This window comes from Intestinimonas sp. RTP31139st1_F5_RTP31139_211217, from assembly GCF_040226735.1.
GTDB lineage: Bacteria > Bacillota > Clostridia > Oscillospirales > Oscillospiraceae > Intestinimonas > Intestinimonas butyriciproducens.
The window spans coordinates 1-57,118 of record NZ_JBCOAQ010000019.1 but is presented as its reverse complement, the minus strand read 5'-3'; the positions used below and the strand labels follow the sequence as shown (position 1 = coordinate 57,118).

The 57,118-nt window shown below is 59.1% G+C and carries 52 protein-coding genes, 1 tRNA gene and 1 riboswitch (1 of these 54 cut by a window edge); of the genes, 33 read left to right on the top strand and 20 right to left on the bottom strand.

The window, feature by feature from the left end:
* A protein-coding gene (locus ABUA09_RS11960) for an ECF transporter S component (RefSeq protein WP_242976547.1) crosses the window boundary here: on the bottom strand, positions 1-290 show its 5' end (the start). Its footprint begins 400 nt before the window's first position; 290 of the gene's 690 nt are visible here — the first part of the coding sequence; it begins with the start codon at positions 288-290; the stop codon falls past the left edge of the window.
* Positions 291-416: 126 nt separating this feature from the next.
* A riboswitch (FMN riboswitch) is annotated at positions 417-561 on the bottom strand.
* 167 nt (positions 562-728) lie between these two features.
* Here ABUA09_RS11960 and ABUA09_RS11955 point away from each other — a divergent pair.
* Entirely contained in the window at positions 729-1,238 is a 510-nt protein-coding gene (locus tag ABUA09_RS11955; RefSeq protein ID WP_075704135.1) for an SLOG family protein, read from the top strand.
* Between the two features lie 86 nt (positions 1,239-1,324).
* Here the strand turns inward: ABUA09_RS11955 and ABUA09_RS11950 are convergent, their stop codons facing one another.
* The 9 genes from ABUA09_RS11950 to ABUA09_RS11910 form a co-directional block, all read right to left on the bottom strand.
* Positions 1,325-3,829 carry an ATP-dependent Clp protease ATP-binding subunit gene (locus tag ABUA09_RS11950; protein ID WP_195416662.1) on the bottom strand — a complete coding sequence of 835 codons (2,505 nt, stop codon included), beginning with the start codon at positions 3,827-3,829 and terminating at the stop codon, positions 1,325-1,327.
* 220 nt (positions 3,830-4,049) lie between these two features.
* Complete coding sequence (locus ABUA09_RS11945; RefSeq protein WP_033116796.1) at positions 4,050-4,769, bottom strand: CvpA family protein; 720 nt, start codon at positions 4,767-4,769, stop codon at positions 4,050-4,052.
* Between the two features lie 45 nt (positions 4,770-4,814).
* Positions 4,815-5,990, bottom strand: a complete 1,176-nt coding sequence (locus ABUA09_RS11940) for a DUF5711 family protein (protein ID WP_279203748.1) — start codon at positions 5,988-5,990, stop codon at positions 4,815-4,817.
* Positions 5,991-6,014: 24 nt separating this feature from the next.
* Positions 6,015-6,770 carry a tRNA pseudouridine(38-40) synthase TruA gene (gene truA / locus ABUA09_RS11935; protein ID WP_033116798.1) on the bottom strand — a complete coding sequence of 252 codons (756 nt, stop codon included), beginning with the start codon at positions 6,768-6,770 and terminating at the stop codon, positions 6,015-6,017.
* Positions 6,771-6,781: 11 nt separating this feature from the next.
* On the bottom strand, positions 6,782-7,591 hold the full coding sequence (locus tag ABUA09_RS11930) for an energy-coupling factor transporter transmembrane component T family protein (protein WP_279203750.1): 810 nt from the start codon (positions 7,589-7,591) through the stop codon (positions 6,782-6,784).
* Complete coding sequence (locus tag ABUA09_RS11925) at positions 7,591-8,457, bottom strand: energy-coupling factor transporter ATPase (protein ID WP_033116800.1); 867 nt, start codon at positions 8,455-8,457, stop codon at positions 7,591-7,593. The genes ABUA09_RS11930 and ABUA09_RS11925 overlap by 1 nt, the downstream gene beginning before the upstream one ends.
* Positions 8,458-8,533: 76 nt before the next feature.
* The gene (locus ABUA09_RS11920; RefSeq protein ID WP_058117956.1) at positions 8,534-8,782 is read right to left on the bottom strand and encodes a hypothetical protein; all 249 of its coding nucleotides are present in this window, start codon (positions 8,780-8,782) and stop codon (positions 8,534-8,536) included.
* Positions 8,776-9,642 carry an energy-coupling factor transporter ATPase gene (locus tag ABUA09_RS11915; protein WP_116721976.1) on the bottom strand — a complete coding sequence of 289 codons (867 nt, stop codon included), beginning with the start codon at positions 9,640-9,642 and terminating at the stop codon, positions 8,776-8,778. Before ABUA09_RS11915 ends, ABUA09_RS11920 begins: the two co-directional genes overlap by 7 nt.
* Positions 9,643-9,686: 44 nt before the next feature.
* Positions 9,687-10,553 (bottom strand): class I SAM-dependent methyltransferase, encoded by an 867-nt coding sequence (locus ABUA09_RS11910; RefSeq protein ID WP_279203754.1) that lies wholly within the window; start codon positions 10,551-10,553, stop codon positions 9,687-9,689.
* A 161-nt stretch (positions 10,554-10,714) separates the two neighbouring features.
* On the opposite strand from ABUA09_RS11910, the gene ABUA09_RS11905 reads away from it, so the two are divergent.
* From ABUA09_RS11905 to ABUA09_RS11885, 5 genes are all read left to right on the top strand, one after another.
* Positions 10,715-11,416, top strand: coding sequence for a hypothetical protein (locus ABUA09_RS11905; RefSeq protein ID WP_195615477.1), 702 nt, complete (start codon positions 10,715-10,717; stop codon positions 11,414-11,416).
* A 109-nt stretch (positions 11,417-11,525) separates the two neighbouring features.
* Complete coding sequence (locus ABUA09_RS11900) at positions 11,526-12,272, top strand: ClpP family protease (RefSeq protein ID WP_195608684.1); 747 nt, start codon at positions 11,526-11,528, stop codon at positions 12,270-12,272.
* A 184-nt stretch (positions 12,273-12,456) separates the two neighbouring features.
* Positions 12,457-13,302, top strand: coding sequence for an undecaprenyl-diphosphate phosphatase (locus ABUA09_RS11895; RefSeq protein ID WP_033116806.1), 846 nt, complete (start codon positions 12,457-12,459; stop codon positions 13,300-13,302).
* 62 nt (positions 13,303-13,364) lie between these two features.
* Positions 13,365-16,061, top strand: coding sequence for an FtsK/SpoIIIE family DNA translocase (locus tag ABUA09_RS11890; protein ID WP_279203759.1), 2,697 nt, complete (start codon positions 13,365-13,367; stop codon positions 16,059-16,061).
* Between the two features lie 3 nt (positions 16,062-16,064).
* Positions 16,065-16,514, top strand: a complete 450-nt coding sequence (locus ABUA09_RS11885; RefSeq protein WP_208319172.1) for a GNAT family N-acetyltransferase — start codon at positions 16,065-16,067, stop codon at positions 16,512-16,514.
* A gap of 8 nt (positions 16,515-16,522) precedes the next feature.
* Here the strand turns inward: ABUA09_RS11885 and ABUA09_RS11880 are convergent, their stop codons facing one another.
* The gene (locus ABUA09_RS11880) at positions 16,523-18,013 is read right to left on the bottom strand and encodes a helix-turn-helix domain-containing protein (RefSeq protein WP_208319171.1); all 1,491 of its coding nucleotides are present in this window, start codon (positions 18,011-18,013) and stop codon (positions 16,523-16,525) included.
* A gap of 529 nt (positions 18,014-18,542) precedes the next feature.
* On the opposite strand from ABUA09_RS11880, the gene ABUA09_RS11875 reads away from it, so the two are divergent.
* The 3 genes from ABUA09_RS11875 (at position 18,543) to ABUA09_RS11865 (ending at position 21,086) form a co-directional block, all read left to right on the top strand.
* Positions 18,543-19,796 (top strand): MFS transporter, encoded by a 1,254-nt coding sequence (locus ABUA09_RS11875; protein WP_208319170.1) that lies wholly within the window; start codon positions 18,543-18,545, stop codon positions 19,794-19,796.
* A 78-nt stretch (positions 19,797-19,874) separates the two neighbouring features.
* A complete protein-coding gene (locus ABUA09_RS11870) occupies positions 19,875-20,792 on the top strand; it encodes a nitrilase-related carbon-nitrogen hydrolase (RefSeq protein WP_208319169.1) in 918 nt (305 codons plus the stop codon).
* Positions 20,793-20,852: 60 nt separating this feature from the next.
* Positions 20,853-21,086, top strand: a complete 234-nt coding sequence (locus tag ABUA09_RS11865; RefSeq protein ID WP_208319168.1) for a DUF5785 family protein — start codon at positions 20,853-20,855, stop codon at positions 21,084-21,086.
* Positions 21,087-21,367: 281 nt separating this feature from the next.
* Here ABUA09_RS11865 and ABUA09_RS11860 read toward each other — a convergent pair whose 3' ends face one another.
* Complete coding sequence (locus tag ABUA09_RS11860; RefSeq protein ID WP_195608557.1) at positions 21,368-22,738, bottom strand: PepSY1/2 domain-containing protein; 1,371 nt, start codon at positions 22,736-22,738, stop codon at positions 21,368-21,370.
* A gap of 294 nt (positions 22,739-23,032) precedes the next feature.
* Here ABUA09_RS11860 and abc-f point away from each other — a divergent pair, with 294 nt between their 5' ends.
* On the top strand, positions 23,033-24,637 hold the full coding sequence (gene abc-f / locus ABUA09_RS11855) for a ribosomal protection-like ABC-F family protein (protein WP_349949379.1): 1,605 nt from the start codon (positions 23,033-23,035) through the stop codon (positions 24,635-24,637).
* 296 nt (positions 24,638-24,933) lie between these two features.
* Here the strand turns inward: abc-f and gltX are convergent, their stop codons facing one another.
* Entirely contained in the window at positions 24,934-26,400 is a 1,467-nt protein-coding gene (gene gltX, locus ABUA09_RS11850) for a glutamate--tRNA ligase (protein WP_058118764.1), read from the bottom strand.
* Positions 26,401-26,559: 159 nt separating this feature from the next.
* Here gltX and trpS point away from each other — a divergent pair, with 159 nt between their 5' ends.
* From trpS to ABUA09_RS11830, 4 genes are all read left to right on the top strand, one after another.
* Positions 26,560-27,573 carry a tryptophan--tRNA ligase gene (trpS, locus tag ABUA09_RS11845; RefSeq protein ID WP_033116810.1) on the top strand — a complete coding sequence of 338 codons (1,014 nt, stop codon included), beginning with the start codon at positions 26,560-26,562 and terminating at the stop codon, positions 27,571-27,573.
* A gap of 45 nt (positions 27,574-27,618) precedes the next feature.
* Positions 27,619-28,719 (top strand): MraY family glycosyltransferase, encoded by a 1,101-nt coding sequence (locus ABUA09_RS11840; RefSeq protein WP_349949378.1) that lies wholly within the window; start codon positions 27,619-27,621, stop codon positions 28,717-28,719.
* A complete protein-coding gene (gene wecB, locus ABUA09_RS11835) occupies positions 28,716-29,864 on the top strand; it encodes a non-hydrolyzing UDP-N-acetylglucosamine 2-epimerase (protein WP_279203766.1) in 1,149 nt (382 codons plus the stop codon). The genes ABUA09_RS11840 and wecB overlap by 4 nt, the downstream gene beginning before the upstream one ends.
* Positions 29,865-29,965: 101 nt before the next feature.
* A complete protein-coding gene (locus ABUA09_RS11830; protein ID WP_033116821.1) occupies positions 29,966-30,757 on the top strand; it encodes a hypothetical protein in 792 nt (263 codons plus the stop codon).
* Here the strand turns inward: ABUA09_RS11830 and ABUA09_RS11825 are convergent.
* The 3 genes from ABUA09_RS11825 to ABUA09_RS11815 are packed head-to-tail and all read right to left on the bottom strand — an operon-like array spanning position 30,736 to position 31,995.
* Positions 30,736-31,176: a hypothetical protein gene (locus tag ABUA09_RS11825; protein WP_052082531.1), complete on the bottom strand. Its 441-nt coding sequence runs from the start codon at positions 31,174-31,176 to the stop codon at positions 30,736-30,738. The genes ABUA09_RS11830 and ABUA09_RS11825 overlap by 22 nt on opposite strands.
* Complete coding sequence (locus ABUA09_RS11820; protein ID WP_195615399.1) at positions 31,169-31,681, bottom strand: hypothetical protein; 513 nt, start codon at positions 31,679-31,681, stop codon at positions 31,169-31,171. The genes ABUA09_RS11825 and ABUA09_RS11820 overlap by 8 nt, the downstream gene beginning before the upstream one ends.
* A gap of 44 nt (positions 31,682-31,725) precedes the next feature.
* Complete coding sequence (locus tag ABUA09_RS11815; protein ID WP_033116435.1) at positions 31,726-31,995, bottom strand: hypothetical protein; 270 nt, start codon at positions 31,993-31,995, stop codon at positions 31,726-31,728.
* A 72-nt stretch (positions 31,996-32,067) separates the two neighbouring features.
* On the opposite strand from ABUA09_RS11815, the gene ABUA09_RS11810 reads away from it, so the two are divergent.
* The 4 genes from ABUA09_RS11810 to ABUA09_RS11795 all read left to right on the top strand — a co-directional run bounded on the left by ABUA09_RS11810 (position 32,068) and on the right by ABUA09_RS11795 (position 36,976).
* Positions 32,068-32,541: a metallophosphoesterase family protein gene (locus tag ABUA09_RS11810; protein ID WP_058117944.1), complete on the top strand. Its 474-nt coding sequence runs from the start codon at positions 32,068-32,070 to the stop codon at positions 32,539-32,541.
* A 39-nt stretch (positions 32,542-32,580) separates the two neighbouring features.
* Entirely contained in the window at positions 32,581-33,366 is a 786-nt protein-coding gene (locus ABUA09_RS11805) for a type III pantothenate kinase (protein ID WP_033116437.1), read from the top strand.
* Positions 33,367-33,389: 23 nt separating this feature from the next.
* Entirely contained in the window at positions 33,390-34,763 is a 1,374-nt protein-coding gene (locus ABUA09_RS11800) for an MATE family efflux transporter (protein ID WP_227151628.1), read from the top strand.
* Positions 34,764-35,101: 338 nt separating this feature from the next.
* Positions 35,102-36,976 carry a DUF4914 family protein gene (locus ABUA09_RS11795; RefSeq protein WP_033116438.1) on the top strand — a complete coding sequence of 625 codons (1,875 nt, stop codon included), beginning with the start codon at positions 35,102-35,104 and terminating at the stop codon, positions 36,974-36,976.
* Positions 36,977-37,087: 111 nt separating this feature from the next.
* Here the strand turns inward: ABUA09_RS11795 and ABUA09_RS11790 are convergent, their stop codons facing one another.
* On the bottom strand, positions 37,088-37,714 hold the full coding sequence (locus tag ABUA09_RS11790) for a CatA-like O-acetyltransferase (protein WP_208319165.1): 627 nt from the start codon (positions 37,712-37,714) through the stop codon (positions 37,088-37,090).
* A gap of 3 nt (positions 37,715-37,717) precedes the next feature.
* Positions 37,718-38,362 (bottom strand): endonuclease III, encoded by a 645-nt coding sequence (gene nth / locus ABUA09_RS11785; protein WP_279203785.1) that lies wholly within the window; start codon positions 38,360-38,362, stop codon positions 37,718-37,720.
* A gap of 190 nt (positions 38,363-38,552) precedes the next feature.
* On the opposite strand from nth, the gene glyA reads away from it, so the two are divergent.
* Entirely contained in the window at positions 38,553-39,794 is a 1,242-nt protein-coding gene (gene glyA, locus ABUA09_RS11780) for a serine hydroxymethyltransferase (protein ID WP_279203787.1), read from the top strand.
* Between the two features lie 90 nt (positions 39,795-39,884).
* Here glyA and ABUA09_RS11775 read toward each other — a convergent pair whose 3' ends face one another.
* Complete coding sequence (locus ABUA09_RS11775; RefSeq protein WP_058117939.1) at positions 39,885-40,835, bottom strand: AEC family transporter; 951 nt, start codon at positions 40,833-40,835, stop codon at positions 39,885-39,887.
* A 182-nt stretch (positions 40,836-41,017) separates the two neighbouring features.
* On the opposite strand from ABUA09_RS11775, the gene ABUA09_RS11770 reads away from it, so the two are divergent.
* A tRNA-Pro gene (locus tag ABUA09_RS11770) sits at positions 41,018-41,094 on the top strand.
* Between the two features lie 191 nt (positions 41,095-41,285).
* Here the strand turns inward: ABUA09_RS11770 and ABUA09_RS11765 are convergent.
* Positions 41,286-42,797: a recombinase family protein gene (locus ABUA09_RS11765; RefSeq protein ID WP_242857325.1), complete on the bottom strand. Its 1,512-nt coding sequence runs from the start codon at positions 42,795-42,797 to the stop codon at positions 41,286-41,288.
* A 433-nt stretch (positions 42,798-43,230) separates the two neighbouring features.
* Between ABUA09_RS11765 and ABUA09_RS11760 the strand changes: the two genes are divergently transcribed.
* The 13 genes from ABUA09_RS11760 to ABUA09_RS11700 all read left to right on the top strand — a co-directional run.
* A complete protein-coding gene (locus ABUA09_RS11760) occupies positions 43,231-44,589 on the top strand; it encodes an IS1182 family transposase (RefSeq protein WP_349949377.1) in 1,359 nt (452 codons plus the stop codon).
* 646 nt (positions 44,590-45,235) lie between these two features.
* Complete coding sequence (locus ABUA09_RS11755; protein WP_058117937.1) at positions 45,236-46,468, top strand: phosphotransferase; 1,233 nt, start codon at positions 45,236-45,238, stop codon at positions 46,466-46,468.
* A 239-nt stretch (positions 46,469-46,707) separates the two neighbouring features.
* The gene (locus ABUA09_RS11750; RefSeq protein WP_033116447.1) at positions 46,708-47,931 is read left to right on the top strand and encodes a PocR ligand-binding domain-containing protein; all 1,224 of its coding nucleotides are present in this window, start codon (positions 46,708-46,710) and stop codon (positions 47,929-47,931) included.
* A 38-nt stretch (positions 47,932-47,969) separates the two neighbouring features.
* Positions 47,970-49,037, top strand: coding sequence for a response regulator transcription factor (locus tag ABUA09_RS11745; protein ID WP_195608565.1), 1,068 nt, complete (start codon positions 47,970-47,972; stop codon positions 49,035-49,037).
* A gap of 46 nt (positions 49,038-49,083) precedes the next feature.
* Entirely contained in the window at positions 49,084-50,226 is a 1,143-nt protein-coding gene (locus ABUA09_RS11740) for a 1-propanol dehydrogenase PduQ (protein WP_349949376.1), read from the top strand.
* Positions 50,227-50,459: 233 nt separating this feature from the next.
* The gene (gene pduA, locus ABUA09_RS11735; protein ID WP_009256646.1) at positions 50,460-50,738 is read left to right on the top strand and encodes a propanediol utilization microcompartment protein PduA; all 279 of its coding nucleotides are present in this window, start codon (positions 50,460-50,462) and stop codon (positions 50,736-50,738) included.
* Between the two features lie 43 nt (positions 50,739-50,781).
* Positions 50,782-51,591 (top strand): propanediol utilization microcompartment protein PduB, encoded by an 810-nt coding sequence (pduB, locus tag ABUA09_RS11730; RefSeq protein ID WP_033116450.1) that lies wholly within the window; start codon positions 50,782-50,784, stop codon positions 51,589-51,591.
* Between the two features lie 24 nt (positions 51,592-51,615).
* On the top strand, positions 51,616-53,277 hold the full coding sequence (locus ABUA09_RS11725) for a propanediol/glycerol family dehydratase large subunit (RefSeq protein ID WP_288293501.1): 1,662 nt from the start codon (positions 51,616-51,618) through the stop codon (positions 53,275-53,277).
* A 16-nt stretch (positions 53,278-53,293) separates the two neighbouring features.
* On the top strand, positions 53,294-53,953 hold the full coding sequence (locus tag ABUA09_RS11720; protein ID WP_033116452.1) for a propanediol/glycerol family dehydratase medium subunit: 660 nt from the start codon (positions 53,294-53,296) through the stop codon (positions 53,951-53,953).
* A gap of 17 nt (positions 53,954-53,970) precedes the next feature.
* Positions 53,971-54,486 (top strand): diol dehydratase small subunit, encoded by a 516-nt coding sequence (locus tag ABUA09_RS11715; RefSeq protein WP_007494465.1) that lies wholly within the window; start codon positions 53,971-53,973, stop codon positions 54,484-54,486.
* A gap of 28 nt (positions 54,487-54,514) precedes the next feature.
* A complete protein-coding gene (locus ABUA09_RS11710) occupies positions 54,515-56,335 on the top strand; it encodes a diol dehydratase reactivase subunit alpha (RefSeq protein WP_033116453.1) in 1,821 nt (606 codons plus the stop codon).
* 1 nt (position 56,336) lies between these two features.
* A complete protein-coding gene (locus tag ABUA09_RS11705; protein ID WP_033116454.1) occupies positions 56,337-56,696 on the top strand; it encodes a glycerol dehydratase reactivase beta/small subunit family protein in 360 nt (119 codons plus the stop codon).
* A gap of 4 nt (positions 56,697-56,700) precedes the next feature.
* Positions 56,701-57,118: BMC domain-containing protein (locus ABUA09_RS11700; protein WP_349949375.1), on the top strand; the 418-nt coding region annotated here is incomplete at its 3' end.

The window sequence follows — 57,118 nt, the reverse complement described above, 5'->3', positions numbered from 1 at the left end:
GCCAGCACGTTCATGACGAAGCCGATGGGACCGGTATGGCTGATGGTGACCATCTCCACGAAGGCCACCACAATGGACACCGCGGCGGCGGCCACAGGGCCAAAGGTAAAGCCGCCGATGCAGATGATGACATCCTTGAAATCGAAATCCAGGAAACCGTTGACACTGGGTAGCAGCTTGGAGAGCAGCATCACCACATAGGCGATGGCAGAGAGCATGGCCAGGGTGGTGACCGTCCTGGTGTTCATTGCGGGACGGGCGCTGGTTTTGGTCAGGGTGGGTTCGGACATAAAAATATGCGCTCCTTTCAGGCGCGGCCTTTTCTCCCGGCCGCGCCCCCATGTAGTAGAAAACACCTGAAAGACGGAATGTCTTCCAGGTGTTAAAAACAAACATGGGGAAAGGTGCGCGTTTTAACACATCTTCTTCCATCCAGACTTCGCGCCGCCGATTCAAAGCGCGTCACTGTCGGTCCCGGAGTTCCACCGGATCAACTGTGCAGAAACACAGGTCGCGGACTATACCGCCGATCGGGATTTTCACCCTGCCCTGAAGACATTTTCGATTCAGTTGTTTTCTCTTCCTTTATTATACATGGGTCCGGCAAAAATGCAACCCCCTTTTTTGTATTTTTGAAAAACAAATGTTCGATAAACATTGACTTGCCAGCTGGGATATACTAGAATAAAAGAAACAAAACAAGGGCGGGGCGCCCCGGGAGGTATGATGTGAAGAGAGAGCAGAGCTGCTGTTTTACCGGCCACAGGCCGGACAAACTTCCATGGGGGGAGAATGAGTCCGATCCCCGTTGTCTGGCGCTGAAAAGGCGGCTGGAGGGGGAATTGACGCAGGTATACAATCGTGGGTACCGACATTTCATCTGTGGTATGGCCCGGGGGTGTGACCTCTACTTCTGCGAGGCCGTGCTGGAGCTGCGGAGCCGCCGTCCGGGCATCACGCTGGAGGCCGCCATCCCTTGTGAGGAGCAGGCGGCCCGCTGGCGGGAGCGGGACCGGAGCCGCTATTTCAGACTGATGGAGCAGTGCGATTTTGAGACCATGGTCCAGCACCGGTACACCTCCGGCTGTATGCAGCGCCGGGACCGGTACATGGTCGACCACGCCGGACTTTTGATCGCAGCCTACGACGGCATGACGCTGGGCGGGACCATGTATACCCTGACCTATGCCATGCGGCAGGGGCTGGAGACCCTGATCCTGGATATCGAACGAAAATAGCAAGAGGGCCACGGACCTTATGATCCGGGGCCCTCTTTCACACAAGTGAAAGACCGCTGGGCCGTGCGCCACGCGGAAAGAGCTGGTTACAGCGCCAACAGTTCGATTTTACTGTCATTGGCGGAGGCCTTTAACTGGGTAATGGGGGACATATAACTCTCGATGATCTTGGTGGCGATGGGGTCCTCCAAGTCCTTTTGAACCTGCCGGCGCAGGTTTCGGGCGCCGTAAGCCACCGAGTAGGAGGTCTTGACCAAGTGCTCCAGCACGCTCTCGTCCCAGGAGAAGGAAATCCCCTTCTCCCTGAGGTTATCGGTGAGCTCGCCCAGCATGATCCGGGCGATGGACTTGAAGTTCCCCTCCGTAAGGCGGTTGAAATAGACCACTTCATCCACGCGGTTGATGAACTCAGGACGCAGGAAGCCCTCCAGAGCTTTCATGGCCTTGTCCTTGCCCTGCTCATTGGCGGTGCGGCCAAAGCCCAGGGACCCCATGCCCTTGTCGCTGCCGGCGTTGGAGGTCATGACGATGACAGTATTCTCAAAGTTCACCACACGCCCCTGGGCGTCGGTGATATGACCGTCGTCCAGGATCTGGAGCATGATGTTGAGGACATCCGGGTGCGCCTTCTCAATTTCGTCAAAGAGAATGACGCAGTAGGGCTTGCGGCGCACCTTTTCGGTCAGCTGGCCGGCCTCGTCGTAGCCTACATAGCCCGGAGGAGAGCCGATGATACGGCTGACGGCGAATTTCTCCATAAACTCCGACATATCCAAACGGATGAGAGATTCGGGGGAATTGAACATATCCTGTGCCAGGCGCTTGACCAGCTCGGTTTTTCCCACGCCGGTGGAGCCTACAAAGATGAAGGAGACAGGCTTGCGCTTGGAGGCGATGCCCACCCGGCCGCGGCGGATGGCGTTGGCCACCTCATGGACGGCTTCGTCCTGGCCGATGATATGGGTTTTGAGCCGCGCCTCTAGGTGGGCCAGGCGTTCGTATTCCTGCTCCTGGATCTGGCTGGCGGGGATCTTGGTCCACAGCTCGATGACCCGGGCCAGGTTTTCCACCGTGAGGGCGGGGGTGCACTGGTCGGCCAGACCGTCTTTCTCTGCGCTGAGCTGGAGCTCCTGGCTCTTCAGTACAGCCAGCCTTTGGTAGGCGCGCTCGCTGTTGGCCCGCTCCAGGTTGGATTTTTCCTGTGCCACCAGATTGAGCTGCTGCTGGAGCTCCGTCAGCTTGGCCTGCCGGAGCTCGGGCTCGGCGTCGTTGGGGGTGGAGTCCAGCTTTTCCTTCTGCTGGAGAAGGGTGGTCTCCCTGCGGCGGAGTTTGTCAAAGGCTTCGCCGGATTTGTCATTGGCGGCCGCCAGCATGACCTCCCGCTCTTTGGCGATGTCGGCAAGCTCCTTGTCGATCTGCATGACCCGGGTGAGGGCCTTGTTGTGGAGGTTTACGTCGGAGCTGGCCTCGTCGATGAGGTCAATGGCCTTGTCGGGGAGGAAGCGGTCCGTGATGTACCGCTCGGACATCGTAACGGCCAGACGGCACATTTCGGGGGAGATGGTCACATGGTGGTAGTTCTCATAGTAGGGGGCGATACCCTTGAGGATGGCCACGGAGTCCTCAAGGGAGGGTTCATCCACCATAACAGGCTGGAAACGCCGCTCCAGGGCGGAATCCTTCTCAATGTATTTGCGATACTCGGTAAGGGTAGTGGCGCCGATGACCTGGATCTCGCCCCGGGAGAGGGCGGGCTTGAGGATATTGGCTGCGCTCATGGAGCCCTCGGCATCGCCGGCGCCCACCAGATTGTGGACCTCGTCGATGACCAGGATGATGTTGCCCAGCTTCTTGATCTCCTCAATGAGTCCTTTCATCCGGCTCTCGAACTGCCCACGGAACTGGGTGCCCGCCACCAGAGAGGTGAGGTCCAGCAAATAGACCTCCTTGTCCAACAGCTTGTAGGGGACGTTCCGCTCCGCGATGCGCAGGGCAAGCCCCTCGGCAATAGCGGTCTTGCCCACGCCGGGCTCGCCGATGAGGCAGGGGTTGTTTTTCTGACGGCGATTCAGGATCTGGACCACCCGCTCCAGCTCGGAGTCGCGGCCGACGATACGGTCCAGCTTGCCCTCCTGGGCGCGGTTGGTGAGGGAGATACAGTAATTCTCCAAGAATTTCCGTTTGGGCGCGCGGTCCTTGCCCGGCTTTTCCTCCCGCTGCTGGCGGGTCTGTTCCCCGCCGGGAGCGGGGCCGCCGGAGTCGGCGGGCGGCTGCCCGCCGAAAAGCTTATTGAGAAAGGGGAACGTGGCGGTCCGGCCCTCGTCGTCCTCATCGGGATCGCCGTCCTCCTGGGGGAGAAGACCCTCCATACCCTCAGCGCCGCCAAAAGCCGACATCATCTCGTTGGTGAGACCTTCCAGGTCCTCGTCGTTGATGCCCATCTTCTGCATCATATCTTCCACGGGCTTGATTCCCAGTTCCTTGGCGCACTTGAGGCAGAGACCCTCGTTTTTGGTCTCTCCGCCCTCGATGCGTGTGACGAAAATCACGGCCACGTTTTTATGGCATCGGGAACAAAGTGTAGGCTGCATTTTGTTACTCCTTTTGGAGGATGGGTCGCACTGCATACACCCTCCAGTGTAGCTAAAGTAGCATGGAATTGTGAACTAGTGATGAATTTCGTGTGAAAACATTTAGGGTATGTTTGAGAACCGGGACAATGGCCGGCTGCCGGACATTTTGACCGACGGGCAGTCTGGGAGCGGGAAAGGACCCGTCGATCGGATGCGCTCACAGGTCTTGAACAAGGGATCAAGCCGCGCGGGCGCCCAAAATCAAGGCCACCGGATTGGTGGTGAGGAAGAACTTGAGAAGGGTGGTCTGCTCCACCGTCTCCTCGGGGATGATGTGTCCCAGGTAGCGTATCACCCACGCACACAGGAAGAGAATGGCGCAGCCCTTGACGAGGCCCAGGAGCGCCCCTCCGGTCTTATTGAGAAAATGGAGGCCGGGGAGGCGGGCGACCAGATCCAGGGCGTGGCTGAACACGGTCCAGGCCACCAGGACGATCACAAAGCCGGCGACAAAGAGGATCATGTAGGCCACCGTTTCGGCGATGGAAGCGGCCACGGCGGCGGCCGTGCTGGCGGCCACGTCGGTCATGCCCTGCTCCACCGCCTTGTCGATGGCGTCCACCGCGCTCTGATAGAGCCCCATATCCTTGAGGATATCCAGGATGTCTGCGAGGGGAACGTCAACAGATGCCTCGGGGAGCGCGCCGTCGGAGGAGGGAAGGGCCGCCTGCATCTGCTCCTCCAGCCGGGATTCGATGGCGGAGGCAAATTTGGGTTCCAGGTAGTCGGCCACCTTGGGGGCCAGAAGATCAGCAAGAAAGTTGCCGCCGATGAAGGCCACCAGGACGGCAACCAGGCCGCACAGGGAGAGCAGGAGACCGCGGGACGCCCCGTGGAGGGCGAAACCGGCGAGGATGAGCAGGATAACGACGTCAAAGAGGATCGCAGTGGTTGTCATGATTACACCTCGGTATCGATCGAAAGGGGAAGGAACTGGGACGGATCAGCCCGGAATATAGAGCCGGGCGGTCTCGCCGCCCACCAGAAAGGCGGTACCGTCGCTGCGGAGGACCACGCTGCGGGCGCCCATGGTATTTTCCAGCGCGTCATAGAGCTGAAGATCTTTGGTATAGAGGGTGAGCCCTGCCGCGGTGAGCACCGCCACATAGCGGCCGGAGGCGTCCAGGTCCAGCACCTGGTCCTCCAGGTCCAGAGAGGCCAGCTCCTGGCCGTCAGCGCCCACTGTGACCAGCGCGGCGCCGCTGCCGGCACGGTATTTACCCAGCAGCAGGGCGGAAAAGCCATCGCCCTCCAGGGCGTAGTCCTTGAGGTAGCGCCCGGCATAGTCGTAGTGTACGGCGGCGGAACCGTCGGCCCGGGCCACGGAGAGACTGCTCTCACCCAACGCCCAAAAGGCGGAGCCGTCGGCACGGAGGTCCAGAATGGCGTTGTTGCCCAGAGAATAGGAGGCGAAGGGGACGTCGCCATCCAGCGCATAGAGATCCAGACCGCTTTCAAATACGTCCTCATTCTGTCCCACGGTGAGTACGGCCACGGTCTTGCCGTCGTCGGAGAGGAGGCCGTCAGTCACAAACCGGGTGGAAATCCGGATGCCCACCACCGGATGTCCGCCGCTGCTGTAAACGGTGACCACGCCCTTATAGCCGGACTCCCGGGTGGTGACCGCGAAGGAGCCGCCGGGGCCCATTCGGGCGGAGAGGATCTCGTGTCCCTGCTCCGTGTTCAAGACGAAGGAAGTGGAGCGGTCCTCGTAAGTATGGAGAACATTGCCGCCCGTGTCATAGATCAGCGCGGCCGAGCCGCAGGTATCCGCCACGGGCCTGTTGAGGGTGAGGGATTCATTGAGGTATTCAACGCCGCCGGAGGAGTAGAGCCGCACCCCGGCAGTGGACCATACCAACAGATCGTCTCCCACCCGGGAATAACCGCCCTTGCCCGCGCTGTCGTACTGGAAGGACTCAGTCTGGCCCGAATCGCTCTTCTCCAGAGAGCGGTAGACGAACCACCGCCTGATGGAATCGAAGTTCAGCCTGTCACGGTAGACCACCGCCGCTACCGCGCCCAGCAGAAGGGCCAGTGTGACCAGAAAGGCCAGCAGGCGGACAAAAATGTTCGGTTTTTTTTTCGGTGCCGGAGGGACCGGCTTCAGCTCTTCCATGTTATGCGCTCCTGTGCGGCGGGATTACAGTACGTCTTCGTCGTACCACAGTTGGGTCATATAGAGTCCGCCGGGTGGGACGGTGGGGCCGGCGGCGGTCCGATTCCTGCTTTCCAGGATGGCGCTCACGTCCTCGGGGGCAAACTTGCCCTCGGCGGCGTAAACGCAGGTACCCACCATAGCCCGCACCATATTGTAGAGGAACCCGTTGGCACATACCCGGCACTCGATGAGATCGCCGGTGCGGGTGATGTTGAAGTAGTGGACGGTGCGCACCGGGGACCTGACCTCGGTGCCCACAGCGCGGACGGCGGAAAAGTCGTGGGTGCCCACAAAGCAGTCCGCAGCGCGCTGCATGATGGATTCGTCCAGATGTTTGGGATAGAACCAGGCTCGGTTGACATAAAAAGCATTTCCCAGCCTGGAGTTATAGATGCGGTAGGTGTACTCCTTCCTGAGACAGGACCCAATGGCGTTGAAATGCTCCGGTACCTCGGTGGCCTTAACCACCACGATATCGTCGGGAAGACGGGTGTTCACCGCCAGAGGGATGCGGTCCGTGGGAATGGAGGAACGGGTGTGGAAATTGGCGATATACACCTCCGCATGGACGCCGGCGTCCGTGCGCCCCGCCCCGGTACACTTGACGGGGTGGCACACCACCGTGGAGAGGGCCTTTTCCAGCGTCTCGGCCACGGAGACGGCGTTCTTCTGCACCTGCCAGCCGTGGTAGGCGGTGCCCACGTACATCAATTTCAGGGCAATATTTCTCTCCTGCATGGCGCCTCCCGTCAAAAAAGCGTCGTGCGGCGCAGCAGGATGACGACGGCCACCAGGACGGCGCTCCCCACCAGGGTGAGATAATCCCGCGCCTCGAACTTGAGTTGACGCAGGCGGGTGCGGCCCTCACCGCCGTGGTAGCAGCGGCACTCCATGGCCACGGCCAGTTCGTCGGCCCGCCGGAAGGCAGAGATAAAGAGGGGGACCAGCAGGGGGACCAGGGCTTTGGCCTTCTGGAGGAGGTTTCCGGTGTCGAAGTCGGCGCCCCGCGCCTTTTGGGCGGACATGATCTTGTCGGTCTCCTCGATCAGGGTGGGGATGAACCGGAGGGCGATGGACATCATCATACTCAGCTCATGGACGGGGACCCGAACCTTTTTGAGGGGGCCCAGCAGCTTTTCCAGGCCGTCGGTGAGCATGATGGGAGAGGTGGTATAGGTGAGCAGGAAGGTGCAGGTGATGAGAAGGGTGATGCGCAGGATCATGAAGAAAGCGGCCCACAGACCCTCCACGGTGATCTTCAGAAACTTCCACTGCCAAATGGGGGCGCCGGGAGTGTAGAAGATATTGAGGATGGCGGTGAGCACGATGATGAAAAGGATCGGCTTCATGCCACGCAGAATGGTCTTGAGGTGCACTTTGGAGACGGCGATGGCGCAGGCCAGTACCGCCAGAAGGAGCCCATAGGCCAGAAGTCCCTTGGCGGTGAAGAGGGCCACGATATAGAGCACCACGAAGAGCAGCTTGGTCCTGGGGTCCAGCTTGTGGATGACGGTGGAGCCAGGGAAGTATTGGCCCAGTGTAATGTCCTTCAGCGCCATTACCTCGCCCCCTTTCGGGCCAGGCAGTCGCGAACGGCGGCCTTGGCCTGCTCGATGGTATAGACGGAGGGATCGACGTCTACGCCCATGGCCTTGAGCCGGTGGAAGACCCGGGTCACCTGGGGAACGCCCAGACCCATCGCTTCCAGCTCATCCCCGTGAGCAAAGACCTCTCTGGGCGGGCCGGAGAAGGGGATACGCCCGCCGCTGACCACGACCAGGCGGTCCACAGTGCGGGCCACCTCCTCCATGGAGTGGGAGACCAGGATAATGGTGGCGTTTTTGGCCCTGTGATAGTCGCGGATGTTGCCCAGAATGGATTCCACGCCCACAGGGTCCAGACCGGCGGTGGGCTCGTCCAGCACCAAAACGGCGGGCTCCATGGCGATGACGCCGGCAATGGCGACCCGGCGCTTCTGGCCGCCGGAGAGCTCGAAGGGGGACTTTTCCAGCACCGGGTCGGCAAGCCCCACAAAGGCTGCGGCGTCCCGGACCCGACGGTCAATCTCCGCCTCGTCAAGCCCCATGTTGCGGGGGCCGAAGGAGATATCCTTGTAAACCGTCTCCTCAAAGAGCTGGTACTCCGGATACTGAAAGACCAAGCCTACCTGAAAGCGGGTCTGGCGGGTGCGCTCCTTGGTCTCCCAGATGTCGCGCCCTTCGAAGAGGACCCGGCCCGAGGTGGGCTTCAGCAGGGCGTTCAAATGCTGGATCAGAGTGGACTTGCCGGAACCCGTCCGGCCGATGATGCCGAGATATTCCCCGCGGTAGGCGGTGAAGTCCACATCCACCAGGGCGCCGTGCTCGAAAGGGGTGCCGGCGGAGTAGATGTGGCTGAGCTTTTCCGTCTGAATGATCGCTTCCAAAGGAAATCAGTCCTAACGTTATAGTGGTGCACGCCCGGATATGGGTCGCGCCCTAGAACGAGAAAATGCGCAGTGGTTACGGTTGTTCCAATTGATTCACGCATTCACGCAGAGAGGAGATTTGGGCTTCCAAGAGGCGGACACGCCGCCAAAGAGCGGCGATAAGCCCGCCGACAGCGGTGAGAATCAGGCTGAAGAATATCCTGGCGCCTAGGGAGAGATAGAGTTCAAAGGTGTAGCCGCAAATGGTAAATACAAATATAAATGTTAGAAAAAGGATAATACAAATTCCGGCCAGCGGGTGAAAGCTTGGGTCGCTTAGCATGGGGGATTCGCTCCTTCCTTCTCCAGAAGGCGATATAGCGCCTGGGCACACTCTTCGTCGGAGAGGGCGTCCAGGGGCAGCGCCAGCCCCTCCTGCCGGAGTTCATAGCACAGCTCCACCGTCTCGGGGACGGTGAGCCCCACGGCCTTAAGGCCCTCCACGTCGGCAAAGACCTCTTTGGGTGTGCCGTCCGCCACCACATGGCCGCCGGCCATGACCACCAGGCGGTCTGCCTGGGCGGCCTCGTCCATATGGTGGGTGATGAGGACCACCGTGACGCCGGCCCTCCGGTTGAGCTGCTTGACGGTATCCATGACCTCTTTGCGGCCCACGGGGTCCAGCATGGCGGTGGGCTCATCCAGCACGATGCAGCGGGGGCGCATGGCGATGACGCCGGCAATGGCGACCCGCTGCTTTTGGCCGCCGGAGAGCAGATGGGGGGCATGCTCCCGAAATTCATACATACCCACCGCCTTCAGCGCGTCGTCCACGCGCCGGCGGATCTCGGCGGGGGGGATGCCGAGGTTTTCGGGGGCGAAAGCCACGTCCTCCTCCACCACGTTGGCGACGATCTGGTTATCCGGGTTTTGAAAGACCATACCCACCGTGCGGCGGATATCCAGCAGCAGATTGTCGTCGGCGGTATCCATGCCGCTGACAAATACCTTGCCGCCGGACGGCAGCAAAATGGCGTTCATATGCTTGGCCAATGTGGACTTGCCGGAGCCGTTATGCCCCAGCACGGCGACAAAGGACCCCTCCTCGATCTCCAGATTCACGCCGTCCAGCACCACGGGGGAGACGCCTTCGGCAGTGGTGTAGGAGAAGTGAAGGTCCTGTGTTTGAATGATACTGCCCATAAAAAGACTCCTTTGATGGAATGGGGACCTGCCGGATATGCAGCCTAGCGGTCGGCCACCCAGCGCCCGGTGGCCCCGGCTGGAAGGACCAGGCCGCTGTCGGTAACGGGGAGCCCCAGCTCACCGCTGTCGGTATGGCCGCCGTGGCGCTTTGTGACCACCGTTTCCAAAATATAGGTGAGCACCGACGGAGCAAGCCCTGTGGTGTAGGAGTTGATCAGAAAGAAAAGGGGCTCTTTGGAGAGTACGCCCGCCACCAACTCCACAAAGGGATAGAGGTTGTCCTCCAGCTTCCAGACCTCGCCGGAAGGGCCGCGCCCATAGGAGGGGGGGTCCATGATGACGGCATCGTACCGTCGGCCCCGTCGAATCTCACGCTCTACAAACTTGCCGCAGTCGTCGATGATCCAGCGGATGGGCGCGCCCTCCAAGCCGGAGAGCTTGGCGTTCTCACGGGCCCAGCTCACCATGCCCTTGGCGGCGTCCACATGGCACACCGAGGCCCCCGCGGCCGCGCAGGCCACGGTGGCTCCGCCGGTATAGGCAAAAAGATTGAGCACGGAGATGGGGCGGTTTGCCTTGCGGATGCGCTCCATGCAGAAATCCCAGTTGGCGGCCTGCTCAGGGAAAAGGCCGGTGTGCTTGAAGTTCATGGGTTTGACCTGAAAGGTGAGGTCCCGATAAGCGATCTTCCACTGCTGGGGCACATCCTTCTTTTCCCACTGGCCGCCTCCGGTGGAGGAACGGGCATATCGGGCGTCGGGACGGCGCCACAGCGGGTCCTCTCTGGCAGTGTCCCAGATGGCCTGGGGATCGGGCCGCACCAGGATGCAGTCGCCCCATCGCTCCAGCTTTTCCCCTCTGCCGCAGTCGATGAGCTCATAGTCGCGCCATTTATCCGAGAGCCACATACCTCTGGTCCTCCCTGTTTCCATGCAAATCGCTTGATTATATCATAAAAAAAGGAGGGGGTCAATTCTTACCGCAACGAGGAAATCCCGCAGAAAACATTGAGTTGGGGCGGGAAATGTGGTAAAATAGCAAAATCAGAAGAAACGGGAGGTAACGTCCTATGAATCCAGCCGAAAACTCCTTTCGGACCGCCGTTGTGGGCGGGTTTAACCGTCAGGACGTCCTGAATTATATCGAGTCCAGCGCAAGGGAGTCCAAGGAACGGGTCGCCGCGCTGCAAAAAGAGGCGGAGGAGGCCAAACAGGCCGGAGAGGCTGCCCGCAGAGAGGCCGATGCCGCCAAGGGGCGCGAGGATGTGCTGAAGCGGGACCTGGAGCGGCTGCAGAAGGCGGAGGCAGAAAAGAGCGCCTCTCTGGAGAGCGCCCAGTCCGATCTGGAGCAGGTGCGCCGGGAGTTGGCGGAGCTGCGGGAAGCACTGGGTGCCCTTAAGGACAAGGCGGCCCGGTGGGAGAGCGGCGCGAAGGCCTATGCGGAGCTCAAGGACCGCACCGCCACCATTGAGCTGGAGGCCCACCAGAGGGCCAGGGCCATCGAGAGCCAGGCCGAGGAAAAGGCGAAAAAGGTCCGTACGGCGGCGGAACAGATCCTGTATAAAGTGCAGGCGGGCTACGGACGCCTGCGGGGAGATGTGGATGCCACCATTACCCATGCCTCCGGCGAGATGGACCGGGTGGACAGGGCGCTGGAGCAGGTGCGCGCCGAGTTTGCTGAGCACGACGCGGCACTGGAGCGTCTCCTCCAGTCCTGCCGGGAGTGTACCGGCTGTAAGGCGCCGGAGCCCCTTCCTCTGGAGGACAAGTAGCGCTGAAAGGGCGGGCCGAAAAACGGCCCGCCCTTTTCATAGACCGCCAGCGGTTATTTTTTCGCAAAACGGTACAAACTGACCCAAATGAGATTTGGGAGGTTTTTCTATGGACGAGACCAGACAGAGGCAGGAGACCGGGGGAGAGGACGCCGAGGAGCGAGACAGCCGGCAGCAGCAGATCGTGGATATGGGCTCCGCCACCATCAAAACGGAAAAGGGGACCATCCACACGCTCACCATTGTGGGACAGATCGAGGGGCACCAGATCCTGCCCCCCACCAGCAAATCCACAAAATATGAACATGTCATGCCCTTGCTGGCCTCGGTGGAGGAGAGCGACGAGGTGGACGGACTGCTTATCCTGCTCAACACGGTGGGGGGAGACATTGAGGCGGGGCTTGCCATTTCAGAACTCATCTCCAGCATGCGGAAGCCCACGGTCTCCTTGGTACTGGGCGGCGGGCATTCCATCGGGGTGCCCCTGGCGGTGTCGGCCAAGGTCTCCTTCATCGCGCCCTCCGCGGCCATGACCATCCACCCGGTCCGCCTGTCCGGGACGGTCATCGGTGTCAGCCAGACCTTTAACTATTTCGAACGGATCCAGGACAGGATCATCACGTTTGTCACCCGCAACAGCCGCGTGAAGCGGGAGGACTTTACGAAGCTGATGCTCCAGACGGGGGAACTGGCGGCCGACATAGGCAGCGTGATCTATGGAGAGCAGGCGGTGCAGTTGGGCCTCATCGACCGCATCGGCGGCCTTGCCGACGCGCTGGAATGCCTGCACGGCATGATCGAAGAGGAGCGGCGGGAAAAGCAGACGCCTCTGGGGTCCGGCGAAAGCCGCGTGTGAGCCCGGCGCGCGGCAGCACAGGCAGGACACGCGTGCTCCTTCGGATGGTCAGGCAGGCGGGGCCTCCCGGTCGTGTGGGAGCTCCGCATAAAATGCTGGAAATGTTTTGCCCCGTGTGGTAATATACTTTTGTATGCCCATCGGACATGTCCGGCGGGACTTTATTTACCTAGGGGGAACCGTTGTGAGTTACCTGTTTTCCGTTGCCATGGGCTTTCTTCAGGGCGTGGCGGAGTTCTTGCCCATTTCCAGCTCCGGCCACCTGGCTCTGTTCCAGTATTTTTTCGGCGGACAGAATCCGGAGGAGACCGACCTCCTCTTTACGGTGCTACTCCATTTTGGAACACTGGTGGCCGTATGCGTCTACTATTGGCGGGATGTTGTGGATATGATCCGGGAGTTTTTCTTGGGAATCGGATCTCTGTTTTCCAAAAAGGGCGGCAGGGCCGCGCCGCCCCCGCCGGCCCGTCGTCTGGTGCTGATGATCGTTGTGGCCACCCTGCCCTTGTTCGCGGTCCTGCCCGTGAAAAGCAAGGTGGAGGCTGCTTTTACCAACGTGATTTTCGTCTCCGTCGCCCTCATAGCCACCGGCTTTCTTCTGTTTTTTTCCGATCGGGTCGCACAGGGCCGAAAGACAGCCAGAACTGCGACTATAAAAGACGCGCTCTTGGTGGGCTGTGCGCAGGCGGTGGGAACTCTGCCGGGCATCTCTCGGGCCGGCTCCACCATCTCAGCCGGGATGCTCTGCGGCTTTGAGCGCAGCTTCGCCGTCCGCTTTTCCTTCCTGATGTCTCTGCCCGCCGTGTTCGGCGCCAATCTGCTGGAGCTCATCGACGTGGCAAAGGAGGGCGGCTTTCAGATGGAGCTGCTGCCCATGTACCTGGTGGGCATGGCGGTCGCCGGCGTGGTGGGATACTTTGCGATCCGGCTGGTAAACCTGCTGGCGGACAAAGGTAAATTCGGCAAATTCGCCTATTATTGCTGGGCGGTGGGCCTGATCTCCCTGGTTGCCAGCTTTTTTGTAAAATAAAGATGAAATCACAGCGCGGCCGCGGCAGATCCGCGGCCGCCGGCCCCTGAAAGGATGATTCCATGGCCTCTACACAAAAGAAGAACACGGGAGGGAAGCGCGCTGCCTCCTCTTCCGGAAAGCGGACAAGCGGCGCCACGGCCCGGAAGGGGAGCGGGGGCCGCCGGTCGTCGGCTGCGCCTCAGCCCAAGCCCATCCGCCGGGAGGTGGGGGCAGTGGTCTGTCTGCTGCTGGCCTTCTTTGCCGCCTTCGGTTATTTCAACATCAAGGCCCTCTTCATTGACCTCTTTTGCAGCCTGCTCAAGGGACTCTTCGGTTACGGCTTCTGGCTGGCGCCGCCCATGCTGGCGGTGGCCAGTTACATACTGGCCTTCCATCGGGGGCGGCCCGTACGGCTGCGGCTGTGGTGCGCCCTTCTGACCCCGCTGGTCATGGGCGCGATTCTGCACCTTTTCCTCTACAAGGGAGAATTCGCCATGGGTCTGGAGGGGATACAGGGACTTTGGACCCAAGGGCTGGAGGTCAAGTGCGGCGGTGTGGTGAGCGGTCTCATTGCCGAGACGCTGGTGCTGGTATTCAGCAGAGTTGGCGGCGGCGTCATTCTCATTTTGGGACAATGCCTGATGTTCCTGGGAGCCTTTCACCTGTCGGTGGTGGACATCGTGGATGCGGTCCGGAACCGCCCCCGTCCTGCGTACGAATACGAAGAGGAAGAGGAGGCGCCTGAGCCGAAGCCGGCGCGGCGAAAGCCGGTTCCGGTGGAGGAGCGGCGCCGCGCCGCCATTGATATCCCGGTGGACGACGGACCGGTCCCCCCGCCTGAGCGACCGCCTGAACGCCCCTTCACACCCAAAAAAGAGCGGTTTTTCAATCGGAAAGCCGGCGTGCTGCCGCCCGACCAAGTGCTGACCGGCGGAAAGCCTATGGGTGCGAAAGCGCCTGAGGCGGTGCCCGAGACGCCGCCCCCCGCGTCCGAGGAGGCGGGAATCGAGGTGCAGCCGATCCCTGTGCCGGAACCCGCAGCCGCTGAGCCCCCAGCGCCTGTTCAGGCCGAACCGGAGGTCCCTCTGATGCCGGAGATCGAGCGGGAACCGGCCGTGGAGAAGGTGACGCCCAAGGAGGCGCGGGCGGCGGCGGCCGAGGTGAGCCGGGACATTGAAAAAGGCATGGTGGAGGCTGTGCCTGCGGCCTACCAGTATCCGCCGGTCTCTCTGCTGACGGAGGGCGGTGGCGAGGTGGGGACCAGCGCGCAGAATGAGCTGAAAATGAACCAGGAGCGGCTGTCCGATACGATCCGCTCTTTCGGCATCGAGGCGAGGATTTCAGACGTGACCCGCGGCCCCTCGGTCACCCGGTACGAGGTGGAGCTGGATCAGGGCGTCCGGCTCAACAAGCTCACCAACCTTGCCGACGACATTGCCCTGGCGCTGGGGGCCACCGGCGTGCGCATCGCCCCCATCCCGGACAAGATCGCGACGGTGGGCATCGAGGTGCCCAACAAGTTGGTCTCTCCCGTCCATATCCATGAGGTCATCGACTCCAAGGCATTTCGGGATCACGCCTCCAAGGTGGCCTTTGCCGTGGGCAAGGACATCGGCGGAAACTGCATCGTAGGCAATATTGCAAAGCTGCCGCATCTGCTGATTGCCGGTACCACCGGCTCCGGTAAGTCGGTGTGTACCAACTCCCTGATCATTTCACTCCTCTACAAGGCTACGCCGGAGGAGGTCCGCCTGATCATGGTGGACCCCAAGATGGTGGAGCTCGGTATTTACAACGGGATTCCGCACCTGCTGATTCCAGTGGTCACCGATCCCAAGAAGGCGGCGGGCGCCCTGCAATGGGCGGTCAGCGAGATGATGAAGCGGTACCGGGCCTTTTCCGAGGTGGGTGTCCGGGATCTGGCGTCCTATAATGTCCACGCAGCCAAGACCGAGGGGATGGAAAAGATGCCCCAGGTGGTGGTGGTCATCGACGAGCTGGCCGACCTGATGCTGGTGGCCGCCAAGGAGGTGGAGGAATCCATCTGCCGGGTGGCCCAGATGGGCCGTGCCGCCGGAATGCACCTCATCATCGCCACCCAGCGGCCCTCCGCCGATGTCATCACCGGCCTGATGAAGGCGAACATTCCCAGCCGGATCGCCTTTGCCGTGGCCTCCGCGCTGGAGTCCCGCATCATTTTGGATACCACGGGGGCGGAAAAGCTGGTGGGCCGCGGCGATATGCTCTATTTCCCGCTGGGTTCCGGAAAGCCTCTCCGTGTCCAGGGCTGTCTCATCTCCGATGAGGAGGTGGCGTCCGTGGTGGAGTTCATCAAGAGGCAATCCACTGCCGAGTATGACGAAGAGGTCATTCACGAGATCGAGCAGCACGCCGCCGAAAAGGACAAGCAGGGCAAGGGGGTGGGAGGCTCGGCCCCCGAAGAGGTGGGAAACGACTACGATGAGCTCCTTCCTGCCGCCATTGAGGTGGTGGTAGAGACGGGGCAGGCATCGGTCTCCATGCTCCAGCGCCGCCTGAAGCTGGGCTACTCCCGCGCCGCCCGGCTGGTGGATCAGATGGAGGAGAAGGGGATCGTAGGCCCCTTTGAGGGCTCCAAGCCGCGGCAACTGCTCATTACCAAGGAGCAATGGCAGGAGATGCAGTTCAAGCAGGGGCTGGTGGACGCCGCTCCGGAGCCCGTACCGGATGAGCTGGAGTTCGAGGGGGATGCGGTGCCCCAGAGCCGGGAACTGCCTCCCTTTGATTTGGAGGATTGAGAAATGGAAGAGAGGATCGTGCCCGCCAGTGAAGCGGACGCAGAGGTGGTCCACACCGGCCTCAGAGCCTATAACGCGGGTTTCTGCGGCGATGTTCAGGACCTCTCCTTTGCTATTCGGGACGATAAGGGGACCTGTATCGCGGGGACCGATACGTTTCGGATCGGAGAACTGATTCTGGTGGATGTCCTCTGGGTGGCGGAGAGCCGCCGGGGTCAGGGGTTGGGGCAGCGGCTCCTCTCCCATGTGGAGGAGGAGGGCCGACGACAGGGGGCCAGGCGGGTAGAGCTCAACACCTTCGGATTCCAGGCGCCCGGGTTTTATGAAAAGTTGGGCTATCGGCTGATCGGAAAGGTAGAACCCAGCGTCCGGGCTTATGGGCATTACTACTACGAAAAAGACCTGAAAGCCCTGTTCCCGACATGGAAACAGGGCTTTGATGCACATCATTGACGCGGCGCTCACGTCGGAGCGCCGAATTGACGGATGGCCTCTTCTAGCTGCTGCCGGGTCTGGACCCGGTTCTGCTCTTTCAGATGCTCCTGGAAAAAGGTGGAGTGGATTTTATAGAGCATCCGGACGAAAGAGGGGTGTTCGGAGCGGTAGGGGACGAAGCAGTACCCGGTATAGACCAGAATCAGCCGCTGCCCGTTGGCCCAGAGGCAGATGTCCGGATCCATGGGAAGAAAGCTCAGCTCCAGGTTTTCGCAGGAGCGGTACAGTTCCAGCACATACCGCAGGATCGCCAGATACTGTTCCGGCGCGAAGGTAAATTTGTGGACCTTGTCCAGGAAAATGTGGGGCGCGCCGGAATTCTCGAAATTCTCCGGGGCGAGCAGCGGGAAGGTGGCAAAGACCTTGTGTTCCCGGAGAAAGTCCAGAAAGTCCCGCTCCGCCTTGGCGGCCCAGGCCGGCACGGGGACGAAGGCGTCCAGCTGCTGCGCGCACAGGGCCAGAAGCTCCGTCGGGAGGAAGGGAAGAAACAACTGCTCGCCCGCATAATAAAGCGCCTCGTGATCGGCGTAAAAGCGTGTCAGCTCCCGATGCATCGTTTGAAAGTTGAAGCGGCGGATGGGTTGCAAAGCGATTTGAGCGCAGTCGAAATGGGTGTCAAAATCGTTGGTCAGCTCGTGGACGAAGGACTCGTCGGCGTGGATGTAGGAGCTGGTATACCGGCTGCCGTAAAAGCCATAGGAGCAGATGGCCATCTGATTGTCGTAGATGCCCAGGGAATGCTGGAAGATGCTGACCTCCTTCTGCGGGATGAAGGCGATGCTCACCGTGGAGGTGTTCATGAACAAAAACGCGAATTGAAGCACGCGCAGCCGCTCCTGCTCGGTGGCGGTGGTGGGCTGAAGGATTTTGACGATGCGGAATTTTTCCGCGTAGGGGTATTCCTGAAACCGCTTTTCATAATAGCCGCAGTCGATGTTCAGATATTCATAGGGCTGGTCGCTATAAAAGCGCAGGGTGCCGCTGTCCTGCGTCCAGTATTCCACGAAGCTCAGCACCCAGGAAAGGGCCTGCTTGCGCCCCACCCGGCCAAAACGATGGGCTTCGGGCAGACTGTAGGGATCCAGAGGGGAGATCTGCCGCTGCTCATAGGTGGGGTAGGGGCGTTTGCTGGAGGATTTGCGCGGCTTTAAGTCTGGGCGGGAGGCGTTTTTATGAAAACATTCCAATACAGCCGATGTGATCTCTTCCGGCTCGGACAGTTCCTCGACCGGGAGGCTGAGCCAGGCGGCGAATTCCCTGCGCCGCAGATCGCTGTTGATGCGCTGGGCCAGAATTTCGGCGATATGGCTGACGATATCGGAAAACACCTCCGGGCGTTTGAGGCCCCGGCGCCACCGGCTGACCAGAGAGGGGTCAATGTTGGCCCTTTTGGATAACTCACTGTTGCTGATATCCGTCAGCTTCATCAGATAATCCAGCTGTTCATGAAACTGCATAACAAAACCCCTTTCAAGCGGCGGTAGCCGCGGAAAAATAAACAGAAATAAAGTAGATGCATAAGCATAATGTATCACAATCATCGGAACGCCGCAATTGTCCGGCAGGGCAATTTCCGGCAGTTGTCATTGCCAGGCAATGACAACTGCCGGATTTTTGCATTTTTAACAACATAAGCAGGAGAGTAGATGAGAAAATTCTCCGTATTTTATACTTTGCTTTCGTAAGATGAGTAGGAATGATTGTGCCCCCAAATGCTGAATTTTTACGTTTTTTAGTAAGATGAGCAGGAAAACATCCCTGAAAGCGTCTGTTCCGGATTTCGGCGATGAAAGGCGGATGACGGCCTTGTTTTTCATGCTCCAATGCCGGGCAATGACGTTGGGCCGGGAGTTATTGAAAAGCGCCGAAAGGATGTGTTAAAGTCGTGGCACGGAGGCGAACGGCCCGCATCGGTGAGGCGCGGCGCGCATCCGCTCCCGGCAGAGTTTGCTCCGCCGGAATCCAAAAATGAAGGAGAGAGAAAACATGGAGAGTTCACGATATCCGGCGTATTACAAGTATGTCATCCTTGTGGTATGCAGCGTGTTCCTGGCCATGGTGTATGTGACGCTGAGCACCTGGGGCGTTTGTTCCCCCATCTTCCAGGAAAAGTTCCAGCTGTCCTCCGCCCTAGCCATGGCCGGCAGCGCCACCTTAATGGCAGGCTACGCCATCGGCAGCTTTCTGGAAGGACGCATGATGGCGAGCATCGGCTGGCGTAAGACCTTCCTCTTCGCCATGGTGATGTTCCTGGTTCCCATCTTCCTGATCCCCCAGATGACCAATTACACCGTTATCCTGGTGCTGCGCTTCATGCAGGGCTTCGGTCTAGTAGTCACCATCACCAACTCTATGGTCTGCGGCTGGTTCCCCGCCAATCAGCGCGGCCTCGCCTCCGGCATCCTGCTGGGTTTCATCGCCCTTGGCTCCGCCGTTGGCAGCATGCTGCCCGGCGTTATCACCCCAAAGTTCGGCTGGCAGGCTAACTTCTACATCCTGGGCGCCGCGGTAGTCGTCGGTACCGTCCTCTTCCTGCTGCTGGTCAAGGATCCCCCCGCTCTGGACGAGGGCGGCGACGGCGCAGAGGAAAAGGTCATCGTCAAGCTCAAGCCCGGTCGGAGCGTTTACAGCCACCCCATCATGATTATGCTCGGGTTTGCCATGTTCTGCGTGTTCTTCAACGTATACGGCATGTATTCCTTCCTGAGCACCTACCTCTATGACATGGGCTACGCCACCGCTCAGGTGGGCAGCATCGGCTTCTGGAACGGCCTGATTGGCCTGATCTCCACCCCCTTCGGCGGCTGGATCGGCGATGCGCTCATCAAGCGCGGTATGCCCACCATCCGTGCCCGCGCCTACTCCATGGGCGTCGTCGCCTTCCTGATTGGAGCCATCGGCTGCATCCTGATGCCCTCCATGGCTCCCGTGAGCCTGACCATGGCCGTCATCCCCGCTATGCTGGCCGGCTGGGGCTGCCCTGCCGCCAACGGCCCCATTTGCTCCCTGCCCTCTGACGTCTTTGGCGCCAAGATCGGGGGCGGCGCGGTCGGCTTCATCCTGCTGGTCGCCGGCGCCGGCGGCGTGATCGCCCCCATCGCTGTTCCTGCTATCGCCTCTGCCTTTGGCTGGAACGTCGGCTGGTATGTCACCGGCGCTGCCGCTCTGATCGGCCTGGGGGTCTGCCTGTTCACCCCCACCCTTGCCGAGCGGGCTGAGAAAAACTGGGTTTCCATGTAAGCACTGTCCCTGAACCTTTTGTTTATCCCCGCTTTAGTGCGGTCAATAAACACAAGCCAAAATGAAGGAGGAACTTTTATGAACATCGGAAGTACCCACGCCATCACCGGTAAATTTGAGACCGAGGCCCTGAGCGTTGTCTGTCTGCAGACCGCTCCCATCAGCGCCCAGACCATGGACGATGTCCAGAAGAACACCGACACCATCTGCGATTTTATGGACAAGGCCGTCGGCGGTTTCCCCGGCGTTGACCTGATCGTCACCATCGAGTGCGGCCTACAGGGCTTCGGTCCTGACGTCCTCACCGACAACGTCCTGCTGGACTGGGATTCCCCCCAGATCAAGCAGCTGCAGAACAAGTGCCGCGAGCTAGATGTTTGGGGCGTGTTCGATCCTATCTTCAAGGATGTTGACGGCCACAAGAACTGCAACACCGCCATCATCATCAACAACGAGGGTGAGATCGTCCACAAGTACGTGAAGATGAACCCCTGGACCCCCGGCGAAGCCACCCAGCCCGGCTGGGCCTGCCCCACCACTCCTGGTCCCAAGGGCTCCCGCCTGGCCACCATCATCTGCGCCGACGGCGACTATCCCGAGGTCTGGCGCGAAGCTGCCGACAATGGCGCCAACGTCATCATCCGTGTGTCCCACTACATGGCTCCTTGGGACAAGGCTTGGGAGATCACCAACAAGGCCATGGCCTACACCAACCAGTGCTACGTGGTCGGCTGTAACTCTGTGGGCATCGACGAGTGCTACAGCTACTTCGGCCGCAGCATGATCCTCAATCCCGACGGCACCATCCTGGCCGAGGCCCCCATGGGTCTGCCTTGGCTGATTAAGGCCGACCTGTATCCCTCCGTCGTGACCAAGAACCACGAGCAGCAGGTCACCAGCAACTTCCACTGGACCTACAAGCACCGCGGCGCTTCCCATCCCAGCGTGGCCGGCGAGGGCAAGAATCTGGACGAGTACCAGAACAAGAACTCCTGAGCGGGCATCAGCGGACATCAAACGTGAGATCACATATTTGAGATAGGAGGATAACTCATCATGAAAAAGTATTACATGGCCGCGGTTCACAACGCCGTCCGTATCTTGGAAGCCGGTGATATCAGCTTCCCCATCACCAAGGCTGACCTGCTAGAGGTTGTTGGTGACAAAAATATCCAGATCGATTTTGATAAGGTCATCACCATGAAGGAATACTGCAAGAACATCAAGAGCGATCATTTTGCTAACAAGGCCCAGTTCTTCAACGCCCTGTTCGGCGCTCAGCTGGTCTGATCGAAGTACCAAACCTTCCCTATTTGGTGCGAATTTGCGCGACACGCCCCCAAAGCGATGGCTTTGGGGGCGTCAGCGTGTCAAAAAAGCCTTGCAGAGTTCGTGCCCGCAGGCGCGAAGCAATTTAAATTTGTTTTCTGTCGCGACATGTGCGTGACAGAAAACACTTCTCGGCTCGCAAGTGTGGAATTTGTCCGCCAGAGGCTGACAAATTATGCGGGCAGTGAGCCGCAGCCTTTTGTCGGAAAACCCCGAAGGGGGTTTCCGACAGGCTGTCTCTTTTATATGACCAACGTGCCGCTCTCGTCTTCCAGAAGAATCAATATTTTCTCCTCCTGGCCGGTCTGCGCGTTCACGTATACCAGAATATGCTGCCCCTCCTCGTTGCGGCACTTGAACTCGTGACAGAGGACCTCATATTCTCCGCCGGTGGGGATGAGAGAGAGCTGCTGGGAGAGCACGGTGAGGGCGGGAGAGACTACGTCACGGGCCTCCTCCTCGCTGACTGAGAGCACCGGAAAACTGCGGAGGGTGTGGTTCATCAGGTAGCCCTCGGACTCAAACCCCACCACCCGGCCGGTATCCAGTGCGATGGAGACCTTTACCAGGTCCGGATAACAGATCACTTCATCCTGAACCGCAGCGAAGTTGATGGTGAGTATGCCGCCCTGATCGATGAAATAGCTCTCACGCATCGCGGGATAGCCGCGTTTTTCCAGAAACTCCATGGCCTTGGCCACGGCCTTTTCCCGGGACAGGACAGGGGTCCCGGCGGCTCTGGAGCTGATGACCTGCATGACGAGTCCGCCTGCCTGAGTCACTTCCACATAGAGTTCGCCTCCATCCACGGCAGCGGAAAAGCCATAAGTGGGGAGCTTGCCCTCCCCGGCGGAGACCAGGGTAAAGATGTCGGGCTTCAAGTCAAGAAACTTGGCGGCCGCCAGGCGGGCCTCGTCCTGTGTGACGATGGGGCGCCCCTCCAGTACCCGGGCGGTACGTCCGGCGATGTGTTCGGAAAAGGGACCGTCATAGATGAGGGAGGGAAGCTCGGGGAAGTCGCTCTCAATGGTCTGATAGACCGAGCCGGCCACCTCCTGCCCGCCGCCTTCGGCGGCGGAGAGGCGGGCCTCGGCGGCCTCCACATCCTCCAGAGTGGCCGCACCGGCCCACAGGTCGGATTGGAGGGCGGCCACCTGGGCGGAGAGGGCCGAGGCGGCGGCGGAAAGGCCGCGGAGCCCCTCACGCTCCTCCTCCGTACAGCCGCCGTTGACTGCGGCGGACCGGGAGAGCGCCGCCGCATAGTCCCCGGTCTTGGCAAGAAACGCGGCCGTCTGTTCCAGCTCAATGCTGCCGTAGGGCAGCTCTCCCAGCGCCATCTGGGCGGACATCGCTTTCCCGAAGATCTGTGTGCATAGGGAGGTGAGCATGGCAGGAGATGTGGCGTAGATCCCCTTTTGGAGATCGGCATCCAGCTCGTTCAGACCGGTGGACAGCTCGGCAAAGGCGTGGCGGCGGCTGTTGGCGAGATAGCGCTGATAGGCCTCCGCCTTCTGGTGCCCCTGGATGGCCAGGCCGCCCAGTACGGCGAAGGCGGCCAGCAGAAAGCTGACTGCGCGAACCGTCCAGCGCCGTCCCCAGGTCCATTGTCTCATAAAAACGCCTCCTCATTTCCGGCATAGTTTACTCGTATCCTGTAGAATAACCCGATTGACAAAAGCTATTCCTCCGTGTTAGGATGAGAAAGAAAAAACAGGATTTGAGGTGGGAAGATGCGCAAATAACTTGCTGAACTGCTGCACAGTTTGGACAGGCGGCCGTGGCCGCCGGATTCCCTGTGCCCGTCGGCAAGCGACTGCGCTCCTCTCACGTTTTGCGCCATTGCATCAAAAATAGGCGCGGAGCGTGGCCGCTCCGCGCCTATTTTTATGCTTTTGGGGGCGATCTTGATGTCTTTGATCCATATTTCGCATCTGAACTTCACCTATGAAGGCAGCTGCGACCCGGTGTTTGAGGATGTGTCCGTTCAGTTGGACACCAATTGGAGGCTGGGGTTCCTGGGACGCAACGGGAGGGGAAAGACTACCCTCCTGCGGCTCCTGATGGGAGAGGGAGTGTATACCGGAACGATCTCTGCACCCGAAGGGTTCGACTATTTCCCCTTTGCGGTCCCGGATCCGGAAGAGGATGGACAGGCGGTGGCCGAGGTGCTCCGCCCGGGTCTGGAGCAGTGGCGGCTCCTGCGGGAGCTGCGGATGCTGGAGCTGGATGAGGGGGTGCTGTACCGCCCCTTCCGCACGCTTTCCAACGGAGAGCAGACACGGTTCCAGCTGGCACTGCTTTTTCTGCGGGATCACCGATTCCTCCTGATCGATGAGCCCACCAACCACCTGGACATGGCGGGCAGGGAGCTTGCGGCGGATTATCTGGCCCGCAAAGAGGGCTTCATCCTCGTCTCGCACGACCGGGCTTTCCTGGACCGCTGCGTGGACCATGTGCTGGTGTTCAACCGCACCGGGCTGGAGGTACAGAAAGGGAATTTTTCTACCTGGTGGGAAAACAGAGCGCGCCAGGACCAATTTGAACTGGCCGAGCAGGACCGCCTGAAAAAAGAGGTCAGGCGGTTGGATGAGGCGGCCCGGCGGACGGCCGCCTGGTCTGACGCGGCAGAAAAAACCAAACGGGGGAGCCGGAATTCCGGCCTTCGCCCGGACCGCGGATTCATTGGGCACAAAGCGGCCAAGATGATGAGACGCTCCAAAGCGGTGGAGGAGAGGCGCCGGAGTGCGGCGGAGGAGAAGTCCCGCCTCCTCAAAGATCTGGAGACGGCGGAGGAGCTGAAGCTCCACCCGCTGCGTCACCCCCAGAGGAGACTGCTGGAGGCGGAGGGGCTGAGTGCGGACTACGGCTCCGGGCCTGTGTGCCGGGAGGTCTCCTTCACGGTGGAACGGGGGGAGCGGGTGTCCCTGCAGGGGCCCAACGGAGCGGGCAAGTCCAGCCTTCTGAAGCTGATGCTGGGTCAGGAGCTTCCACACACCGGGACACTGTGGCGCGCAGGGGGACTCAAGGTATCTTATGTCCCCCAGGATGGCGCCTTCCTGCGGGGGGACCTGCGGAGCTTTGCGCGGGAGAGCGGGATCGACGAGAGCCTCTTCAAGGCGATACTGCGGAAGCTGGACTTTGAGCGGGCGCAGTTTGAAAAGGACATGGCGGACTACAGCGGAGGACAGAAAAAGAAGGTCCTCATTGCCCGCAGCCTGTGTCAGGACGCCCATCTGTACCTGTGGGACGAACCGCTCAATTTTATCGACGTCTATTCCAGAATGCAGATCGAGTCCCTGCTGCTGGAGTGCCAGCCCACCATGGTCTTTGTGGAGCATGACAGGGCCTTCTCAGAGCGGATCGCGACAAAGGCCGTCTCCCTTTGCCCTGCCGGACAGGGGCAGTCATTGCGGACAGCCCCGCCCCTGAAAACGCTGGAAGAGGTCGGAGAGAAAGTAGACCGCGCAGACAACCAGGCTCACCAGGGCGGGCAAGAACAGGAGGGCGAATAGAACCAGGCAGATACCGGAGTAAAAAACGGACTGAAGCAGCGTCAGCATAGAAATACTCCTTTCTGTATGCGGTTGGCAAAACAGCCAAATCCATTCTGGATTCCAATGTCCTTTGTGGTTAAAGTATACCACTTTTCGATGGGGAAGGGAAGAGAATTTGTATAAAATGTAGCAGCTTTATGTGAACAAAATAGAAAAAGGCCGCCGTCCTCCGGACGGCGGCCTTACCATATCGCTTGGAACACCCGACTCCTGCACCGGAAACATCCCCAGCGGGAAGGAGGGCAGGATAAAGGTTATCTGCTCAGCTTGTCCATGCCGATTTTCAGGCGGCGAAGCGTCTCCGCCCGGCCTAGGATCTGGCACAGCTCCACTGCGCCGCCGGGGGTGACCGCTTTACCGGAGAGGGCGGTACGGACCGGCCACATGATACGGCCGTTTTTGAGGGCCAGCTTTTCCGCCAGACCGATAAGGGCGTCATGGATGGCCTCATAGGTCCAGCTCTCCAGGGACTCCAGAACGGGGATGGTTTCCCCTAAGGCCTCCAGGGAGTTCTCCTCGGTGGTCTTCATCTTCTTGTGGACATAGAGCTCGGTGGAGTAGTCCGGCAGGGCGTCAAAAAAGTCCACCTGAGGGGCGATGTCCGCAAACGTGTCGCAGCGGGGCTGGACCAGGGGGGCGATCAGCTTCAGGTCGATGGCCGGGTTTTGGACCGCCTTTTTGAGATAGGGCTCGGCAACGGCGTAGAAACGCTCGGGGTCCATGGCCCGCAAATACTTGGCGTTAAAGTATTTGAGCTTTTCCAGATCAAAGATGGCGGGGGACTTGGAGATCCCCTCGATATCAAAAATCTCCGAGAGCTCGTCCAGGGTGAAGAACTCCCGCTCCACGTTCTCGCCCCTGGGGGACCAGCCCAGCAAAGTCACATAGTTGACCACCGCCTCTGAGAGGAAGCCCATGGACAGCAGATCCTCATAGGAGGGGTCGCCATGCCGCTTGGACATCTTGTTATGGGCGTCCCGCATGACGGGGGAGCAGTGGATATAGGTGGGCACCTCCCAGCCGAAGGCCTCGTACAGAAGGTTATACTTGGGCGCGGAGGAGAGATACTCGGAGCCCCGGACCACGTGGGTAATCCCCATAAGGTGGTCGTCCACCACGTTTGCAAAGTTATAGGTGGGCAATCCGTCGGATTTGATCAGGACCTGGTCGTCCAAAGTGGCGTTTTCCACGGTGATGTCGCCAAAAACCACGTCGTGGAACGTGGTATGCCCCTCGCGGGGGATCTTCTGACGGATCACATAGGGAACACCGGCGGAGAGTTTTTCGCCTATTTCTTTCTGAGAAAGGGTCCGGCAATGCCCGTCGTAGCCGCCGAGGCCATTCTCATTGTGGAGGGCGTCCAGCCGCTCCTTGGTACAGAAGCACCGATAGGCGTGACCGGTATCCAGCAAAAGCTGAGCATACTTTGCATAGAGATCCCGGCGCTGGGTCTGGATGTAGGGGCCGACAGGGCCCCCCAGGTCCGGGCCCTCATCCCAGTTGAGGCCACATTTGCGCAGTGTGGCGTAAATGACCTCGGTGGCGCCTTCCACCAGGCGTTCCTGGTCGGTATCCTCAATACGGAGAATGAACTTGCCGCCGCCGTGGCGGGCGATGAGCCAGGTGTAAAGGGCGGTGCGCAGATTGCCCACGTGCATATAGCCGGTGGGGGATGGGGCGAAGCGGGTACGGACCTCGCCGCGGGGGATGCGGGCCTCCATAGCGTCGAACCACTGTTTGTCCAAAGTAAATTCCTCCAAAAAGATTCCTGATGTCCCTCCATTTTAATCGTGCGGGGAAAACTTGTCAAGCAATGATGGATGTGGTATGATACCTTGGTATGCAACTGTGTACAGACGACCTTTTTAGGGGTGTGCAATATGGAAAATGAGAATCAGAAAAAAGTCATCCTCTCCGGCATTCAGCCCAGCGGTGAACTGACACTGGGCTCTTACCTGGGGGCCATCAAAAACTGGGTGAAGCTGTCGGATGAATATGAGTGCTATTACATGCTGGCGGACCTCCACTCCATCACGGTCCGTCAGAATCCGGCGGACCTGCGCCGGCGGACGCTGACACAGATCGCGGCCTATATCGCCTGCGGCCTGGATCCGGAGAAGAACACCATCTTTATCCAGTCGCACGTCCCCGCCCATGCGGAGCTGGGCTGGGTGCTGGACTGCTACACCATGTTCGGGGAGCTCTCCCGCATGACCCAGTTCAAGGACAAGTCCGCCAAGAACGCCGACAATATCAATGCGGGACTGTTTACCTATCCCGCCCTTATGGCCGCCGATATCCTGCTCTATCAGGCCGATCTGGTGCCTGTTGGAGAGGATCAGAAGCAGCATGTGGAGATCTGCCGCGACATTGCCAACCGCTTCAACGGTGTCTACGGCGAGACCTTCCGGATCCCTGAGCCCTTTATCCCCAAGGTGGGCGCGCGGGTGATGTCCCTTACCAGCCCCGGGAACAAGATGTCCAAGTCCGACAAGGACCCCAACGGCTGCGTCTATGTGCTGGAAAAGCCGGAGGACATCATGCGCAAATTCAAAAAGGCGGTCACCGACAGCGATACGGAGCGGTGTGTGCGCTATGACCGGGCGGAGAAGCCAGGCGTGGCCAACCTGATGACCATTTACTCGGCCGCCACCGGCAAGACCTATGAGGAGATCGAGCGGGAGTTCGACGGCAAAGGCTACGGCGCGTTCAAGCCCGCCGTGGGAGAGGCCGTGGTGGAGCTCTTCCGCCCTATCCGGGAGGAGACCGAACGGCTTCTGGCCGACAAGTCCTATTTGGAGTCCGTCTACCGTGCAGGAGCCGAGAAGGCGGGCTATGTGTCCAACAAGACGCTGCGGAAAGTCTATAAAAAGGTGGGCTTCGTGGCCCGCTGAGGCGGAACGCGGCCTTTGCCGTCCAAAAAGGAGCAAGGTTTACCAATGAATACTGATTTGCAGGCCATCGGCTGGGTGGCCGCGGCCTTGGTCACCGCTATGGTGGTGGCCCTCATCACCACGCCGGTGGTCCGTGCCCTGGCGTTCCGCGTGGGGGCGGTGGACGTCCCCAAGGACAGCCGCCGGATGCACGACCATCCAATCCCGCGGATGGGCGGCTTGGCGATTTTCTTCGGCTTTATCCTCAGCGCCATTATCTATGTGGAGATCACCCCTCAGTTCCAGGGGATGATGCTGGGGGCCGTGATCATCGTGGTCCTGGGTATTTTTGACGATATCTATGCCCTCGGGGCAAAATTCAAACTGCTGGTCCAAATCGCGGCCGCCCTGGTGGCGGTCCACTTTGGAAATGTGATCCAGATTATCTCCAATCCCAACGTACTCTCGCCCAATCCCTATTGGGATCTGGGCTGGCTGGCGGTGCCCGCCACCGTTTTATGGATCGTGGCCATCACCAACGCAGTAAACCTGATCGACGGGCTGGACGGACTGGCCTGCGGTGTCTCCACCATCAGCTCTATGACCATGCTGGTCATCTCCCTGGCGGTGGCAGATGGGCCGGTAGCCGTCATTATGGCCGCACTGGCGGGGGGATGCATCGGCTTTCTCCCCTATAACCTGAATCCCGCAAAAATCTTTATGGGGGATACCGGGTCCACGTTCCTGGGCTTTGTCCTGGCGGTCATGTCCATCCAGGGCCTCTTTAAGTTCTATACCATCATCTCCTTCGCGGTGCCTTTTCTTATGCTGGGCCTGCCCATTTTTGACACTTGCTTTGCATTTATCCGCCGGATCGCCCACGGACAGAGCCCCATGCACCCTGACCGGAGCCATGTGCACCACCGGCTCATCGATATGGGCTTTAACCAGAAGCAGGCCGTGGCCGTACTCTATATCATCAGCGCCATTCTGGGCCTGTGCGCGGTGGTGCTCACCACCAGCGGAGAGCTGAAGGCCATGCTGCTGCTGGCACTCTGCGCCGCGGGTGCGGTATCGGGGCGTATTTTCCTCAGCAACAATGAAAAGCGCCGCTCTGAGGACAAAGCGGAGTCCCCGGACACGGCCGACAAGGGGGAAGAGCGGTGAAAACAATCCGTGTGATGACCATCTTCGGCACCCGGCCGGAGGCCATCAAAATGGCGCCGCTGGTGAAGGAGCTGGAGGGCAGGGCGGGCGTTGAGAGCCTGTGCTGTGTGACCGCCCAGCACAGGGAGATGCTGGACTCCGTGCTGCATATTTTCCAACTCACGCCGCAGTACGATCTCAATATCATGGAACCCCGGCAAACACTCTCCACCATTACCAGTAAGTGCCTGCTGGGCGTGGAGCAGGTCCTTCAGGAGGCAAAGCCCGACCTGGTTCTGGTCCATGGGGATACGTCCACCACATTTTCGGGCGCGCTGGCGGCCTTTTACCAGCGGGTCATGGTAGGGCATGTGGAGGCGGGACTGAGGACTTATGACAAGTATTCTCCCTTTCCAGAGGAGATGAATCGGACACTGGTGGGAGATATCGCAGACCTGCACTTCTGTCCCACCAGGGCCAACCGGGAGAATCTGGAGCGGGAGGGCATTGCAGACGGCGTGTTCATTACGGGGAACACAGTCATCGATGCAATGGCAACCACTGTTGTAAAGGATTATCACTTTTCAACAAGACTGCTCAATGAATTGGACTATGACCGAAAAAAAGTGATCCTGGTGACGTGCCACAGACGGGAAAATTACGGGGCGCCCATGGAGCACATCATGACGGCGCTGCGCCGCCTGGCGGAGAGCCACGGGGAGGTGGAGTTGGTCTATCCGGTCCATCTCTCCCCGGTGGTGCGGGAGGCGGCGGAAAAATATCTGGCCGGCCATCCGCGCATCCATCTCATCGATCCTCTGGATGTGGAGGAGATGCACAATCTGATGGCGCGGTGTTACCTGGTTATGACCGACTCCGGCGGACTGCAGGAGGAGGCGCCCGCCATGGGAAAGCCGGTGCTTGTCCTGCGGCGGGAGACCGAGCGGCCCGAGGCCATTGCGGCCGGTACCGTTCAGTTGGCCGGGACGGAGGAGGAGACCGTTTTTCGCTTGGGGGCGCGGCTCCTGGAGGAACCGCAGGCTTACGAGCGTATGGCCCATGCGGTGAATCCCTACGGCGACGGGCATGCGTGCAGGCGCATCGCGGACGCCATCGAGTGGAAATTCGGGCTGCGCGGAGAGCCGCCGGAGATGTTCGGGACGTGAATGCCGCAGCGGTCGGTCGTAAGCGGCGGGACCAGTGGAATCCATGGGCTCACAGCGGGGGAGAAATAGCCCCCAGCCGGTGGAAGGGGAGGTGAATGGGCATGGAACAGAAAAACAAGGTGTTCCTTGCACTGCTCATCGCCCTGGTGATGGTGGTTGCCATCCTTTCCAGCTTTGGGCTCAACTTTTTTTCGGGGGACCAGCCGGAGATTGTCCTGCCCTCGCCTGTAATCACCGATTCTGGAGAACAGAGCGCGGACGACCCCACGGCAGGAGGCGGCTTTCTCCCGGTGGATGTGACGCCTGAAACGGTCCAGAGCGTCATTGCCACGCTGGAGCGCCCGGAAAATTACTATCGGGCCATTACCATTGAGGTGGCCACGGGCGGCGATACGACCGGCAGCTTTTATGCCCAGGTATGGGTGGACGGAGCGTGGACCCGGGTTGAGATGGCACAGCCGCTGCGCGCCATGGGGCTGCAGTACACCATTATATACCTGGACAAGGATACGGGGAAGGGCATGCTCTACCGGTGGTATGGGGGAAATAACAGTGTGAAGAGCTGGGCGGTGGATGAGCGGGGAGCCGACCTTGCCCAGCACATCCCCACCTATGAAGAGGTGCTGGAACTGGAGCCGGAGCGCATCGTGGAGGCCGGATTCGGAGAGCGGGATGGGATGTCCTGCATCTATGTGGAAACCGACATAGATGAACTGGGCTATCTGGAACGCTACTGGATCTCCACAGACAATGGGCTGCTGGTGGGCGCGGAGACGGAGAAGGAGGGACAGATCGTCCTGAGTATGACCTCCACAGAAGCGGACGTCCTGCAACAGGAGGGAAACTTTACGCTGCCCGACGGAACGGTCCTCTATGAACCGGACTCAGGCTGATCCTTCTTGTCCTTGCCCCCCAGGCCAAGGAGAAGCAGGAGCCCCAGGGTTATGACCATCTCCAGATCGTCGCCGTCGATAAAGAGGAAAAGGATGATGAGGAGCAGGAGGATGTCTCCTGTATCCAGATCGTCCAGCTTGAAACTCTTCATGAGTCCCGAGAGCCAGGAGGGCTTTTTATCGCCGACCGCCGCCCCCCATGTGGGCGGCGGCTGCTGTCTCTGCTGATGCTCCTGATGGGGATTCCTCCCATCATGGCGGGGCGCCTCCTCCGCGCGGGGCGGCGGCGTTTCCGCCTGACGGCGGGGCTCCGGGGACGGTACGGGACTGCTTTCCGGACCGGGATGGCGGAACGGAGGCGCGTCCTCCTCCTGAACACGGGTATAGGCTGTGCCGTTTGGGATATATCGGTTATACATGCTCTTGTCCGCCTCCTTCCTTGAAGAGCTGGAAGGCCACCCGGATCACACGGGACAGTTTTGCAACCTGAATGGCGCGGTCTACTTTGGCGAAGCGCTCCTCTTTGACAAAGGGGCGCAGGGCGGTAAGAAGAGCGGTTTTCCTGTCGTCGGTGCTGCCCAGCTCAGAGAGCAGCCGCATCCCGGCCTGCAGGACCCGGGGGTCCAGATCCCCCAGAGCGGCCAGGGGATTGGAGGTGGGGGGCCCCCCCTGATGCCCGCCCCCGCCCGTGAGACCGCCCAGCATATTCATGATACCGGAGAGGTCCGGAAGCTGTGTGGAGGGCGCGGCAGAGGCGGGGGACGCAGGGGCGGGCATAGACTCCACGGGCGGCTGTATTGGGGGCTGAGAGCCTCCCTCATCGCCGCTGTCCCCGGTGAGGGAGCGGGCGAGGGACATGATCTGACCCATGGCCTCAGGATTCCCGAGGACGGCATTCAGTTTATCCGCGAATTCGTCGGCCATGGACATTCCCTCCTGTCAATGCAACGCTTTGCCGGCCAGCGGCCTTATTTTGGAACGGATTTGTTGATGCGTTCCACTACCTTGGCCCCGTTGGGATCCTGCATCAGACGGTTCAAAAGTCCCTGGAGCTGGGAGGCGTCGCCCTTCATGGCAGCCTCCGCCGCCGCTTTCAGACCGCCTCCCTGGTTGAGCATTGTCATAAGGGCCTGTGTGTCGGGAGATTTGACCAAACTCTCCACAGCCGCCTTATCCTTGAGCAGTTTGGCGGCCTGAGGGCTGTTGAGGACATTTCCGGGCTGTTGCTGTTTTGCCATAGGATATCCCTCCATTGATTCTATGAATGGGCTCAAAGTATTATATGTGACTTTCAGAACAAGGTGACTGATATGAAAATCGTCGTTTTTTCCGATTCCCACGGGGCGGTCTCCAATATGGAGGACGTCATACGGCGAGAGCACCCGGAACTGGTCCTCCACCTGGGCGACCTCTGCCGGGACATCGAGGAGATCCAGCGCCGCTTCCCACAGCAGACCATCCAGAACGTATGCGGCAACTGTGACGGCTTTACCGAGACACCGGATCAGCGCATTTTACGCGTAGAGGGGAAACGGATCCTCATGATGCACGGCCATCGCTACAATGTCAAGCTGACCTATGCCTCCGCGGCCTATGCCGCCCGGGAGGCGGAGGCGGATATCCTCCTTTTTGGGCACACGCATATCCCCTACTGCGAACAGGTGGACGGCCTGTGGATGCTGAATCCGGGGAGCTGTGGGGGCCGCGGCGCCACGTATGGCGTAATTTCTCTGGAAAATGGAGAGGTAATGTGCTATACTGTCGGAATAGCACCTGAACGATAACGGCTGGAGCGACTGCTCCGACAAGAGGTGGGATTTGAAATGCTGCTTGCGATTGATGTGGGGAACACAAATATGGTGTTCGGCATGTTTGAGGGGGAGACCTTCACCGGGAGCTTCCGTCTCATGACCGACGCCAACCGGACTTCCGATGAGATCGGGTTGTCCGCCTGGGAGTATTTTCAGCGCTTCGGGCTCAAAACCGAGGATGTGGAGAATGTCATCATTGCCTCGGTGGTGCCCCAGGTGATGCATACGCTCACCAATGCCATGGTGAAGTATTTTGGAAAAACGCCCATCATCGTGGATGAGGATGTGGACCCCGGCCTTCCCTATGGCGTGAGCGGGGATGAGCGTTTGGGCGCCGACCGTTCCGTGGCCTGTATTGCAGCGCTGGAGAAATACGGTGCGCCGCTGGTGGTGCTGGACTTTGGGACAGCCACCACCGTGGATGCGGTCAACCGTGAGGGCGCCTATATGGGCGGATGCATCACCGCGGGGATTCGCATCTCCGCCGACGCGCTTTTTATGCGGGCGGCTATGCTCCCCAAGGTGGAGCTGGTAAAGCCGGAGACTGTGCTGGGCTGTACTGCGGTGGGGCAGATCCAGGCCGGGACGGTGCTGGGTTACATCGGAGCCATGGAGTATCTGATCCGGATGGCCAAAGAGGAACTGGGCGCGCCCGACGCCCACGTGGTCGCCACCGGAGGCTTGGCACGCCTGATCGCGGACAATACGGGCCTGATCGACACAGTGGACGGCCGCCTGATTCTGGACGGCCTGCGAATCATTTATCAGCGGTACAAGGAGGATCATCTTAAAAGATAGGGAAAGAGAGGAGGCAGGAGCGTTTGCCGAAACAGCATCAAGCGGTCGATATGACGCAGGGGGATCCGCTGGGACTTCTGGTGCGGTTTTCCCTGCCGCTGCTGGCGGGTAATGCTTTCCAGCAGCTTTACAACATGGTGGATTCCTGGGTGGTGGGCAACTTCGTAGGTACCACTGCACTGGCCGCTGTGGGCATCGGATTCCCGGTCATTTACCTGCTCTCCTCTCTCTTTATGGGGCTCTCCATCGGCGGAAGCGTGGTAATCGCGCAGTTTATGGGTGCGGGGGACCGGGAGGCCGTCCGGCGGTCTGTGAACACGGTGTATGGGGCGGTGATGGTGAGCGTCGTCCCGCTGACGCTCTTTGGGGTGCTCATCGCCGGGCCGATCCTCCACCTGATCCGGGTGCCCGCTGATGTATACGATCAGGCCCATGTCTATCTCCAAGTGATTTTTGCCGGTATCATCGGAAGCCTGGGCTACAACATCAATGCGGGTATCCTCCAAGGTCTGGGGGACAGTAAGACGCCCCTGCTCTTCCTGGCCACGGCCTGCGTGGTGAACATCGTTCTGGACTTGGTGTTTGTCCTTGTGTTTGACTGGGGCGTTTTCGGCGTGGCTTTTGCCACCATCATCGCCCAACTCTGCTCTTGGATCTTCGGCGTGTGCTACGTCAACCGGAAATATGATTTTATCGCCATCAGGCCGCTACATATTTCGGTGGACAACGTACTTTTGAAACGAGTACTGAAGCTGGGTGTCCCCTCCGGCATCCAGCAGTGCCAGTTTTCTGTGGCGATCCTGGTGCTCCAAGCCCTGATCAACGGTTTTGGAGCGGAGTTCGCAGCGGGTTTTTCGGCGGCCAACAAGGTGGATACCTTTGCTTTTATGCCTGTGGACAGCTTCTGTCTGGCTGTTACGACCTATGTGGGACAGAACGTGGGCGCCGGTCGGCTGGACCGTGTGCGGGAGGGGGTGCGCAAGGCGATCCTTCTGTGCGTGGGAGTATGCCTTGTCATGTCGGTACTGGTCGTGCTCAATGCGGAACGTCTGATTATGCTTTTCAACACGGACCCGCTGGTGGTCGCCTCCGGGCGCGCCTACCTGCTGCGGGTGGTGAGCCCCATGTTTCTAATGGCCATTATGTATCCCATCAACAATGCGCTTCGGGGTGCGGGAGCGGCCATCGTCCCCATGCTCTCCTCCGTCGTGGCGCTATGGGCGGCCAGGGTGCCGGCGGCATATCTGCTGGCCCATTTTTTCGGCCCGGAGGAGCTCTATTGGTCCTACTCCATTGGGTGGGTCCTTGGCGTGATCATCAGCGGTACGGTCTACCTGCGGGGCAGGTGGAAGGAGCGGTGTGTGGTGCACGTCCGGGATATGGAGGCCATCCTGTAAAAAGCGGCGCGTAAAAGCCTATGGAACACCGGGGCGTCCCGTCTCTTTCCAAGAGACGGGACGCTTTTCCATGCCGACGCATAGATAGAGACGGGATTATGAAGCCATCAAAGGGCCGGATTGCAAAAAGGAAAAGAAAATTTTAAGTGTGGTTCAGTTGAGGTTTGGGGGTACGACAGAGAAAAGCCTTGCAGAGAGCGAAAATTTTACACTCGGAAGCAACGGAAGTTTGCGGCGCTCCCCTTGACAAAGCGTGCATCTTACGGTAAAGTTAGTTTCAAATGATACTTTGCTTCGATGGCAAACGAAGAGTGAAATGAAAGTGAGGCGCCATTCAAATGAATGTTTTGCTGGAAAAATTCACTTTTACGCCTGAATTGACCGAAATCATCAACAATAGCCCCAGCGTGATCGTACCGGACAGCAAGGAAACGCTGTACGAGCTCATCTTCGGCAACGAGCATACCGATAAGATTGAGGTGCTCTATGATGTGAACGGCAAGCCGGTGAAAGAGGCTACCGTGGTTCGTTGCAAAAACGGCGCAGTGGTCAACTATATGGAGGACTATATGCGCCGTCGGGACCCGGACTGTATGCGGGTGGCGGATGAAGAGCCCACCGACAAGCCGCGCTTTGAGGATGTCTATGGCTACGATTTCGGCACCCTGCGGGTGGAGACCTTCCGATGGCTGGCACGGCAGGAGCTGATCATCGTCCCCTTCAAGGCCGGCGGCTATGACTACGGCTATGACTCTATTTTGGTCTGCCCCCGGAACGCGGCCTTCTTTGCCTTTGCCCTCTCGCAGCTCCAGGCCTTTGTGAATGCCAAGGAGGTGGACCACTTCAAGCCCCGCTCCGTGATCTATGTGGCCCCGCCCTTCCGGCACACACACTTTGCGGGCAAGCAGGTGGTGGTCCACAGCCGCCACCCGGACCTGCATGAGATATTTGCCTACAATTTGTATCCAGGTCCCTCCGCCAAAAAAGGGATCTACAGCGTGCTGCTGGACATAGGGGAGCAGGAGGGGTGGGTCACCGCGCACGCCTCCGCCGCCCGGATCATCACCCCATACGAAAATGAAATGGTGATGATGCACGAAGGGGCCTCCGGCGGCGGCAAAAGCGAGCTGCTCCAGGATGTGCAGAGAGCTGCCGACGGTCGTGTTCTGCTGGGGACCAATATAGAGACCGGAGAAAAAACCTACATCAGCATGAGCGACACCTGTACCATTGAGCCCGTCACCGATGATATGGCCATCTGCCAGCCTGGATTTCAAAGCAAAAGCGGAAAGCTAGCCCTCTTTGACGGAGAGGACGGCTGGTTCATCCGGGTGGACGGCATCACGGAGTACGGGTCCGACCCGCTCTATGAGCGCATCTCCATCCACACGAAAGAGCCGTTGATGTTCTTCAACATTGAGGGCGTGCCCAGGGCCACCTGCCTCCTCTGGGAGCACACGCTGGATTCCGACGGTACCCCCTGTCCCAACCCCAGAGTCATCATTCCCCGCCGCACCATCCAGCATATCGTAAACAAGCCGGTAGAGGTGGATGTGCGGAGCTTTGGCGTCCGCATGCCCCCCGCCACGGAAGAGCATCCCAGCTACGGCATCATGGGGCTGATGCATATCATCCCGCCGGCTTTGGCCTGGATGTGGCGTCTGGTGGCGCCCCGCGGTTTCAATAATCCCAGCATCAGCGGCAGCGCCAAGCTGGCCAGCGAGGGCGTGGGCTCCTACTGGCCCTTTGCCACAGGCAAGCGGGTCCGTCAGGCCAACCTGCTGCTGGAACAGATCCTGCGCTGCAAGAATACCCGCTATGTGCTGATCCCCAACCAGCATATCGGCGTCTATCAGATCGGCTTCTCCGCCGAGTGGATCTCACGCGAGTATCTGGCGCGCCGGGGCGGCGTCAATATGAAGATGGACCGCCTGGTGCCTGCCCGCTGTCCGCTGTTGGGGTACGCGCTCAAGGAGATGAAGGTGGACGGACAGCAGATCAGCTCCCGCTACCTCCGCCCCGAGCGCCAGGATACCCTGGGTGTGGAAGGGTATGACAAGGGCGCGGAGATTCTCTACCATTTCTTTGCCAAAGAGCTGGAAGTCTATGATGTGGAGGAGCTGCACCCGGTTGGGAAAGAAATCCTCAAGTGTTTCCGGGAAAATGGGACCATTGAGGACTACTGTGCCATCATTCCTTTGGGATTGGAATAATGGAAAATGGGAAATGGACTGGGGGCCCCCTCACCGCGGGGCCCCCGTCACTTTCAGAATCTAAAAATCATTTTGAAACAAGCCATGATACGGAGCGGACAGCGCTGGAAGCTAAAACGCGTCGAGGAAGGCTTGCACGCCGTTGACCAGCTCCCCCAGATGCCATCCGTCCAGAAGCCGGTGGTTGAGCTGCACAGAATAGGGGAGGAGCAGCCTTCCATCCCGTGCTTCGTATTTTCCCCAAGTGACTCTGGGAATAGAGTCGTCCGGGTTGCAGTCCATCTCATTGCTGAGGCTGGTGAAAGACAGCCAGGGAAGGCAGGAGATATAGACCAAGTCGTCCCGTGCCTCCTCCGTGCCGGCAGGAAAGGGTGCATGCTGCACTGCAACCTGGTGGGAGCAACGGGAACAAAATTCTTCCAATGTTCCACCATAGGGAACATTGACGATTTTCAACAGATGGGTGTCCCCATTCGGAACCACAAAGCTGGGGTCCAGGTGGTCGTGCAGGATGATCTGTTCCCCGCGAATCTTGTAGAGAAAGTCGGGCAGTCCGTTCATGACATGCAGCGTGGCGTAGATCAGGGCATAGTAAAAGGAGAGGCCGCGGGCTTTTGTGTGTCGATGCAGTGTCGTAACGTCTAAAGAGGTGGTGACATTGTAAAAGGGGAAAGAGAGGCCGGAAAAAAATTTGAATTGTGCTCTGCGGGGCCACTGCTCCAAGTCGACGTAATCCACAGCTCAGCCCACACCTTTCTGGAAAAAGTCGCACCAGGGACGCAGGGTACAGTTCTGACAGTCAGGCCTTCTGGCCATGCATACGGCGCGACCATGGAGCACCAGCCGGTGACAGAAATCATTGGACTCTTCGGGAGGGAGCACTTTGCGGAGCTGCGTTTCCACTTTGGCCGGGTCTTTGGTGCCGTCCGTCAGGCCCAGCTTGCCGGAAATGCGGATACAGTGGGTATCCGCCACCACCACGCCCGGCTGATGATAGACGTCGCCCAGGATCAGATTGGCGGTCTTTCTCCCCACGCCGGGGAGCTTCAAAAGATCATCCATGTTGTCCGGCACCTTTCCGCCGTATTCATCCAGCATCATCCGGGCGGCGCCCACAATATCGCGGGCCTTGGCCCGGAAGAAGCCTGTGGAATGGATATAGGTCTCCACTTCACTGATGTCGGCTTCGGCCAGAGACTCCAGGGTGGGGAAACGGGCAAAGAGGGCGGGCGTCACCATATTCACACGCTCGTCGGTGCACTGGGCCGCCAGACGGACGGAAAAGAGCAGTTCATAGGGTTTGGGATAGTCCAGGGAGCAGATCCCGTCCGGGTAGAGCTTTTTCAGCTCCGCTATGATGGAGAAAACATCCGCTTTTGTTTTCATTCCGATTCACCTCGTCTATCAGAGATATAGAACACATAAGAGAAGTATTCTTTACCATAATACCATAAAAGCAGACGGAATGCGACGGGGTTTTTCATGGTATGTCAGTTGTATTTCTCGGAAAGATTCGATATAATACCCAATATAGCTCTTTCACACACTACTTACTTAGAGGAGAGGTGCGACGGCAATGGTACAGGAAATGATCGACTTTCTTTCCACCAAGGACCCAGAGGTGGCAGCCACCGTGGCGGCTGAATTGGCGCGTCAGCGCAGAAACATCGAGCTCATCGCGTCGGAGAATATCGTCAGCGAGGCGGTTCTGGTGGCCATGGGCACGGTGCTCACCAACAAATATGCCGAAGGATACCCCGGCAAGCGCTATTACGGCGGCTGCCAGGAGGTGGACGTTACGGAGAATATCGCCCGTGAGCGCGCCTGCAAACTTTTCGGCGCAGAGCATGCCAACGTCCAGCCCCACAGCGGTGCTCAGGCCAACTATGCCGTCTATGCGGCGCTGTGCGAGCACGGGGACACGGTGCTGGGCATGGATCTCTCCAATGGAGGCCACCTCACCCACGGCTCTCCCGTCAACTTTTCCGGCAAGAACTACCACATGATCTCCTACGGGCTGGGGGCTGACGGACGCATCGATTACGACCAGGTCCGCGATATGGCAAAGCAGCACAAGCCCAAGATGATCATTGCCGGCGCCTCCGCCTACCCACGGGTCATTGATTTTAAGACTTTTGCAGAGATCGCCCATGAGGTGGGGGCCTACTTCTTTGTGGACATGGCCCATATTGCGGGGCTGGTCGCCGCGGGCCTCCACCCCTCTCCCGTGCCCTATGCCGATGTGGTGAGCACCACGACCCATAAGACGCTTCGGGGCCCCCGGGGCGGTATGATCCTGTGCAAAGAGGAGTTTGCCAAGAAGATTGATTCCGCCATTTTCCCCGGCTCTCAGGGCGGGCCTCTGGAGCATATCATCGCCGCCAAGGCGGTGGCCCTGGGGGAAGCGCTTCAGCCCGAATTCAAGGATTATCAGAGTCGTATCCTTAAGAATGCCCAGGCACTGGCAGCAAGCTTGACGGAGTCCGGCTTCGATCTGGTCTCCGGTGGAACGGACAACCATTTGATGCTGGTGGATCTCCGCAAGGCAAGGGTGACCGGCAAGGAGATGGAGAAACGGCTGGACGAGGTGAACATCACCGTCAACAAAAACGCGATCCCCAACGATCCTGAGAAGCCCTTCGTCACCAGCGGGATCCGTGTGGGTACGCCGGCGGTCACCACACGCGGATTCCGTGAGGAGGATATGAAGGTCATTGGTGAGCTGATGTGGCAGACCGCTACTGATTTTGATGCCAAGGCAGAGGAGATCCGCGCAGCCGTGGCCGCGCTTACGGAAAAGTATCCCCTCTACCAGTAATAAAACAAAAAGAATCCATGGAACGGCCTCCGGATGGGGGGAATGATTTCCCCACACGGAGGCCGTTATGGTATCATGTTCAAAAGAGAACTATATCAGGCCAAAAGATCGACTGAGAAAAACCCAAAAGGTCAAAGAGAAAGCGGAGAGCACCGTGGTGGAGACCACTGCGCTGGAAGCAAGCACGCCGTCTCCGCCCATATTTTCCGCCATAACATAGCCCGTGCTGGTGGTGGGGGAACCCTGCATGACCAAAACGGCGGCCAAGTACTCTCCGCGCAGCCCCAGCGCAACGCAGATTGGGAGGAAAACGCCAGGCAGGACCATCAATTTGATAAAAGTGACGGCCAGTGTCGGTTTGATTTTTTTCAATGCCTCTGTGCCTTGAAAACTGGCTCCGATACAGACCAACGCCTGGGGCATGGCCATATCGGCCACATATCCCATTCCTCGCTCCAGCATGAGGGGAAAACGGATTTCAAACCAAGATGCGGCCATGCCTAGGAGGATGGCCAGGAGAATGGGGTTTGTGACGATGTCTTTTCCGGCCTTCAGAAGGTTCTCTTTCAAAGAACTCTCTTCATGGGTGGGACCCTCCAGGGTGAGGATGAGTACGGCAAATACATTAAAGAGGGGAACGCTGCCCACCATCATCATAGGAACAACGGCGCCGGAGCCGTAAATATTTGTGACCAGGGCCATACCGAGAACGGCGACACTGCTGCGGTATCCCGCCTGAACAAAAGCGCCTACCATGTGGCGGTCTTTTAGGAAGATACGGGCGCCGATCCAAATGCCGACTGCAGAGAGCACAGTGATGACCGCACAGAGCAGGACAAAACCACCGCTGAAATTGTCCCGCAGGCTGGTCTCAGTCATCTGTACAAAGAGCATGACTGGAAGTGTGATCTTGAAGTTGAAGCGATTACAGACGGAAACAAAGTGCTCATCCAGAATGCCAATCCGGCGCAGGATATACCCCAAAAGGATGACCAAAAAAACCGGCGCAGTGGCATTTACGCTGTAGAAAAAACTTTCCAAGGCATGATTCCCCCAAAATATAGAGTATAAATTGAGAATATCATACTCCTAAACAGCATATATCGTCAAGAAGAAAGCTTTTTTGTCACAAATGGTATGCCATGGTATGTCGCAGAGCATAAATTGGGAACAGTCTTGACAATTTGAGAAGAAGTTACTATAATATATCGGTAACATTCTTTCGGGGTGTGGCGAAGCTTGGTATCGCGCTTGGTTCGGGACCAAGAGGCCGCGGGTTCGAATCCCGCCACTCCGACCATACGGAGTATCATTAAAGGATCTGAAAAGTTCTTTTGATGATACTCCGCATTTTTTATGCTCAATTCTATATGGCAATCTGTGCGGGGGCGTAGCTTAATGCTACGCCTTTTCTCGTTTCCAGCAGAATGTCCTGCTCTGGAATCTTCCGGCGATCCGGCACTTCAAAAGCGCCGATGCAGTTGTAGAAGATCACGACACGCTGCGTTTGGTGATCGTGGTGGCGTCGGTATAGCGCCGGATCGTTTCAAGAAAGAAATCCATATCCATTTGCTTGCCGTCTGCTTTTTTCAGTTCCAGCCGCAGCGCCTTGATTTTCCCGGCAGCCTCGCCCTGCTCCTGCTCATACCGTTTCGCCATTTTCGCAAACCGGGCATCGTCGATCTTGCCGGACACGTTGTCCTCATACAGCCGTTCAAAGAGCATATCCAGCTCCTTGTCACGGGCCAGAAGCGCATCCAGTTCCCGCTGTTTCCGCGCCCGGTCATTTTGCGCGACCTTTGCGGAGCGGCCCATCATAGCCTTGATAAAGTCGTTTTCGTACTCATTGGCGAAACAGGCCAGCCGCTTGACCTCATACAGAACGACCTGCTCCAAGAAGTCCAGCCGGATATAATGGGTTGAGGAACACTTGCGAAGTCCCGAGTTGTGGTTGTTGCAGCTGAAAAACTTAATGTCGTGATTGTTTTGATTGAAGTGGAATGTTAGATTGCCACCGCACTCAGGGCATTTCATCACGCCGGAGAACACGCTGGGCTCCTGTGTAACGGTAGTCCGTCTGCGGCGCGTGGTATGCAGGCTTTGCACCTTTTCCCATGTGATGCGGTCAATAATCGGCTCATGGACATTGAGAAAGATCGCCCGGTTTTCCTCCGGGTTTTCGATCCGCCGCTTTACCTTGTAGGACTTGGAATAGCTCTTGAAGTTGATCACGTCGCCACAGTATTCCTGCAATGTGAGGATTTTTTTGACGGTAGTGTGGTTCCACTTTGTAGGCTCCAGCGTACTTTTGGAGCCGCCCTTACTGATCCCCTTGCTGGTGCGGTAGGCCGAGGGGTTCAAAATCCCTGCCTCACAGAGCGCCGTTGCAATCTGCATAGGGCCGTTGCCCTCCAAAGCCAAACGGTAGATGCGCCGTACTACCTCGGCGGCCTCCGGGTCAATCACCCAAAACTGGGGATCGCCCGGGTTTTTGATATATCCGTAAGGCGGAGGGGACAGCGGGATGCCGGAATTGCCTTTCATTTTGTTGACGATCCGGCGCTTCTTGGAAATGTCTTTGGCGTACCACTCATTCATAATGTTGCGGAACGGGGTGAAATCATCCTCGCCCTCGTCGCTGTCAACGCCATCGGAAACAGCAATCAGCCGAATGTCGTGCTGCGGGAAAAATTCCTCGGTGAGCTTGCCGACTTCAATGTAGTTGCGGCCCAACCGGGAAAGGTCTTTGACAAACACTGCCGAAATGTACCCGGCCTCGATTGCCTGTATCATTTTCTGAAAACCGGGGCGTTTCATCGTCGTGCCTGTAATTCCATCATCCACGAAAAAGATGGTGTCCGCGTAGCCTTTTTCCTTGGCTACCTTTTGCAGGATCTTTTTCAGATTTTGGATGCTGTTGGACTCGTTGTCCATGTTATCGTCACGGCTCAGACGGCAGTAGAGGGCGGCTGTGCCGGTTGCGTATTTACTTGACTGTTTCAAAATATTCTCCTTCCCAAGCAGTCAAGCAAGGGTTTTATCCTATGTATATTGTACCCCTGCCGACCGCCCATGTTAAGGATGTCGATGGAACAATTAAACTGGCTCTAAATCGGCCAGCATTAGTTTCAAGAGAATGTCACGCATGGGCTCACTCTCGTCCTTATAGGCGGGCGTAACAATGAATGTGATTTTTCCGATTTGATATGTATATTCTTCCTTGCTGGCAGCGTCAGCTATAGCGACCTCCTTCGCGGTATCAAAACACAATGCTAACCTCTCCCCGTTGTCTGCTGGGGAAACATAAAAAGGCGGCACCCGCGCTGGGTGCCGCCCTTTCACCTTTTTCCACGCTGGGTCATTTTGGGGCTGTTGACAAAGCCCACTCAGCGCCGGAAATATGATATAATGAAAAAAGAGCAGTGGGGTGATGGGAATGCAACTGAAGCTGCACATGGTAACGATAGAAGATTTGGTTCCAGAGGGACACTTTCTGCGAAAACTGGAAGCCACACTGGATCTGTCCTTCGTACAAGAAGAAACAGCCAGCCTGTATAGCCGCGGGAACGGCCGCCCGCCCATCAACCCAGTGATGCTGGTGAAGTATCTGCTGGTAGGATACCTGTACGGCATCCCATCGGAGCGGCAGATTGAGCAGCGCATCCAGACAGATGTGGCTCTGCGGTGGTATCTGGGTCTGGATCTGTTTGACCGGGTGCCGGACCACAGTACCATCTCTCAGCTGCGCAAGCGCAAGCCTTCTTTCCGCAAGGTATTCCGCCGGCTGTTTGAGGAAGTGGTGCGTGAGTGCATCGAGAAAGTTCTGGTCAGCGGGCGGCTGGCAGCCACTGACTCTACCCATGTAAAGGCCAATGCCTCCCGGGCGTCGGAGTATCTGGTGGAGATGCGGTCGGAGCCGGGCGCATACTGGGAACGGCTGGACAGCTATGAGGAAGAGGGACTGCAGGAACTAGAGAAACGGACAGGACACCGCCGGAAGAAGCGGACAAAGCAGATCAAGCGGGACAGCCGCCGCAGTCACAAGCAGGTGAGCCGGACGGATCCGGAGGCAGGGCACATGAAGCGGCCGGGGAAACCGGAGGGTCAGTACTACCTGAGCCACCAAACTCTGGACACGGACCACGGTGTGATCCTGGGCGTGACAGTAACACCGGGTGATGTGCATGATTCCGTGCCATACCTGGACCATCTGGAGCAGATCCATCGGGATGTTCCCCCCATTCAGGCGGTCACAGCGGACGCCGCTTACGATTTTCCTCTGGCCCATCGTGTGCTGGAGGAGCAGGGAATCTCTTTTTATGTCAGGCCGCAGCCTTCTGCTGACAGAACCAAGGCGGAATTCAAGCGGGATGCCTTTTCTTATGATGCGGAGAACGATGTCTATCAATGCCCCAATGGGAAAGAGCTTCGCGTGAGGGGGCTGTACCGCAGTGCAAGCGGTGTGTACTGGGAGTATTGGGCGGACCGCGAAGACTGCCGGAGCTGTCCTTTCCGGGAGAAATGTTTGAGCGAAAATGATCAGCGCGGTGCGGGAAGGCTGCTGGACACCTACTTCCGTCCCACGGTCCGTCGGCATCTTACCCGGCAAAACGAGCCGGACTATCTGGATGCGCTGCGCAAGCGGCAGGTCTGGTGCGAGGGCACGTTTGCCGCTCAGAAGTGGGGACATAACTTAACACGCGTCTTGCGGCGGGGTTTAGAGGCAGCGGAGGACCACTGCCTCCTCTCGGCAACCGCTTTGAACTTAAAAAGGATGATCAGATGTATGGGATGACGCCGATGGGCGTCTTTTTTATTGCCATTCTTCCGCTCGTAATAAATGATCAGGCACTTTGTCAACAGCCCCAAGTTGAACCGAGGTCGATGAACTGATTGTCTGTGATACAAAAGTCAGTATCCAATGGAAAATGGAGCGGGACGACTATACCAGCCTGACCGATATTGCAAATGTAAAGGGCAATCAAAGAAAATCTGAACGCCGTTATATTGCTGGTATTAAGGTTTTTCCTATGCCAAAACGCTCGTACAGCAAAAAAGTATCGTTAATCAGAAGGATAGGTTTGTCCTAATAAAAATATTTAGATTGGAGTTTTTCCTGGAGCCCGCCGGAGTCCATAGATTCCGGCGGGTATCTTTTTGCATTTCCCACACTTGGATTTTTAAAGCGGTCAGGCTGGGAACTGCTGGAGAGCATACTCATAATGGCCCTGATCACCGGAGTCGAGTCCTGGAGTCGGCAATTATGCTTGTACTGGAGAGTGCTAGTTAGCAGTAAGAAGCCGTGCATGGCTGGAATAGGAAGACAAAAATTATGCATACTATGGCAGAAAAATAGGGTGACAGGGCGAAATATTCCATTGTGGCAGCGCCGGTTCGGTACTATTTTGATAACAGCACACATAAATGGGGGTGATACGCAGATGTGGATTTTGGAGGAAGGACAGATTTTACCCTATCTGCGTATCCATTACCCTGTGTTTGACCAATCGGGACCGGTTGATATCCAGTGCATAGGCGCACCGGAAGGAGAGGAGAAGCCTCTGGAACCGGATGAAGGCGGGCTGATCAACTATATATTCCGGGTTTCCAACGGAAAGCAGTCTGTCATCGTGAAGCAGGGGCGTTCCACCAGCCGGAAGAATGACAAAATAGTTCTGCCCATATGGCGGAACCGTCAGGAATATGAGACGCTCCGGCTCCGCCATGCCATTGTACCCCAGTACACGCCGGAGACCTATTATGTGGACTGGGAGAACGCAGTTTTTCTGATGGAGGATGTGTCTGATCTCGCCCAGGTTCGGAAGCTGCTCTGCTCGGGAGTCATGCTTCTCGGACTGGCGGAGCAGGTGGGGGAATTTGTTGCGGCGAGCACCTTTTACTGCTCGGAGTTTTATCTGGAGGCAGGCCTATTCCGAAGACTTTCTGCATGCTTCCGCAACAGCGATATGCGGTCGATCATGGAAAACTGGGTTTTCCTGCGGGATGCACCCTACCTCACCCATAATGGAAACCCGGTGCTCAAACAGCTTATCGACCGGGATGATAGCATCAGGGTTTGCTGCTACGAACTGCGCCACAAATTTATGACCCAGGGAGAGGCTCTGATACATGGGGATCTGCATACGTCCAACGTGTTTGCAGACGAGGAGCGGCTCAAGGTTATCGACATGGAGTATACCTTTGCTGGACCGCTCTGCTATGATATCGGATACTTTGCGGCCAGCCTGCTGGCCCAGTATTGCACAGCGTGTTTCCGGCCGTTCCCATCGGAAGAGGCGCGCCGTACCTTTCTCTCCTATCTCCTCTCCAGCCTGCTGGAGCTTTACCACTCCTTTGTGGAGCACTTTACGGAGTTCTGGAGAGAGGATGCAAAGCCGATTTATCAGAGATCGGGCGGATTTTGCGAACACCTGACCCGTGGGTTCCTGCCGGACGTGCTCGGGTTTGCGGCGGTGCCCTGCTTCCCCCAGATTACAACATCCCTGACCCCGGAGTTCGCCCGGCTGGACGGGGAGGCGCGGATACAGGCGCACGAGCTCTGCCTGGTGCTCTGCCGGTACCTTCTGCTTGAGCGGGAGCAGTGGGATACGATGGAGGATGCGGTTCAGGCCATCGGCGCGGTTACGCAGATTTACCTGGATTGCCTGGAATAAACGCAGCAAATTAAGACACATGGCGGGTTTACCATGTGTCTTTTTCTCAAAAAAAATTATTTAGATTAAATGGTGTTGCTCAAATGGACTTTTTGTTATATTTGTTATAATAGAGAAAAAACATGGCTGACGCGCAAGTGGGTACCCACTTGTGTTGCCGGTTATCCGGCAACGCAAAACCCTTTGTCTGCGCCGAGAGATGGGCCGGAACGGAAAATTGAGAAGGAGGATAGAGGGGCATGGAGGACGCAAGAAAATTGTCCGATTTTATTGATCTGGACCTGCTGCAAAGCATTCAGGAGAACTGCTCAAAAGCGATGGGCCTTGCATTTATCGCGGTGGATTACAAAGGCATACCCATTACCAAATACAGCGGCTTCACATCTCACTGCATGCTGGGGAGGCAGGCAAAGGGATTTGCAGAGATGTGTGAGCAATGCGACGCGCACGGCGGACTTTACGCCGCGATCACCGGGCAGCCGTACATCTACCGCTGCCACGCCGGTCTGGTGGATTTCGCGGTTCCCCTCATTGCCAATGGAAGCTATATGGGAGCGGTGCTGGGCGGGCAGGTGCGGCTTCAGGAGGAGAGTGAGCGGGAGCTGGAGCATATCCTTCCACAGCGCCCCAATTGGAAACGGGATAGGGAATGGGAGGAGGCTTACCAGAAGCTGGAGGTCGTCACCTATGAAAAGGTGGAGGCATCTGTAAAGCTGTTGCGCGACATCATCGTGACATTTGTGGAAGGGCGGACTGGAAAGGGGGCGGATGGAGTCCTGAGAGAAAAGGAAAAGCAGCTCTCGGAGGAGCGGGCGGCCCGTCTGGACCTGGAAAAGCAGGTGCAGAAGCAGGAGAGCAATACGGCCCGCCGCAGGACAGAGCTCCACTACTTCTTTTTTGTCATGAACATTATCTCAAAGCTAGCCTATGAGGAGAAGGCGGCCAAAACAGAGGCGGTTTCATACGATTTTGCAGACATGATGCGTTACGTAGCGGGGGCAGAGCATAAAATTTCCACCCTGGGGGAAGAGCTGAACTATATCGGGGCGCTTCTTCGGATACGGAAGGCTTGGGTTCGGGACAAGTTAGCCTATACTATTTCTGTCCCGGAGCAGTATCATCAGGTATCCTGTCCCTTTATGGTATTGTGGCCCATTGTGGAGTGTGCTCTGGAGGGGGCCGACACGGAGACTGCGGAGCCCAGAAAGCTGGATTTCTATGCGGAGGAGGAGAACGGCAGGCTGTTGTTTCAGATTCTCAGCAATGATACCAGCCGATCGGTGGAGGAGCTGACGGAAGAGCTGTCCGGGGCGGCGGAAGAGGGATACTTTCATACAGGCGGTGTGGACCGCCTGCTGAAGCAGACGCTGGGAGGGGGATACCGCCTGATGGTCAACCGGCGGAGAGACGGGCGGGCCGGTGCAGCGGTCAGCTTTTACCTGCCGCTGGAGCGGAACGGATAGCCGGCTCAAGAGTGCTGTAAACGGGAAGGAGCTGCCGCATGAAGCAGATTCTGGTTTTGATTGAAAACGAGTTGGAGCAGAGCATTACAGGGGATATTCTGCGCTCCGGGCTGGGGGCTGAGGTGGAAATCACCCTCGCAGCCGGGGCGGAGCAGGCCATCCAGCAGCTTCAGAGCGGAGCGGTGGATCTCTTCATTGTGGATGTTGAACGGTTTGACGTGGCCCACTGCAATCTGATTACCACGGCGCGAAAGACTGCCCCGGACACCCCGATCCTGGTTACATCGGTGGGGACGCAGGAGGAAATCGCAGGGTATGTCTGGCGCCTCGGCGTCCGGGATTATCTGCTCAAGCCGTACCGGCCCACGTGGCTGTTGGCCGCGGTACGCGCCTTGGTGCGTAAGGAGCGCAGTGTCGGGTGTGTCGCCGACCAGCAGGAGATTTACCTGAGGCGCCTGACGGAGCACCTGCAGAGATTCCAGTATAAAAAGTGCACCGATGCCGCAAGAGAATACCTTGATTTGCTCTATCAAAGTACTGACAATAAGGGTGTTATCCGCACGAGTGTGGTCCGCTTTGCGGAGGGAGTGGCGAAAGCCGGAATCCCGTTCAGCAGGACCACCCAGTGGAAGCTGTCGGGAAGTCTGGAGCACTTTCGGGTCCGCTTTGACCAGCAGGAGCGGAAATATGCAACCTATGAGTTTATTGTCCGGATGCTGGACACGATCTTTGACGCTATAGAGAAGAGCGGGCTGTACGAGGTAGACAGCGAGCAGAAGATCCTGAACTACATTGACCGGAATATCCGGCGGGGGGTCAGCCTGGATGAGGCGGCGGAGTACGCCAATATGAGCTCGTGCTATTTCAGCAAGTTCTTTAAGCGGATGACCGGGAAAAACTATATTACTTATGTGACGGACAGCCGAATTGAAATGGCGAAGCGCATGCTGGTGGACACGGAAATGCCGGTCATCAATATCGCCTATGAGCTGTCCTATAACGAGACAAATTATTTCAGCAAGGCGTTCAAGAAAAAGGTGGGCGTGACGCCCAGCGAGTACCGGACGGCCCATTCGGAGCTGTTCAGGCAGCAGGGGGCGGGCTGATACCGGCCGCGCAGACGCTTTGCAACGCCGGAAAGGGTGGAGAAACATGGAGGAATTCAGCTTCAGCACCAGAATCTTTTTTGGTGAGGGCGCGCTGGAACGCCTGCGCCGGGTGCAGGACAAAAAAGTTATGATTGTGACCGACCGTTTTATGGCGGGCATCGGTGTGCCGGATAAGGTGGCGGGGCACCTGACCCGGTGCCAGGTGTCTGTATTTGACGGCGTGGTGCCGGATCCCCCCATCGAGGTGGTGGCGGCTGGCGTCCAGGCCCTTCAGGACTGCGGCGCGGAGGTAATGATCGCCGTGGGCGGCGGCTCCACCATTGACGCGGCCAAGGCCATCCGGGCGGTTGCGAAGCAGACTCTGCACATCGACACGGACCGGTGGGAGTGCTTTGCCGTGCCCACCACCAGCGGCACCGGCTCGGAGGTCACGGACTACGCCGTGATCACCGACCGGGCGAAGGGGATCAAGTATCCTCTGGACAGCCAGGCGCTGCGCCCGCCGGTCGCCATTTTGGACCCGGAGCTTACAGTTTCCGCCCCGGCCTCGGTAACGGCCGACGCAGGTATGGACGTGTTGACCCACGCACTGGAGGCATATGTCTCCAAGGGAGCCAACGATTTCTCCGACGCGCTGTGTGAGAAGGCGGTTTCTCTGGTGTTTCGCTTCCTGCCGCTGGCCTTTCAGGACGGCACGAATCTGCTGGCCCGGGAAAAGATGCACAACGCCTCCTGCATGGCGGGCCTGGCGTTCAACTCGGCGGGGCTGGGGCTGAACCACGGCATGGCCCACGCCATCGGCGCCAAGCTCCACATCGCCCATGGCCGTATCAATGCCATGTTGCTACCGCATATCATTACATTTAACGCCGACTTGGGCCGGATTCGGAACGGCGAGTACGCCCTGGCGGCAAAAAAGTATCAGCGCATGGCAAAGGTTTTGGACCTGCCGGCCCCCAGTGTGCGGCTGGGCGTGACCAATCTTCTGCGGGAGGTGGAGCGCCTGAACCGCACCCTAAAGATCCCGGCCTCCCTGAAGGAGTGGGGAGCAGAGTCCTCCAAGGTGAAGGAGCTGCGCGGGGAGATTGTTTCCGCTGCCCTGGCGGATGCCACCACCGCGACCAATCCCAGACCGGTTGCGGCGGAGCATGTGGAGGCCCTTTTGAACAAGGTTATGGGGGGATAATCCCGGAGCGGGAAGCGGCGCCCCTATGTTTTCAAAAAAGCACCCGAAGGGTGCTTTTTTGCGTTGTTTATAGGAAAAGTAAAACAAACAGGCTCCGAACAGGTGGGGGACTTCCGACAAAAAAGTATATATGGTAGCCAAGAAAACAGGGAAAGGTTTCCGGTATAATTTCGACAGAAAGCGTGCGAATGCTGTTTCAGGCGCGCCGCGGACCACAATAAGGAGGTAGTAATATGCAACAGGAAGCCCTCGGAATGGTAGAGACGAAGGGCCTGGTTGGCGCCATTGAGGCCGCCGATGCCATGGTCAAGTCCGCCAATGTCAGTCTGGTTGGCTACGAGAAGATCGGTTCCGGCTTGGTTACCGTGATGGTGCGCGGCGACGTCGGCGCCGTCAAGGCGGCCGTGGACGCCGGAGCCTGCTCCGCCGAGAAGGTGGGCGAGGTCGTGGCCCAGCACGTCATCCCCAGACCCCACACCGACGTTGAGAAGATCCTTCCCCATATGGCGTAACCGACATAACGGAAACTTAAATTAATGTTCGGAGGGAACATAGATGAAAGACGAACTGATCAGCAAGGTCATGGACGAGGTCATGAAGAAGATGGGCGCGTCCGACGCGACTTCCGCCCCCGCCGCCGCGTGCTGCGGCAATGGCAGCGCAGCCTGCAACCTAACGGAGTTTGTGGGCACCGCCATCGGCCACACCATCGGCCTGGTGATCGCCAACGTGGACCATCAGATCCACGAGAAGATGGACATCGACCCCAAGTACCGCTCCATCGGCATCATTGGTGACCGTACCGGCGCCGGTCCCCAGATCTTTGCCGCCGACGAGGCGGTGAAGGCCACCAACTGCGAGATCGTGAAGATCGAGCTGCCCCGTGATACCGAGGGCGGCGCCGGCCACGGCTCCCTGATCATCTTCGGCGCCGAGGACGTGTCCGATGCCCGCCGCGCCGTTGAGGTCTGTCTGCGCGAGGTGGACCGCACCATGGGCGACGTCTACGGCAGCCCCGCTGGCCACCTGGAGTTCCAGTACACCGCCCGCGCCAGCCACGCCCTGAACAAGGCCTTCGGTGCTCCCATCGGCAAGGCCTTCGGCATCACCGTCGGCGCTCCCGCCGCCATCGGCGTGCTGCTGGCCGATACCGCCGTGAAGGCCGCCACCGTGGACGTGGTGGGCTACAGCTCCCCTGCCAACGGCGGCACCAGCTTCTCCAACGAGGTCATCCTGACCTTCACCGGCGACTCCGGTGCCGTCAAGCAGGCCATCATCGCCGCCCGTGATGTGGGCATGCAGGTGCTGAAGACCCTGGAGCCCAGCGTGGAGCTCAAGTCCACCACCACCCCCTATATTCTGTAATTGCCGGGAAGGAGTCAGACAGCTATGAAGTCAAAACGTTTTGAAGTTCTGGCCGCCCGTCCGGTCAATCAGGACGGCTACGTGCAGGAGTGGCCTGAGGTGGGCCTGATCGCCATGAACAGCCCCTTCGATCCCAAGCCCAGCATCAAGATTGAACATGGAGTAGTCATCGAGATGGACGGCAAGTGCCGCGCCGATTTCGATATGCTCGACACCTTCATCGCCGACCACGCCATCCGCCTGGGCAACGCGGAGAAGGCCATGGCCATGAACTCCCTGGAGATCGCCCGCAAGATCGTGGACATCAATGTCTCCCGTGAGGAGATCCTGGACATCACCCTGTCCCTGACCCCCGCCAAGCTGACCGAGGTCGTGGGCAAGCTGAACATCGTGGAGATCATGATGGGCATGACCAAGATGCGCGCCCGCATGATGCCCGCCAACCAGTGCCACGTCACCAACGTGCGCGACAACCCGGTTCAGATCGCGGCGGATGCCGCCGAGGCCGGCGTCCGCGGCTTCGCCGAGATGGAGACCACCGTGGCCGTCGCCCGTTACGCCCCCTTTAACGCCATAGCCCTGTTCGTAGGCGCCCAGGTGGGCCGTCCCGGCGTCATGACCCAGTGCGCCCTGGAGGAGGCCACCGAGCTGCAGCTCGGCATGCGCGGCTTCACCACCTACGCTGAAACCATCTCCGTCTACGGCACCGAGCCCGTCTTCATGGACGGCGACGACACCCCCTACTCCAAGGCGTTCCTGGCCAGCTGCTACGCCAGCCGCGGCCTGAAGATGCGCTTTACCTCCGGAACCGGCTCCGAGGTCCAGATGGGCTATGCCGAGGGCAAGAGCATGCTGTACCTGGAGGCCCGCTGCCTGGCCGTCACCAAGGGCGCCGGCGTGCAGGGCACTCAGAACGGCTCCGTGTCCTGCATCGGCGTGCCCGCCGGCGTGCCCGGCGGCATCCGCGCCGTGGCCGCTGAGAACCTGATCGCCATGCTGCTGGATCTGGAGTCCACCACCTCCAACGACCAGACCTTCACTCACTCCGACCTGCGCCGCGTGGCCCGCACGGTGCCCCAGCTCTTCTCCGGCACCGACTACATCTGCTCCGGCTACTCCGCCACCCCGAACTACGACAACATGTTCGCCGGCTCCAACTGGGACGCCGAGGACTACGACGACTGGACCATCATCCAGCGCGACATGAAGATCGACGGCGGCCTGCAGCCTGTCCGGGAGGAGGACGTGCTCAAGGCCCGCAACAAGGCCGCCCGCGCCCTGCAGGGTATGTTTCGTGAGCTGGGCCTGCCTGAGATCACCGACGCCGAGGTGGAGGCCGCCACCTATGCAAACGGCTCCAACGACATGCCCGAGCGCAACGTCAACGAGGATCTGAAGGCCATCGAGGACATGATGGCCCGCAAGGTGACCGGCGTTGACTTCGTGAAGGCTCTGGACCGCGCCGGCTTCCCCGATGTGGCCCACAACATCTACAACATGCTCCGCCAGAAGGTGGCCGGCGACTATCTGCACACCGCCTCCATCTTCGACGAGCAGTTCCACGTGCTCTCCGCCGTCAATGTGCCCAACGAGTATCACGGGCCCATGACCGGCTATCAGATCAGCGAGGAGCGCTGGAACCAGCTGAAGAACATTCCCAACGCCATCCGTCCGGAAGATATCTAAGAGGGGTGAAGCAGTCATGACGTTTGATGAAAACACTCTGCGCAGTGTAATTGAAGAGGTCCTGAAGGAGATGGGCGAGGTGAGCGGCACCGCCGCCCCCGCTGCGGCGCCTGTCACCGTGGCCGCGGGCAAGCTGACCATCACCGAGAATGGCGAGGCCCGGAAGGGCACCGCCGCCGACGAGGTGGTCATCGGCCTGGCACCCGCCTTCGGCACCAAGCAGGTTAAGACCATTATCGACCTGCCCCACGACAAGGTGCTCCGCGAGATCATCGCCGGCATCGAGGAGGAGGGCCTGAAGTGGCGCATCATCAAGGTGTACCACACCTCCGACGTTTCCTTCATCGCCCATGTGGCCGCCGAGTACTCCGGCTCTGGCATCGGTATCGGCATCCAGTCCAAGGGCACCACGGTCATCCACCAGAAGGATCTGCCCAACCTGTCCAATCTGGAGCTGTTCTCCCAGGCGCCTCTGATCGACCTGGACACCTACCGCAAGATCGGCAAGAACGCCGCCAAGTACGCCAAGGGCGAGTCCCCCACGCCGGTTCCCACCAAGAACGACCAGATGGCCCGCCCCACCTATCAGGCGCTGTCCGCCCTGCTCCACATCAAGGAGACTGAGCTGGTGGACAACAACAAGAAGCCGCAGGCCGTTACGGTCTCGTTCCAGTAAAGGAGGCAGCACGTTTTATGGATCAGGAACTTTTGATGAAGCAGATCGTGGAGCAGGTTATGGCCGCCATGAAGAACGGCACTCCCGCTTCCGCGCCCGCCGCCGCTTCCAGCTGCGGCTCCAAGGTCACCGCGGCCAATTATCCTCTGGCCGAGAGCATGGCCGACCAGATCAAGACCCCCACCGGCAAGGACTTCACCTCTCTGAGCTATGAGAAGGTCATTAACGGCGAGCTCTCCGCCGACGACATGCGCATCGCGCCCGAGACCCTGGAGATGCAGGCCCAGGTGGCCGAGTCCGTCCACCGCGAGGCCTTTGCCGGCAATCTGCGCCGCGCAGCCGAGCTCATCGCCGTGCCCGACGACCGCCTGCTGGAGATCTACAACGCCCTGCGTCCCTACCGCTCCACCAAGCAGGAGCTGCTGGACATCGCCGGCGAGCTGGACGGCAAGTACGGCGCCAAGACCGCCGCTTCCCTGGTGCGGGAGGCTGCCGAGGTTTATGAGAAGCGCGGCCGCCTGAAGAAGTTCTAATCATACTTCAGAGTCAGGAGGCCCCAGAATGAAACTGGTCGCAGGCATTGACATCGGAAACGCGACAACAGAGACAGCATTGGCCCGGCTCGAGGGCGGTCATGCGGTCTTTCTGGCCAGCGGAACCGTCCCCACCACGGGCATCAAGGGGACCCGCCAGAACATCAACGGCATCTTTCACTCCCTGACCAACGCTTTGGAGAAGGCCGGGCTGGAGCTCAAGGAGCTGTCGGAGGTGCGCCTGAACGAAGCCGCCCCCGTCATCGGCGATGTGGCCATGGAGACCATTACCGAGACCATCATCACCGAATCCACCATGATCGGCCACAACCCTGCCACACCCGGCGGAATGGGCGTGGGCGTAGGCGAGACGGTCCTCATCACGGAGCTGGAACAGGCGCCGGTCGGGCAGGACTATATTGCAGTGGTGCCCGGGACGGTGGACTTTGAGGTGGCGGCCCGGCTGATCAACCGGGCCACCGCCGGGGACCGCAAGGTCACCGCAGCCATTGTCCAGCGGGATGACGGCGTGCTGATTCACAACCGCCTGACCTGCAAGATCCCGATCGTAGACGAGGTGGCGCTGATTGACAAGGTGCCCATCGGTATGCGTTCCGCCGTGGAGGTGGCCGCCGTGGGCGGCGTGGTGGAGGTGCTCTCCAACCCCTACGGCATCGCCACCCTGTTTGGCCTGTCCTCCGATGAGACCCGGCAGGTGGTGCCCATCGCCCGGGCTTTGATTGGAAACCGCTCGGCGGTGGTGATCAAGACCCCGGCCGGAGACGTGAAGGAGCGGAAAATTCCGGCCGGCACGATTGAGCTGCTGGGGGAAAACCGCAGCGTCAAGGTGGATGTGGACGACGGGGCCGACAGGATCATGAAGGCCGTGGAGTCCATTCCCAGCCTGGAGGATGTGCGGGGAGAGCCGGGAACCAACGCCGGCGGCATGCTGGAGAAGGTGCGCCAGGTCATGGCGAATCTGACCAGCCAGCACCCCAAGGACATCAAGATTCAGGATCTGCTGGCGGTCGACACGTTCACACCCCAAAAGGTTCAGGGCGGCCTGGCCAACGAGTTTTCCCAGGAGAACGCCGTGGGCATCGCCGCCATGGTCAAGGCGGACCGCCTCCAGATGGAGGCCATCGCCCGGGAATTTGCCCAGCAGATCGGGGTTCCGGTTGAGGTGGGCGGCGTGGAGGCCGACATGGCCATCCGCGGCGCCCTCACTACCCCGGGCACCAATAAGCCCCTGGCCATTCTGGACATGGGCGCCGGCTCGACAGACGCCTCCATCATCAACGCCGAGGGACAGATCCACTCCATCCACCTGGCCGGAGCGGGCAACATGGTCACACTTCTGATTCAGTCGGAGATGGGACTGCCCGACTTCGACACGGCGGAGGATGTGAAGAAGTACCCCCTGGCCAAGGTGGAGAGCCTGTTCCACATCCGCCACGAAAACGGCACCGTGGAGTTCTTCCAGCAGCCGCTGGATCCCAACCTGTTCGCCAAGGTGGTCATTCTCAAGGAGGGCAAACTGCTCCCTCTGGAGGGCGACTGGAGCATGGAGAAGATCCGGCTCATTCGGCAGCAGGCCAAGCAGAAGGTGTTCGTCACCAACGCAATCCGGGCCCTGACCCGGGTCAGTCCCACCGGCAATGTCCGGGATATTCAGTTCGTGGTGCTGGTGGGCGGCTCCGCGCTGGACTTCGAGGTTCCGCAGATGGTGACCGATGCACTTTCCCAGTACAAGGTTGTCGCGGGCCGCGGAAATATCCGCGGCACCGAAGGCCCCCGCAACGCGGTGGCCACCGGGCTGGTGCTCTCCCTGACGGAAGGGAGGGGCTGATATGCCCGTAATCCAAGAAAGGATCAAGCCCACCGTCCATGTCCGCTGTGCAGAGGACGCCCCGCAGGAGGTACTGCGGCAGCTTCAGTACGGCATGGAGGAGGAGGGCATTCCCTGGGAGGCCGCGGCCGGGACGGGCAACGCCCTGTCCCTGGCCTGGGAGGCCGCCCGGAGCTCCCGGCTGGAGGTGGGAATCGGCCTGGACCGACAGGCGCTGGTTCTCCACTACTCCAAGCTGGAGCGTGAGCAGCCCCTGTTCCGTATTCCCGCCGATTCCGGTATGGAGACGGTGCGGGCGCTGGGGGCCAATGCGGCGCGGCTTGTGAAAAAGCTGCCGCTGAAGGCCCTGGACAGGAGGTGAGAGCATGCAGCAAAAAAGCCTGGGACTCATAGAGATCCAAGGCCTGGCGGCCGGCATCGAGGCCGCCGACGCGGCGGTGAAGTCGGCCAATGTGGAGCTGGTGGGCTATGAGCTTACCAAAGGCGGAGGCTGGACCACCATCAAGATCCTGGGCGATGTGGGCGCGGTGAAGGCAGCGGTGGATGCCGCGCGGATTGCCGCCGGAAAGGTGAGCCGGGTGGTAAGCACCCGGGTAATCGCGCGGCCGTCCATGGGGCTGACCGGCTTGATCCACAACACCGACACGGTGGGAGATCAGCCGCCGGAGCCGCCTACGCCGCCCACTCCAACTGATCCGCCGGAGCCGACGAAGCCTCCGGCAGATGCACTGTCCGTTGAGGAGAGTGCTCCGGAGGCGATGGAGTCCCCGGAGGAGGCGCAGC

What these genes read in the sequence shown, in the direction of transcription:
- ABUA09_RS11805 (WP_033116437.1), top strand. Translation starts at nt 32,581, where the DNA reads ATGCTGCTTGCGATTGATGTGGGGAACACAAATATGGTGTTCGGCATG.
- ABUA09_RS11715 (WP_007494465.1), top strand. Translation starts at nt 53,971, where the DNA reads ATGGATCAGGAACTTTTGATGAAGCAGATCGTGGAGCAGGTTATGGCC.
- ABUA09_RS11825 (WP_052082531.1), bottom strand. Translation starts at nt 31,176, where the DNA reads ATGTATAACCGATATATCCCAAACGGCACAGCCTATACCCGTGTTCAG.
- ABUA09_RS11755 (WP_058117937.1), top strand. Translation starts at nt 45,236, where the DNA reads ATGTGGATTTTGGAGGAAGGACAGATTTTACCCTATCTGCGTATCCAT.
- truA (WP_033116798.1), bottom strand. Translation starts at nt 6,770, where the DNA reads ATGCAGGAGAGAAATATTGCCCTGAAATTGATGTACGTGGGCACCGCC.
- ABUA09_RS11915 (WP_116721976.1), bottom strand. Translation starts at nt 9,642, where the DNA reads ATGGGCAGTATCATTCAAACACAGGACCTTCACTTCTCCTACACCACT.
- ABUA09_RS11810 (WP_058117944.1), top strand. Translation starts at nt 32,068, where the DNA reads ATGAAAATCGTCGTTTTTTCCGATTCCCACGGGGCGGTCTCCAATATG.
- ABUA09_RS11870 (WP_208319169.1), top strand. Translation starts at nt 19,875, where the DNA reads ATGAACATCGGAAGTACCCACGCCATCACCGGTAAATTTGAGACCGAG.
- trpS (WP_033116810.1), top strand. Translation starts at nt 26,560, where the DNA reads ATGGAAAATGAGAATCAGAAAAAAGTCATCCTCTCCGGCATTCAGCCC.
- ABUA09_RS11920 (WP_058117956.1), bottom strand. Translation starts at nt 8,782, where the DNA reads ATGCTAAGCGACCCAAGCTTTCACCCGCTGGCCGGAATTTGTATTATC.
- ABUA09_RS11760 (WP_349949377.1), top strand. Translation starts at nt 43,231, where the DNA reads ATGCAACTGAAGCTGCACATGGTAACGATAGAAGATTTGGTTCCAGAG.
- ABUA09_RS11745 (WP_195608565.1), top strand. Translation starts at nt 47,970, where the DNA reads ATGAAGCAGATTCTGGTTTTGATTGAAAACGAGTTGGAGCAGAGCATT.
- ABUA09_RS11740 (WP_349949376.1), top strand. Translation starts at nt 49,084, where the DNA reads ATGGAGGAATTCAGCTTCAGCACCAGAATCTTTTTTGGTGAGGGCGCG.
- ABUA09_RS11750 (WP_033116447.1), top strand. Translation starts at nt 46,708, where the DNA reads ATGGAGGACGCAAGAAAATTGTCCGATTTTATTGATCTGGACCTGCTG.
- gltX (WP_058118764.1), bottom strand. Translation starts at nt 26,400, where the DNA reads ATGGAGGCCCGCATCCCCCGCGGCGAGGTCCGTACCCGCTTCGCCCCA.
- ABUA09_RS11720 (WP_033116452.1), top strand. Translation starts at nt 53,294, where the DNA reads ATGACGTTTGATGAAAACACTCTGCGCAGTGTAATTGAAGAGGTCCTG.
- ABUA09_RS11840 (WP_349949378.1), top strand. Translation starts at nt 27,619, where the DNA reads ATGAATACTGATTTGCAGGCCATCGGCTGGGTGGCCGCGGCCTTGGTC.
- ABUA09_RS11890 (WP_279203759.1), top strand. Translation starts at nt 13,365, where the DNA reads ATGGCCTCTACACAAAAGAAGAACACGGGAGGGAAGCGCGCTGCCTCC.
- glyA (WP_279203787.1), top strand. Translation starts at nt 38,553, where the DNA reads ATGGTACAGGAAATGATCGACTTTCTTTCCACCAAGGACCCAGAGGTG.
- ABUA09_RS11710 (WP_033116453.1), top strand. Translation starts at nt 54,515, where the DNA reads ATGAAACTGGTCGCAGGCATTGACATCGGAAACGCGACAACAGAGACA.
- ABUA09_RS11945 (WP_033116796.1), bottom strand. Translation starts at nt 4,769, where the DNA reads ATGACAACCACTGCGATCCTCTTTGACGTCGTTATCCTGCTCATCCTC.
- ABUA09_RS11875 (WP_208319170.1), top strand. Translation starts at nt 18,543, where the DNA reads ATGGAGAGTTCACGATATCCGGCGTATTACAAGTATGTCATCCTTGTG.
- ABUA09_RS11830 (WP_033116821.1), top strand. Translation starts at nt 29,966, where the DNA reads ATGGAACAGAAAAACAAGGTGTTCCTTGCACTGCTCATCGCCCTGGTG.
- ABUA09_RS11815 (WP_033116435.1), bottom strand. Translation starts at nt 31,995, where the DNA reads ATGGCAAAACAGCAACAGCCCGGAAATGTCCTCAACAGCCCTCAGGCC.
- ABUA09_RS11905 (WP_195615477.1), top strand. Translation starts at nt 10,715, where the DNA reads ATGAATCCAGCCGAAAACTCCTTTCGGACCGCCGTTGTGGGCGGGTTT.
- ABUA09_RS11725 (WP_288293501.1), top strand. Translation starts at nt 51,616, where the DNA reads ATGAAGTCAAAACGTTTTGAAGTTCTGGCCGCCCGTCCGGTCAATCAG.
- pduA (WP_009256646.1), top strand. Translation starts at nt 50,460, where the DNA reads ATGCAACAGGAAGCCCTCGGAATGGTAGAGACGAAGGGCCTGGTTGGC.
- ABUA09_RS11820 (WP_195615399.1), bottom strand. Translation starts at nt 31,681, where the DNA reads ATGGCCGACGAATTCGCGGATAAACTGAATGCCGTCCTCGGGAATCCT.
- ABUA09_RS11885 (WP_208319172.1), top strand. Translation starts at nt 16,065, where the DNA reads ATGGAAGAGAGGATCGTGCCCGCCAGTGAAGCGGACGCAGAGGTGGTC.
- ABUA09_RS11910 (WP_279203754.1), bottom strand. Translation starts at nt 10,553, where the DNA reads ATGTGGCTCTCGGATAAATGGCGCGACTATGAGCTCATCGACTGCGGC.
- abc-f (WP_349949379.1), top strand. Translation starts at nt 23,033, where the DNA reads ATGTCTTTGATCCATATTTCGCATCTGAACTTCACCTATGAAGGCAGC.
- ABUA09_RS11705 (WP_033116454.1), top strand. Translation starts at nt 56,337, where the DNA reads ATGCCCGTAATCCAAGAAAGGATCAAGCCCACCGTCCATGTCCGCTGT.
- ABUA09_RS11880 (WP_208319171.1), bottom strand. Translation starts at nt 18,013, where the DNA reads ATGCAGTTTCATGAACAGCTGGATTATCTGATGAAGCTGACGGATATC.
- ABUA09_RS11950 (WP_195416662.1), bottom strand. Translation starts at nt 3,829, where the DNA reads ATGCAGCCTACACTTTGTTCCCGATGCCATAAAAACGTGGCCGTGATT.
- ABUA09_RS11900 (WP_195608684.1), top strand. Translation starts at nt 11,526, where the DNA reads ATGGACGAGACCAGACAGAGGCAGGAGACCGGGGGAGAGGACGCCGAG.
- ABUA09_RS11930 (WP_279203750.1), bottom strand. Translation starts at nt 7,591, where the DNA reads ATGGCGCTGAAGGACATTACACTGGGCCAATACTTCCCTGGCTCCACC.
- nth (WP_279203785.1), bottom strand. Translation starts at nt 38,362, where the DNA reads ATGAAAACAAAAGCGGATGTTTTCTCCATCATAGCGGAGCTGAAAAAG.
- ABUA09_RS11860 (WP_195608557.1), bottom strand. Translation starts at nt 22,738, where the DNA reads ATGAGACAATGGACCTGGGGACGGCGCTGGACGGTTCGCGCAGTCAGC.
- ABUA09_RS11940 (WP_279203748.1), bottom strand. Translation starts at nt 5,990, where the DNA reads ATGGAAGAGCTGAAGCCGGTCCCTCCGGCACCGAAAAAAAAACCGAAC.
- pduB (WP_033116450.1), top strand. Translation starts at nt 50,782, where the DNA reads ATGAAAGACGAACTGATCAGCAAGGTCATGGACGAGGTCATGAAGAAG.
- ABUA09_RS11865 (WP_208319168.1), top strand. Translation starts at nt 20,853, where the DNA reads ATGAAAAAGTATTACATGGCCGCGGTTCACAACGCCGTCCGTATCTTG.
- ABUA09_RS11795 (WP_033116438.1), top strand. Translation starts at nt 35,102, where the DNA reads ATGAATGTTTTGCTGGAAAAATTCACTTTTACGCCTGAATTGACCGAA.